Here is a 56478-nt window from a genome sequence, read left to right as displayed (position 1 = left end):
GCGGCTCCAGAACTCCTGCCAGCCGACGCGGAGATCGTGGAACATCGTTGTTCCGCCACCGTGGTCGGGTGGAGGCAGCCGGACCATCGCGAGAACGGGGATCGCGATGACCCATCCGATCGCCTGCACGACCATCGCCCAGGCGGGGCCGGCGGTGGCGACCACGATGCCCGCGATGATGGGCCCGCCGATCGTCGTCGCCGAGCGCACGAACGAGAGCATCGCGTTGGCCTGCTGGAGGTGCTCTGCGGAGGTCAACTGCGGGATGATGCCCTGCATCGCCGGCAGCACGAAGGCGGTCGATGCGCCGTTCACCACCGACAGCAGCGCGAGAAGCGGAACCGTGGCGGTGCCGGTGAACAGAAGCGCGGCCATCGCCCCGACCGTGACGATGTCGATGACGTAGCAGGACTGGATGATGAGCGCACGGGGGAGGCGATCGGCGACCACCCCGCCGAACAGCAGGAACACGATGTTGCTGACCGTGAACGCGGCCAGCACGAGCGACAGCGACCGCGCGTCGTTGTCGATCTCGAGCACGGCGAAGGCGAGCGCGATCGACGACATAGAGCCGGCGACCAGGGTGATCGCGCGGGCGAGGAAGAACCAGCGGAACCCTCGGTCCTGCATGGCGGCGAGCGCGCGGATCACCTCGGCTTCTCGCGTCTGCGCATCCGTCAATCCTGCCACGCCCCGCGGGGCGGCGGGAGATGGCAGGAGGCGTCAGTAGCTGGCGCGTGAGGTGTCGTCGGATGCCGTGATGAAGCGGGCTGCGAGAGCTTCGGATGCTCGTGCGAGCATCGCCACGTCGGCGCCCACGGCCACGAAATCGGCCCCGGCGGCGATGTACGAATCGGCGGCGGCCGGGTCGAAGGCGTTCACGCCCACGGGCGTGGCTGCCCCCTTGGCCGCAGCGAAGACCCGCTCGACCGCGGCCACGACATCAGGGTGCGTCTGCTGACCGAGCAGCCCCATCGATGCCGACAGGTCGGACGGGCCGACGAAGACCGCATCCACGCCGTCGACTGCGGCGATCTCGGCGGCGGCCTCGACCCCGGCCGCCGTCTCGATCTGCACGGTCAGCGAGGTGTGCTGCGCCGAGTCCTGCAGGTAGCCGTCGACGCGGTTCCAACGGGCGCTGCGGGCGAGAGCGCTGCCGACTCCGCGCACACCCTGCGGCGGGTATCGCGTCGCAGCGACCGCGGCGCGCGCTTCGTCGGCCGACGACACCATGGGAACGATGATGTTCTGTGCGCCGAGGTCGAGGACCTGCTTGATCGCGACGGCATCGTTGAACGGGACGCGCACGACCGGAACGATGGGGTAGGCGGCCGCGACCTGCAGCTGCAGCAGCGTGGACTCGAGCGTGTTGGCCGAGTGCTCCATGTCGATGAGCAGCCAGTCGAGTCCGGATCCGGCGGCGACCTCGGTGACGAGCGGGCTGCCCGAGCACGCCCACATCCCGATCAGCGATCGGTCGGAGGCCGCGAGCTGCTCGCGGAAGGAGGGGCTCAGATGAAGCGGCATGCGATCGTTCCCATCGGTCCGTAGTCGCACAGCACCTCGTCGCCGCGCGACACCCACATCGGGCGTGTGAATGATCCTGCCAGGATGATCTCCCCGGCCTCGAGTCGCGCGCCGTGCTGGTGGAACTTGTTCGCGAGCCACGCGACACCCGTTGCCGGGTGGCCGAGCACGCCGGCCGCGACGCCGGTCTCCTCGATCTCGCCGTTGCGCGACAGCACACCGGGCACCCAGCGCAGGTCGATCTCGTCAGGACGCTTGCGTACGGTGCCGAGCACCATCGCGCCGTAGGCGGCATTGTCGCTGATCGTGTCGACGATCGTCCGACCCTCGAGCTCGATGTGCGAGTTCAGCACCTCGAGCGCCGGAACCGCGTAGTCGATCGCCGCGAGCGCGTCATCGAGCGTGCAGTCCGGACCCTCGAGCGGATGCTTGAGCACAAACGCGAGCTCGACCTCGATGCGCACGTTCGAGAAGTGGTCGACCGGGATCTCGGCGCCCGACTCGTAGACGGTGTCATCGAACATCACGCCGTAGTCGGGCTCGGTGATGCCCGTGGCCTGCTGCATCGCCTTCGACGTCAGCCCGATCTTGCGACCCACGAGACGACGCCCCACGGCGATCTGCGAGTCGCGCCACACGCCCTGAATCGCATACGAGTCCTCGACCGTGGCCTCGGGGTAGCGCGCCGTGATGCGCGGGATCACCGCGTGGTTCCGGTCGGCCTCGGCCAGTTCCGCGGCGATCTGCGCGACGGTGTCTGCTGACAGCATCCGTGTCCTCCTCAGAGCTGGTGGCCGAGCTTGTACTCGCCCTGCTTGTACTCGGGCATGTCCTTGTCGTCGTCCGGGCGGGTGTATGAGAACCCGTCCGCGCCGATCGTGACTGCCATCTCGGAGTTGTCGGTGCGAGCGACGACGGGCTGAGGGTTGCCGTCGAGGTCGAGCACGAGCGAGGCCTCGGTGTACCAGGAGGGCACGACCGGGTTGCCCCACCAGTCCCGACGCTGGTTGTCGTGGACATCCCAGGTGATCACGGGGTTGTCGGGGTCGCCGGTGTAGTAGTCCTGCGTGTACACCTCGACGCGGTGGCCGTCGGGGTCGCGCAGGTAGAGGTAGAACGCATTCGAGACGCCGTGACGGCCGGGGCCGCGCTCGATGGCGTCGGAGCGGCGCAGGGCCCCGAGCTTGTCGCAGATCGCGAGGATGTTGTGCTTCTCGTGGGTCGCGAAGCACACGTGGTGCATGCGCGGTCCGTCGCCACCGGTCATCGCCGTGTCGTGCACGGTCGGCTTGCGGCGCATCCAGGCCGCATAGACGGTGCCCTCGTCGTCCTGGATGTCCTCCGTGACGCGGAAGCCCAGGTCCTGCATGAACTTGACCGCACGGGGGACGTCGGGGGTGACCTGGTTGAAGTGGTCGAGACGCACGAGCTCGCCGGGGATGTGCAGGTCATAGCGCCACGACATCCGCTCGACGTGGTCGGACTGGTGGAAGAACTCGATGGGGAAGCCGAGCGGGTCGACCACGCGCACCGAGTCGCCGACTCCCTTGACGAAGCCGTCGGGGTTGCGGCGCACATCGCAGCCGAGCTCGGTGTAGAACTCCACGGCCCGGTCGAGGTCGGAGGCACCACGGACTCGGTACGAGAATGCGGCCACCGCCGCGATCGGGCCCTTGCGCAGCACGAGGTTGTGGTGGATGAACTCCTCGGTCGAGCGGAGGTAGATCGCCTCGTCGTCCTCTTCGGTGACGTACAGCCCCAGGACGTCGACGTAGAACACCCGCGAGGCGGCGAGGTCGGTCACGACCAGTTCCATGTAGGCGCAGCGGAGCACGTCAGGAGGCGTGCTCTCGGGCGTCGCGACGGGATTGTCGGTCTGGATCGGAGCCTCCTGGCTCACGTAGTAGCCCGATGAGGTCAGCGTCTTCGCAGTCTTGTCGGTCATGTCAGGTCCTTGCTCAGTTCTTGCCGAAGGTCGGGTTGTGGGCGCCGCCGAGCGTGATGTGCACGCTCTGCTGGTCGGTGTAGAAGTCGATCGAGCGGTAGCCGCCCTCGTGACCGAGACCTGACGCCTTGACGCCGCCGAACGGGGTGCGCAGGTCGCGCACGTTGTTGCTGTTCAGCCACACCATGCCGGCCTCGACGGACTGCGCGAAGTTGTGGGCGCGCTTCAGGTCGTTGGTCCAGATGTACGCGGCGAGCCCGTACTTCGTGTTGTTCGCGAGCGCGAGCGCCTCCTCGTCGGAGTCGAAGGGCGTGATCGCGACGACCGGCCCGAAGATCTCCTCCTGGAAGATGCGCGCATCGGGGGAGACATCGGCGAACACCGTCGGAGCGACGAAGTTGCCCTCATCGAACCCCTCGGGGCGGCCGCCGCCGGCGACGAGGCGCCCCTCGGTCTTGCCGATCTCGACGTAGCTCATCACCTTGTCGTAGTGCTCGGGGTGCACGAGAGCTCCGACCTCGGTCGCGGGGTCGTGCGGGTAGCCGACCTTGACGCGCTTCGCCTGAGCGGCATACTTCTCGACGAACTCCTCATAGATCGAGCGCTCGACCAGGATGCGGGATCCTGCGGTGCAGCGCTCGCCGTTGAGGGAGAAGACGCCGAAGATCGTCGCATCGACCGCGGCCTCGAGGTCGGCATCGGCGAACACGACGGCAGGCGACTTGCCGCCGAGCTCCATCGAGAGCCCCTTGAGGAACGGGGCGGCGTTGCCGAAGATCAGCTGCCCCGTCGAGCTCTCACCCGTGAACGAGATGAGCGGCACGTCTGGGTGCTTCACGAGGGCGTCGCCGGCGTCTTCGCCGAGACCGTTCACCAGGTTGAAGACGCCCTGGGGGAGCCCTGCCTCTTCGAAGATCCCGGCCCAGAGCGAGGCGGAGAGCGGCGTGAACTCGGCGGGCTTGAGCACGACGGTGTTGCCCGTCGCGAGCGCGGGGCCGAGCTTCCACGACTCGAGCATGAACGGCGTGTTCCACGGAGTGATGAGCCCGGCGACACCGATCGGCTTGCGGTTGACGTAGTTCATCTGCTTGCCGGGCACCTTGAAGGCGTCATCGGACTGCGCGACGATCAGGTCGGCGAAGAAGCGGAAGTTCTCGGCGGCACGGCGGGCCTGTCCGAGCGCCTGGGTGATCGGCAGCCCCGAGTCGTACGACTCGAGCTCTGCGAGACGGGCGTCGCGCGACTCGACGAGGTCGGCGATCCTGTGCAGCACGCGCGAGCGCTCGCGGGGGAGCATCCGCGGCCACGGGCCCTCCTCGAACGCGCGCTTCGCTGCGGCGACGGCGAGTTCGATGTCTGCCTTCTTGCCGGCGGCGGCCGACGTGTAGGTCTTGTTCGTCACGGGGTCGAGCACATCGAACGTGTCGCCGTCGACCGAGTCGACGAAGGCGCCGTCGATGTAGTGCTGGATGTGGTCGGGCAGATCTGCGGGGATGCGGGAATCGGTCATGACTCGTCTCCTGAGTTGTGGTGAGAACGGGCGTGCAGGGCGTCGAGGAAGGCATCCCTCGTGCGCAGGCGGTGGTTGCGGGCGGCGAGCTCGATCTCGAGCGGGTCGGCACCCGCACGGATGAGCTCGAGGATCTGCGTGTGCTCTTCGACGGAGTGCTGGGCGCGGCCCGGCACATAGGCGAACGTCGAGTCGCGGATGCCGGACAGACGTGCCCAGCCGCGGTGCACGAGGTCGAGCAGATGCGGGTTCGGGCAGGGTTCGAAGAGCAGCGAGTGGAACTGCCGGTTGAGCTCGGTGAACGCATGCGCATCGAGGTGTTCGAGCATCTGCGTCATCCGCTCGTTGACCGCCTCTGCGGCGTCGAGCGTCTCGGAGTCGAGCAGCGGTGCCGAGAGGGCGGTGGCGGCGCCTTCGACCAGGCCGAGCGTCTGCATGGTGTGCGCGTACTCGCTCTCGTCGACGAGGGTGACGCGGGCGCCGACGTTGCGCTCGAACGTCACGAGACCCTCGGCTTCGAGGCGGCGAATGGCTTCGCGCACCGGCACCACGCTCATGCCCAGCTCTTCCGCGAGCGACCCCAGAACGAGGCGATAGCCGGGGCCGAACGTGTGGCCGGAGATGCGCGAGCGGATCCAGGCGTACGCCTGCTCCGATTTGCTCGAATTCGCGACCGTCGTCATGAGCGGGTCCCCTCGTCGGACCCTGCGCCCGTCGCGGCCTCGTACTTGGCGCGCCACTCCGCATTGAGCGGGAAGAGTCCGTCGACGGGGTGTCCGGCTGCGACCTGCTCGGCGATCCAGGCGTCCTCGATCTCCTGCGCGAGAGTGTCGTCGGCGACCTGCTCGGCGAGAGCGGGCGGGATCACGACGACACCGTCGCTGTCGCCGACGATGATGTCGCCGGGCTGCACGGTCGCGCCACCGCACGAGATGGTGATGTCGGAGTCCCACGGCACGTGCTTGCGACCGAGGACCGAGGGGTGCGCACCCTGCGAGAACACGGGGAGCCCGATCTCGGCGACCGCGTCGAAGTCGCGCACACCGCCGTCGGTGACCACGCCGGCCGCGCCGCGGGCACGAGCGCGCAGCGCGAGGATGTCGCCGAGGGTGCCGGTGGTCGCATCGCCGCGGGCCTCGATCACGATGATCTCGCCCTCGTCGACCGCGTCGAACGCGCGCTTCTGCGCGTTGTATCCGCCGCCGTGGGTCTTGAACAGATCCTCGCGGAAGGGCACGAAGCGCAGCGTCTTGGCGGTGCCGACGATCTTGCTGCCCGGGATGTTGACGGAGACGCCGTCGATGAAGCACGAGTGGTGGCCGCGCTTGCGCAGCTGAGCCGAGAGGCCTGCGGTCGGCGCCTCGAGCAGCTTGGCGCGCAGCTCGGGCGAGAGGGTGGGCGCTGTCTCTTCGGCGGGCAGGCCGGCCGCTTCGCGCGAGCCCCAGGCCTCGGTGCGCTGCAGGTCGTCGACGGCCGGCAGCGATCCGATCTCCTGGTCGAAAGGCACGTCGCCCTCCGTGACCGTGGTGACGAGGCGACCGGAAGACGGCGTGCCTTCGGCTTCCGGAGCATCGACCTCGATCTCGACCACGTCGCCCGGGACGATCACGGACGACCCTGCGGGGGTGCCGGTGAGGATGACATCGCCGGGTTCGAGCGTGAAGTGCTGAGAGAGATCCGCGACGAGCTGTGCCAGCGGGAAGATGAGTCCGGCCGTGGTGTCGTCTTGACGCAGCTCGCCGTTGACCCAGGCTCGCACGCGCAGGGCGGCGGGGTCGACGGTGCGGGCGTCGATGAGCTCCGGGCCGAGAGGCGTGTAGCCGTCGCCGCCCTTGGAGCGGACGTTCGAGCCCTTGTCGTTGGCGCGCAGGTCGTAGAGCCCGAGGTCGTTCGAGGCGGTGACCCAGCCGACGTGGCTCCAGGCGTCATCGAGCGAGACGCGACGGGCCGCGGTGCCGATCACGAGGGCGATCTCGCCTTCGAAGGCCAGCAGCTCGGTGCCGGCCGGACGCTCGACCGTGCCGCCCGTGGCGCCGACCGAACTGGCCGGTTTGAAGAAGTAGGAGGGGGCTGCGGGGCGACGGCCGCGCTGATCGGCACGCGAGGCGTAGCTCAGGTGGATCGCGATGATCTTGCCGGGGCGGGTCATGGATGCCGTCACGGGGCGCCTCCTCGCGCTTTGCGTCGACGCCTTGTGCGTCGTATTCGAAATCATATATCATCGAGTCACCCCTCGGCAAGCAACTCGAACACCTCGTGCGCGAGCCGTGACAATGCGGTCACAATCAAAGGAGACACCCCTATGAGCGGGCAGTCACAGGATGGGTTCACACCCACCGGAACCATCGCGACACCGGCCGATCGGCGCCGTGTCGTGTTCGCCACCGTCGTCGGCACCACCGTCGAGTGGTACGACTTCTTCATCTACGCCACGGCCGTCGGCCTGGTCTTCGGGCAGCTGTTCTTCGAGCCGCTCGGAGCGAACAGCGCCATCGTCGCGTTCGCGACCGTCGGCGTGAGCTTCCTCTTCCGTCCGCTCGGGGCGTTCCTCGCCGGCCACTACGGCGACAAGTACGGACGCAAGGCCGTGCTCATGTGGACCCTGATTCTGATGGGTGCCGCGACCGCCCTCATCGGTGTGCTGCCGACGTACGACGCGATCGGCGTCGCCGCGCCCATCCTCCTGGTGCTGCTGCGCATCCTGCAGGGCATCTCGGCCGGTGGCGAGTGGGGAGGTGCGGTGCTGATGGCCGTCGAGCATGCTCCCAAGGCGAAGCGCGGGATCTTCGGCGCATCGCCGCAGATCGGCGTGCCGCTCGGCTTGCTGCTCGCGTCGGGAGTGATGGCGCTGATGACGGCGATCGCACCGGGAGATCAGTTCCTCGAGTGGGGCTGGCGAATTCCGTTCCTGCTCAGCGTCGTCCTGATCCTGGTCGGCTACTACGTGCGCCGGAAGGTCGAGGAGAGCCCCGTCTTCATCGAGCTCGCCGAGCGCAAGGAGAAGGCGAGCATGCCGATCGTGCAGCTGTTCCGCAAGCACCTGCTGCTCGTGATCGTCGCTGCACTCGTCTTCGCCGGCAACAACGCGGTCGGATACATGACGACCGGTGGCTACATCCAGGGCTACGCCACCAACCCCGAGGGGCCCATCGGCCTCGAGCGCGGACCCGTGCTGTGGGCGGTCACGGGCTCGGCCGTCACCTGGCTCATCACGACGCTCATCGCGGGGTGGCTGTCTGACCGCATCGGCCGACGCACCACCTACATCATCGGCTGGGTGATGCAGCTCGTCGGCGTGTTCACGCTGTTCCCGCTCGTCAACACCGGCGACGTCGGACTGCTCTTCGCCGGCCTCGCGATCCTGACGATCGGTCTCGGCTTCACGTACGGACCTCAGGCGGCGCTCTACACCGAGCTCTTCCCGGCCAGCATCCGATTCTCGGGCGTCTCGATCTCCTATGCGATCGGCGCGATCGCCGGTGGCGCGTTCGCACCGACCATCGCGACGGCCATCGTGCAGGCCACCGGATCGACGGAGGCCGTCACCTGGTATCTCGCCGGCATGACGCTGCTCGGCCTCGTCGCCACGCTGCTGCTGCGTGATCGCTCCGGCATCCCGCTGGGTCCGGATCACGAGGAGGAGCAGTCCGTGAGCCCGATCCGCGGGCTCGCCAAGGTCTGAGATACGCCCGCACGCAGAACGCACGTCCGCCTCGCGGGCGTGCGTTCTGCGTATCTGCGCTCAGCCTTCGAGTGCTTCGCGGATCGCCGACGCGGAACGCCGCAGACGCACCGCGATCTCCGCGTCGTCGAGGTCGGTGGCGACATGCACGACAGCGATCGCCGCGGGGCGCTGACCGCGCAGCGCGAGCGGTACCGCGACCGATTGCACGGTGGGGATGACCTCGTCGTGGCTCGTCGCGTATCCGCGCACGCGCGCCTCGTCGACCTCTGCGTGCAGGGCCGCGCGTGCATCGCCCGGCCACTCCGACATCGGCAGCTGCGTGAGGATCGCCTTGCCCGGTGCCCCGACCGTGACCGAGTGCCTGGCACCCGGACGCTGAGCGACGCTCGCGATCGCATGACGGGGTTCGATGCTCGCGAGCGTGATGCAGTCGTCTCCGTCGAGCACGCCGAGGAAGCAGGTCATGCCGAGTTCGTTCGCGATCGCGGTCAGCTCGGGGATCGCCTCGGCCTGCAGGTCGTGGGCGACGCCGGCCGCCAGCGCCGCCATGCGCGGGCCCAGCGTCACGGCCCCTGACGCGTCTCTCCCGACGAGCCGGTGGTCCTCCAGCGTGCGCAGCAGGCGGTACGCGACCGAGCGGTGGACCTCGAGTCTCACGGCGATCTCGTCGATCGTGAGCGGGATCCGCGCGTCGGCGAGCACTTCGAGGATCCGGATGCCGCGGCTGAGGGTCTGCGATGCCGGAGGGCTTTCGGGCATGCGTGCGCTCCCTTGCGTTTCGGGACAGGCGTCCCTAAGCTGTGTTCAATAGTAGAACGTTGTGTTCGAATATAGAACACGATTGATTCGAAGGCAATACCCGACAATGACGTCCGGAAGGAATCGACGACGATGCAGTTCCACCACCACGGCTATGTCTCGGGAGACCCGCGTGTGAAGGATGCCGCGGGCATCGGCACCGAGCGGCCCGCAGACCTCCCCGACGAGATCGATGTGCTGATCGTCGGCTCCGGCCCCGCCGGCATGCTGCTCGCGGCGCAGATGTCGCAGTACCCGGGGGTGTCCACCCGCATCATCGAGAAGCGCGAGGGTCGTCTGGTGCTCGGGCAGGCCGACGGCATCCAGCCGCGGAGCGTCGAGACGTTCCAGGCGTTCGGCTTCGCCGAGCGCATCATCGCCGAGGCGTACAACATCGGCTGGATGAACTTCTGGGGACCGAACCCCGAGCGGCCGAACGAGATCGTGCGCACCTCGCGGACCGCCGACTACGCCTACGACATCTGCGAGTTCCCGCACCTGATCGTCAACCAGGCGCGCGTGCTCGACTACTTCGCCGAGGCCGCGGCGAACGGCCCCGGACGCATCGCGCCCGACTACGGCATCGAGTTCGCAGGACTCACCGTGCACGGCGAGGGCGAGTACCCGGTCGAGGTCGCCATCCGCTACGTCGCGGGCGAGCGGGCCGGAGAGGAGCGCACGATCCGAGCGAAGTACGTGGCCGGATGCGACGGCGCGCGCAGCGGCGTGCGTCAGGCGATCGGACGCACGCATGTCGGCGGCAGCGCCGCGCACGCCTGGGGCGTCATGGACGTGCTCGTCAACACGGACTTCCCCGACTGGCGCACCAAGTGCGCGATCAACTCGGAGGCGGGCAACATTCTGCACATCCCTCGCGAGGGCGGGTACCTGAGCCGCATGTACATCGACCTCGGCGAGGTCGCCGAGGACGACGACCACCGCGTGCGCCAGACGCCGATCGAGGAGATCATCGCCAAGGCGAATGCGATCCTCAGCCCCTACACGCTCGACGTGAAGGAGGTCGCCTGGCACAGCGTCTACGAGGTCGGGCACCGGGTCACCGACGGGTTCGACGACGTGATCGACGGGTCCGGCCGCACGCCGCGCGTGTTCCTCACGGGAGATGCCTGCCACACGCACAGCGCCAAGGCGGGCCAGGGCATGAACGTGTCGATGCAGGACGGGTTCAACCTCGGATGGAAGCTCGGGTCGGTGCTCACCGGGCGGGCCCCCGAGGCGCTGCTCGCGACGTACGGCGCCGAGCGTCGACCGGTCGCTCAGCAGCTGATCGACTTCGACCGCGAATGGTCGACCCTGATGGCGCGCAAGCCCTCGGAGATCACCGACCCCAGCGACCTCGCGACCTACTACCTCGCGACGGCGGAGTTCCCCTCCGGATTCATGACCCAGTACACCTCGTCGATGATCACTGGTTCCGACGCGCACCAGGCGCTCGCCGCAGGGTTCCCGCTCGGCAAGCGCTTCAAGTCAGCCGAGGTCGTGCGGGTGGGCGACGGCAACGTCGTGCACCTCGGCCACCACGCCAAGGCCGACGGACGCTGGCGCGTCTACGCGTTCGGGGGTCGGGATGCCGCGACGCTCGACGCCTGGGCGGCAGAGGCGGCGCCGGTCTTCGACCGGTTCACGCCCGCGGATGCCGACACCGACGCGGTGTTCGATGTGAAGGCGGTCTACCAGCAGCCGCATGAAGAGGTCGAGGTGACCTCGGCTCCGACTCTGTTCCAGCCGAAGACCGGTCCGCTCGGGCTCACCGACTGGGAGAAGGTCTACGCGGCGGGGCCGTCGAAGTGGACCGAGACCGACATCTTCGAGGCGCGCGAGCTGTCGCGGGAGGGTGTCGTGATCGTGGTGCGCCCGGATCAGTACGTCGCCGCGATCCTGCCGCTCGACGCGACGGACGAGCTGGCCACGTTCTTCGACGGAGCGCTGGTGCCGGCATCCTGAGTCCGCAGCGATACCTCTGGCGGGTGTCGGAGGCCCCGCGTACTCTGAGGGCCGATGGGCGATGCCGCCCCGACAGGAGGAGTGCGTGATGGACTGGAAGATCGAGCTGATCTTCGTCCCGGTCTCGGATGTCGACCGGTCGAAGGAGTTCTACGAGAAGGTCGGCTTCCATGCCGACCACGACCAGGTGCCGTATGAAGGCCTGCGGTTCGTGCAGATGACCCCACCAGGGTCGGCCTGCTCGATCGCCTTCGGCACCAATCTGGGCGAGGGGCTGTTGCCCGGGCAGCAGAACACGATCCAGGTCGTCGTTCCGGATGCCGACGAGGCGCTCGCCCATCTTCAAGGGCTCGGGGTCGCAGCACAGGGCGTCGATGAGCAGGCGTGGGGTCGGTTCGTCACTTTCGACGACCCCGACGGAAACACATGGACGCTGCAGGAACTGCCTGATTACAGCGCTCAGGCCTGAGCTCTCGGCGCGCCCGTGGCGCTCAGCGCTGGGTGAGTGCGAACAGCACCTCGGGTGCGCCGGCGGGGAACAGCACGCGCGCGCCGGAGCGGATGTCATCGATGGGCACCCAGCGCACCGGGCTGCCCTCGTCGAGGATGCGGAGTTCGGCGTCGAGCGGCACAGCATCGAGCGCTGCGGAAGCCACCGCGAAGACGTGCGCGTACTCGTGGCAGGGCGCACCCTCGTAGGTGAAGATGTTCTCGAAGACGCCGAGGGGCTCGGCATCCTCGAGTGTGACCCCGAGTTCTTCGATGAACTCGCGGCGCAGCGCGTCGCTGGCCGTTTCGCCGAACTCGATGCCCCCGCCGATCGCACGGAGGAAGTCGAGTTCGCGTGAATCGTCGTGACCTTCGAGCGCGAGCACGTGACCGTCCTTGAGGGGAAGACCGACGGCGATGTTGCGGATGGCGGGCATCCCGGAAGGCTAACGCACGGCCGATGTCTGCGGGCGCTCAGATGATCTGCGTCGCGCCTCCGGACCCGACGATCCCGCCGCGGGGAGGGATCGTCACGGTGAGCAGGCTCGGTCGCCGCACATGGGCACCCTGGTGGATTCGCACGGTCGTCTCGGAGTGGCCGAGGGTGCGCAGGTAGGCCCCGGTGGAGGCGGCGGGGTCACGAGTTCACTCGGATGATCTCCTGCTGGTACGGCGCGATGACCCCGCCCGAGATCCGGAGGTCGAGCAGCAGGAAGCGCCGCGTCGCGGCATCCTCCTGCGCCCACGCGCCGAGCCGATCGAGATCGCCGAGGGACCTGACGACGACGCCCTCGGCGCCGACCGCAGCGCCGAACGCCGCGAAGTCGACCTCGGGAATCATCATCGGCCCCTCCGCGAGTCCCTTGAGGCCGTACAGGTTGACCTCGGCGCCGTAGGCCGCGTCGTTCCAGATCACCGCGATGCCGCGGCCCTGGGCGGCACGGACGGCTGACTCGAGGTCGGCGATCGCCATCAGGCCGCCGCCGTCGCCCGAGGTCAGCACGACGGTCGACTCGCGGCGGGCGAGAGCCGCGCCGACGACACTCGGCCAGCCCTGTCCGATCGACTGGAAAGCGGTGCCGACCATCATCATGCGGTCGGGGGCCTCGACCGGCCAGTACATGTTCGCCCAGCCGATGAAGTGTCCGCCGTCGGAGACGACGACACGGTCGCTGGGCAGCAGCTCCGCGATGCGGCGTGCGGCCGACCGGGGGTCGAGGCGCCCGTCTGCGGCGAGGTCGTCGCCCTCGTCGTACGTGCGTGCCGCGGCGACGTCGACGGACTCGCGCCACGGCTGCACGGGCACAGCTTCGGATGCCGGGGTCGACGCGCCGTGCGCGACCGCCGTCGTCTCGGCGGGGCGGGGTGCTGCTCCGAAGTTGTGCTCGGCCGCGGGGGCGAGAGGGGAGCCGAGCGAGCCGACGCGCGTGACGAGCTCCTCGGCTGCGAGGCGGGCGTCCGCACGGACGAAGCCGCCGACGTGGGGATGCGTGGCAGCCGGGGCGATGTCGATCTGGAAGACGCGGGTGCCCGGAGCGAAGAGCTCCCCGAAGCGCATCGTGAACTGGTTGAGGGATGCGCCGAAGACGACGGCGACGTCTGCCGTGCGCACGAGCTCCATCGCGCCGTCTGCGCCGAACCCACCCGTGACGCCGAGGTCGTACTGCGACTCGGGGAACACGCCGCGACCGAGTGCGGACGATGCGGTGAGGGCACCGGTCAGGCTGGCGAGCTCGCCCAGCGCGTCACCCGCGCCGGCCAGCCAGGCGCCACGACCGGCGAGCAGGAACGGGCGGGATGCTCCAGCCAGGGCCGCGGCGATCTCACCCAGCGTGCCTTCGGCGAACTCCCCGCGAGGGGCGAGCGGCGCGGGGAGTCGGGGGGCCGGCGCCTCGGGCACAGCGCCCGCCTCGAGCGCGGCCACGTCGTAGGGGATGGCCAGCACGACCGGCACGCGGTAGGTCAGGGCATGCTCGATCGCGATGACGGTGGTCGCTGCGGCATCCGCGCGCCCGACGGTATAGGTGCGGGCGCCGACAGCGGAGGCCAGGGCGATCTGGTCGACGTCCCACGGGCGCGGACCGGACGTGGGCTCGTCACCGACCACGAGCACGAGCGGCACGTGCGCCTGCACGGCCTCGGCGAGGGCGGTGAGCGTGTTGGTGAAGCCCGCGCCGTAGGTCGAGGTGCCGGCGGCGATCCGCCCGGAAGCGCGGAAGTGCGCATCGGCGGCGACCACGGCGCCCTGCTCGTGACGGACGGCGGTGAAGACCGCATCCGTCTGGGTCTCGATCGCGTCGAGGAAGTAGGCGTTGCCGTTGCCCATCACGCCGAAGACGGCGTCGATGTGCTGGGCGAGGGTGAGTGCGACGTGCGCGGAGACGGTGGGCATGCGAAAGCCTTTCGAGACAGGGACGGAGAACATTCGTATTCCGTATGTGTCTCGCCCCCGCGTCATCGTGGGGAGCTTCGTGCCTCTTTTTCAGGCACCGGCGGCAGAGAGCGCCGGACGGGTCGATCCTATCGCGCCCACGCCGACGCGGCGCCGACTTGCGCGTGTAACACCGCCGAAACGGTGACGCGGAAACATGCGGTCATGGAGTCACTGTTCGACGGATACACCTCGCGCCGGTCGCCGAAACGAGCGGGCGCCGCACCGTGGGACGAGATGTTCCCCTCAGACGCGGCGCCCGGCGGTGAGGGCGTGCGCCTGCCCTATCAGGACATGTATCCGGCGCTCGCGGCCATGGATGACGCAGAGCTGAGGGCGCGCACCGACGCCCTCGCCAGTTCGTATCTCGCTCAGGGCGTCACGTTCGATTTCGCCGGGGAGGAGCGTCCATTCCCGCTCGATGTGGTTCCTCGGGTGGTCGCCGCCGATGACTGGCGCTATGTCGAGTCGGGGGTGAAGCAGCGTGTGCGGGCTCTCGAGGCGTTCCTCGCCGACGTCTACGGACCGCAGCTCGCGGTGCAGGACGGCGTGATCCCCGCGTCGCTGATCAGCTCGTCCGCTCACTTCCACCGTCAGGCGGCCGGGATCGTCGGAGCGAACGGGGTGCGCATCCACGTCGCCGGCATCGACGTCATCCGTGACGAGCTCGGAGCCTGGCGGGTGCTCGAAGACAACGTGCGCGTGCCGAGCGGCGTGAGCTACGTGCTCGCGAATCGCCGGGTGATGGCGCAGACGCTCCCCGAGCTGTTCACGAGTCTCCGAGTCCGCCCGGTCGTCGACTACCCGGGCCGCCTCCTGCAGGCGCTGCGTGCCGCGGCGCCTGATGGCGTCGATGATCCGACGGTCGTGGTGCTGACCCCCGGCGTGCACAACTCGGCATACTACGAGCACACGCTGCTCGCGCGCATGATGGGCATCGAGCTCGTCGAGGGGCGTGATCTGTTCTGCTCGGGCGGGCGGGTGTGGATGCACACGACCGCCGGCCCCACGCGTGTGGACGTGATCTACCGTCGGGTCGACGACGAGTTCCTCGACCCGCAGCACTTCCGACCCGATTCCGTGCTGGGCGCCCCGGGGCTGATGCTCGCTGCTCGCCTCGGCAACGTCACGCTCGCCAACGCGGTGGGCAACGGCGTGGCCGACGACAAGCTCGTCTACACATATGTCCCTGACCTGATCCGCTACTACCTGGGTGAGGAGCCGGTGATCCCGAACGTCGACACCTGGCGGCTCGAGGACCCGGGCGCGCTCGAGGAGGTGCTCGACAGGCTCGACGAGCTGGTGGTGAAGCCGGTCGACGGCTCGGGCGGAAAGGGGCTGGTCGTCGGGCCCGATGCGTCGCGCGAGACGCTGGACGATCTGCGCAGGTCGCTGCGGGCCGACCCCCGAGGCTGGATCGCCCAGCCGGTCGTGCAGCTGTCGACCATTCCGACCCTCGTGGAAGACGGATTCCGCCCCCGGCATGTCGACCTGCGTCCCTTCGCCGTGAACGACGGGAACGACATCTGGGTGCTTCCCGGCGGTCTCACCAGGGTCGCGCTGCCCGAGGGGCAGCTCGTTGTGAACTCCAGTCAGGGCGGCGGCTCGAAGGACACCTGGGTGCTTGATCCGTCGCTGTTCACCGGGCCGACGACGACCGTGGAGGGCGACGCGGATGCGGCGGCAGACGAGGTGTCGCTCGCCACCGGGGCGATCGCCATCGTGGCGCCGGCGCGCGAGGATGCGCACCCGCCGTTCCTCTCGTCGCCGCAGGACGAGGACCTCGAGCTGCGCCACCACCAGCAACAGCAACAACAACAGCAGCAACAGCAGGGAGGGGCAGGATGCTGAGCCGCATCGCCGAGGCGCTGTTCTGGATCGGCCGCTACGTCGAGCGGGCCGACGGCACCGCGCGCATCCTCGACGTGCACCTGCAGCTGCTGCTCGAAGACCCGTGGGTCGAGGAGGACACGGCGTGCCGCGCGCTGCTCTCGGTGATGGGGACGACGGCGGATGGCGACTCGGTGCTGAGCCGTGACGATGTGGTGCGGCTGCTCGCTCTCGACCGGGAGAACTCCGCGTCGATCGCGCACTCGATCGCGGCGGCGAGGGAGAACGCTCGGCGTGCCAGGGAGATCATCTCGACCGACCTCTGGGAGACGCTCAACGAGTCGAATGCGCGGATGCCCCGTCGTATCGCCTCCGACAAGACGCATCCGTTCTTCCGCTGGGTGCGCGACCGCTCGGCGCTGGCTTTCGGCGTCGTCGACTCCTCGACGAGCCGTGATGAGGCGTGGCACTTCTTCGTGCTCGGCCGCTCGATCGAGCGCGCCGACATGACCGCGCGTCTGCTCGCGACGCGGTCGCTGACCGAGGCCGGCGGGCCGAGCTGGACGACGCTGCTGCGCAGCTGCGGCGCCTACGAAGCCCATCTGCGCAGCCACCGAGCGGTGCCGACAGGCGCGTCCGCGGTGGAGTTCCTGCTGATCGACCGGCTCTTCCCTCGTTCTGTGCTCTCGAGCATCCTGCAGGCCGAGGAGTGTCTGCGCGGCATCGATCCGGCCGGCGCGTTCGGGGTGCCCGACCGGGCTCATCGCGTGCTCGGTCGCCTGCGATCGGAGCTGGAGTACCGACCGATCGGCGACACCGTGCACCGGCTGTCGGAGAGCATGGAGGAGGTCCAGGTGGGGATGTCGGTGGCGAGTGACGCGATCAGGGAGCGGTACTTCCCGTCGATCGCGATGCCGGTGTGGATCGGAGAGGCACTGTGAGTCGCCTCAAGATCGTGCACCGCACAGGCTTCCGTTACGAGCAGCCGGCCACGGCGTCGTACAACGAGGCGCGCATGCTGCCGCACTCCCGAGAGGGGCAGTTCGTGCTGCAGGCGACGCTCGACATCTCGCCGACGGCCACCCAGCACTCGTACTCCGACTACTGGGACACGCGGGTATCGACGTTCGAGCTGCTGACCCCTCATCAGATGCTCTCGGTCACGGCGACGAGCGTGGTCGACGTCAGGCCGCTGCCGACGGTGACCGCCGGGATCGACTGGGATGAGCTCGAAGCCCAGATTCGGCAGTCGCTCGCGCTCGCCGAATGCGTCGCGCAGACTCCTGCCACCGCTCCGGATGAGGAGATGCGCGATCTCGCCCTGCACATCGAAGCGGAGGGCGGCGGCGTCGACGAGACCGCGCTGGACATCTGCCGCGCGGTCGGTGAGGCGATGGAGTACCGCAGCGGCGTCACGGGCGTGAGCTCGACGGCTCGCGACGCCTGGCCGGCGCGATCAGGGGTCTGTCAGGACATCGCTCACGTGGCGCTCGGCGTGCTGCGCGCAGCGGGGATTCCCGCGCGCTATGTGTCGGGGTACCTGCACCCCGACCCGACGGCCGCGATCGGGCAGTCGGTGACGGGGGAGTCGCATGCGTGGGTGGAGTGGTACTCGGGTGAGTGGCGCGGATACGACCCCACCAACCTCGTCGACATCGGCGAATCCCACGTCTACGTCGGCCACGGCCGCGACTACGCCGACGTCGCTCCGCTCCGCGGGGTGTACGCCGGGCCCAGCGCGTCCGAGCTGTTCGTCTCGGTGGAGATCACGCGCCTCGGCTGAGGCGCCGGCATGGCCGAACGACGCGAGGCAGTGGGGAAGAATGAGACGATGACGGATGCATCGATCGAGCGCGAGACGCTCACCTGGGACGGCTTCGGATCCGCGACGCGAGATCTCGCGCGCAGCATCCTCGAGAGCGGCTTCGTGCCCGAGGTCGTGGTGGCCATCGCCCGCGGTGGTCTGCTGCCGGCCGGCGCCATCGCGTATGGTCTCGGCGCCAAGAACTGCGGCGCGATCAACGTCGAGTTCTATACCGGCATCGGCACGGTGCTCGATGCCCCGGAGGTGCTGCCGCCCGAACTCGACATGGCCTACCTCGACGGTCGTCGCGTGCTGCTCGTCGACGACGTCGCCGACTCGGGCCGCACGCTCGCACTGGCGGTGCAGCTGCTGAAGGACAAGGGCGCCGAGGTGCGATCGGTCACGATCTACACGAAGCCGTCTACGATCATCCAGCCCGACTACGCGTGGAAGGACACCGATCTGTGGATCAACTTCCCGTGGTCGTTCCAGGGCACGGTGCGCGAAGAGGATCTCGGGCTCGCGCCGTCGGCCTGACGTCGTCTCAGCCGCGCTGCAGCGAGCGCAGAGTCTGGATCGTGTCGGCGTCTGCGACGGTCTTGTCTGGCCGGTACGCCTTGACGCGTGCGAAGCGCAGAGCGATGCCACCGGGGTAGCGGGGCGATCGCTGCACGCCGTCGATCGCGATCTCGACCACGAACTCGGGGCGCAGGAACACCGTCGACTGCGTGCGTCGTGTCTCGAGAAGTGGGAACTGCTCGGTCTGCCAGCGCAGCAGCTCGTCGGTCAGGCCCTTGAAGGTCTTGCCGACCATCACGAGTCCGCCCGGCTCGCCGAACTCTCCGCTCGGATCCAGTGCGCCCAGATGGAGATTCGAGAGCCACCCCTGCCGTCGGCCCGAGCCCCATTCGGCCGCGAGCACGACGAGGTCGTAAGTGAGCACCGGTTTGACCTTGACCCAGGACTTGCCGCGCCTGCCTGCCGCATAGGGCGCATCGACGCCCTTGACGACGACGCCCTCGTGCCCGGCCGCCAGCGCCTCTCGTGACAGCTGCTCGGCAGCCTCGGGGTCGTCGGTGACGACGCCCGGCATGCGCCACTCGCCGACGGCCTTCTCGAGTTCGGCCAGGCGGGTCGAGAGCGGCTCGTCGAGCAGATCGCGTCCGTCGACGTGCAGGATGTCGAAGAACCAGGGGCGCAGCACGAGCTCGCGCGAGACGTCGGCTCCGAACCGCGACATCGTCTCTTGGAACGGTCGGGGGCCGCCGTCTTCATCGAGCGACAGGGTCTCGCCGTCGAGAATCAGGTCATGGGCGGGAAGACCGCGCACGATCTCGACGATCTCGGGCACACGGTGGGTGATGTCGGCCAGGCTGCGGGTGTACACGCTCACGTCGTCGCCGCTGCGGTGCACCTGGATGCGCGCACCGTCGAGCTTGTATTCGACGGACGCCCTGCCCGTGACCTCGAGGGCAGCGGTGGGAGTCGCCGCGGTCGAGGCCAGCATCGGCAGCACGGGCCGGCCGACGACCAGGCTCACGGCGTCGAGTTCGGCCGCGGTGCCTGTGAGGGCGATGACCGCCGTGTCACCCAGGTCACCGGACAGCATCGCTGCTCGTCGCACGGATGCCGCAGGGCGATCCGAGGCGCGAGCGATCGCGTCGAGCAGCACGCCGCCGAGCGCACCGGTGCGCAGCTCGCCGAGCATCGCGCGCGACAGGAAATCCCATTCGGCGGCCGTGGCGCGGCTGGCGAGAGCGGAGAGCATATCGGTCCGGGCGGCCGCAGACCCCGAGCCCGAAGCGCTCGCCAGCGCTTCGAACGCCGCGTCGATGTCACTGATCGACAGCGACGGCTCATCGGCGTGCATCACCTCGAGGGCGGATATCCCGCGCCAGCCCACCCCCAGGCGTCCCTGACGCGGTGTCGCGAGGAGCAGCCCGACGAGGACGGGGACGTCGTCCGCGTCCGCACGCGCGAGCAGCTGTGACAGCGCATCGATCTTGGCGAGGCGCGATGCGGTGGCGGTGACCTCTTCAGCGGTCGAGACGAGGTCCGAGAGCAACATGGATGCAGTCTGGCACTGGCATCCGACATCGGCGACGGCCTTGCTTTCGCCCGGCCTGCCGCACTAAGCGGATGGGCTCAGCGCCCGCGGAACTCGGGCTTGCGCTTCTCCTGGAAAGCCGCGAACCCTTCGCGGTAGTCGTCGGTGTCGCACAGCGCGGCCTGCGCGGCGTTCTCGATGTCGATCGAGTCCCACAGCGCCATCCGCTCGTCGCGGATGCGAGAGACGAGCTGCTTGCTCGCGAGGAATGCGGCGGTGGCACCGCGCGCGGCGGTCGCCGCGGCATCCGTCGCCGTCTGCAGCACTTCGTCGTCGGGGAGAACACGTGAGAAGAGGCCCGAGCTCACGGCCTCGGCACCGCTCATCAGGCGCCCTGTATAGATGAGGTCGAGCGTCTTGTGCGCGCCGAGACGCTCGACGAAGAGCGCATGTCCGCCCGAGTCGAGCGTGGCGCCCAGTGCCGCGAACGGCGAGCCGATCTTCGCCGACTCCGCGACATAGACGACATCCGTGGCGATCAGCAGCCCGAGTCCGACGCCCAGGCACGCACCGTGAGCCACCGCGAAAGTCGGCGCGGGAAAACGCGCCATCCGCTGCAGCAGGGGCGTCACGAGTCCGCCGAGGTAGCCCATCACGTCGTCGTCGCGTGGGTCGACCGCTGAGATGTCGCGTCCGGCGCAGAACGCCCGTCCCTCGCCGCGCAGCACGAGCGCGCGCACGCCGGCCGCATCGGCCTCGTCATAGGCGCGACCGAGATCGCGCAGGGCCTGCTCGTCGAGCGAGTTCAGCTTGGCCGGTGCATTCAGCACGACCGTCGCGACGTCGTCGGCGATGGTGAGATCGATCATCGGATGCTCCTCAGACGTCGTAGTCGACCACGATGCGGTCGCTCGTCGGGTGCGACTGGCAGGTCAGCACGTAGCCTCGTGCGAGCTCGTCCGGCTCGAGCGCATAGTTCTCGGTCATCGTCACGCTGCCCTCGACGACCCTGGCGCGGCACGTGCCGCACACACCGCCGGCGCAGGCGAAGGGGGCGTCGGGCCGCACCCGCAGAGCCGCGTTCAGCACCGACTCGTGTGCATCGACAGGGCTCTCGACCGTCGACGAGACGCCGTCGAGATTCACCTCGATGCGGATCGTCTTCTCGCCGGCCCGCACCTCGACAGGGCGTGCGGCGCGCACGGGCTCATCGCCGGTGGTGAAGAGCTCGAACCGAATGTGCTCTCGGGGCACGCCGACGTCGGCGAGCACCTCGCGACACAGGTCGACGAGCGAGAGCGGACCGCAGAGGAACCACTCGTCGACGTCGCTCGGGTCGATGAGCTTCCCCAGGATGGTGCGCAGCTTCTCCTCGTCGATCCGTCCAGACAGCACGGGAGCCGTGCGCTGCTCGCGCGAGAGCACATGGTGCAGCGTCACTCGCGTCGGATACCGGTCTTTGAGGTCGGCGAGGTCCTCGAGGAACATCACGTCGAGTGTCGATCGGTTCGTGTTGAGCAGGGTGAAGCGCGACGAGTCCGAGCGGGTCAGCACGGTGTGCGCCAGTGCCATCAGCGGCGTGATGCCCGAGCCTGCGGCGATGCCGACGACGTGGCGGTGATCGAGATCGTCGAGCCCCGAGGTGAACGTGCCCTGCGGACTCATCACATCGATCTCGAACCCGGCGTGCAGCCCGGTCTGCGCCCATGTGGAGAAGAGGCCGCCCTCGTCGCGCTTCACGGCGACGCTCAGGCGGGTGGGCGTGCCCGCCGCGATCTGCTCCGCCGTGCGATGCTCGGGGGCGCGGCACAGCGAATACGACCGGCGCACCTCGGTGCCCTCGAGGGTGGTGCGCAGCGCCACGTACTGGCCCGGCAGATGGTCGTAGTCGTCGGCGAGCTCGGCGGGCACGGCGAAGGTCACCTCGACCGAGTCGTCGGTGAGCGGCCGGACCTCTTCGACGGTGAGGGTGTGGAAGCGGGCGCGCTTCTTCGTGGTCGCTGCAGAGGGCGAACGAACGGATGCCGGTGCGACGGCGCCGGACGGGGCGAACAGCGACATCAGTGCACCTTGAAGTGGTCGAAGGGTTCGAGGCAGGCGCGGCACTCGAACAGCGCCTTGCACGAGGTGGATCCGAAACGCGAGACCTCGCGGGTGTCGAGCGAACCGCACCGGGGGCAGCGCACGCTGATCGCGAGGCGGATCGGGCCGGACGAGAGCGCGGAGCGCCCCGACGGAGGCGCGATGCCGTACTGCGAGAGCTTCTGCTTGCCGGCATCCGACATCCAGTCCGTCGTCCATGCGGGGGAGAGCACGAGGCGCACCTCGACCTGCGCGTACCCGGCCGCGGTGAGGGCCAGGATGACGTCGTCACGGATCGTGTCCATCGCCGGGCACCCGCTGTAGGTCGGCGTGATGTCGACTCGCACGACGTCGCCGTCGACCGTGACGGCGCGGAGCACGCCGAGGTCCTCGATCGTGAGCACAGGGACTTCGGGATCCGCCACAGCGGCGGCGATCCGCCAGGCGGCAGCCTGGGACTCGGTCTGGAGGGTGTCGATCACCATGATGCCCCCGGATGCCGTCTCGCGAGAACCTGCATCTCGGCGAGCAGATGGCCGAGTGGAGCGGCGTGCGCCCCGTGTCTGCCGCCCGCGGAGGATGCCGCCACCGCAGGCACCGTCAGCTCCGCCTCGGTGAAGACCGTGTCGACCACCGCGTCGAAGCCGGCGCGAAGACTCGACGGGCGCACGGCGGCATCGCCGAGACGATCGATCAGTCGCTCGTCGCGGAAGAGCTCGTCGACGTAAGGCCATACGTCGGTCAGCGCGCGGATGATCCGCTGCCGTGATTCGTCGGTGCCTCCGGCGAGCCGCAGCACCCACTGCACCGCGTGGTCGCGGTGGTAGTCGACCTCTTTGAGGGACTTCTCGGCGATCGCCGCGAACGTCTCGTTCGTGCTCGCCCGCAGAGCCGCGTACAGCTCGAACATGTAGGTCGAGACGACGAACTGCCGTGCGATCGTCTGCGCGAAGTCGCCGTTGGGCTGCTCGACGATCCAGGCGCTGCGGAACTCGGGCTCATCGCGGAAGTACGCGAGATCGTCTTCGGAGCGTCCGTCGAACGAGCCGGCGAAGTGCAGGAACGAGCGGGCGTGGCCGAGCAGGTCGAGCGCGATGTTGCCCAGAGCCACGTCTTCTTCGAGTTCGGGAGCGCGAGAGATCCAGGCGCCGAGCTGCTGCGAGAGGATCAGCGCGTCATCGCCCAGCCACAGGGCGTACTCGGCGATGTCTGCGGATGCGGCCGTGGCTCCTGCACCGGTGAGCTCCTCGCTCAGTCGCAGCTCGGCGACCGAGACGTCTCCGTGGATGTCGTTCACAGGTGCGGCACCCCCTCGGACGCCGTGTAGTAGACGGCGTGCCGGTAGTTCTTGCCAGCGGGGCTCTCGAAGTATGCGCCCTTGGCGTCGGGGTCGCTCGTGGTGATCGCATCGGCGGGTACGGCCCAGATCGACACACCCTCGCCGCGGCGCGTGTAGAGGTCGCGGGCGTTGCGGATCGCCATGTCGGCATCCGGGGCGTGCAGGGATCCGACGTGCACGTGGCTCAGACCGCGGTTCGCGCGCACGAAGACCTCCCAGAGAGGCCAGGGCTCGCGCTCGTCGGCGCCGGGCGTCGCCATCACGCCACAGCCTTCGCCTTGACCGCCTGCTTGCGCGCGTACTCGGCCGCGGCCTCGCGCACCCACGCGCCCTCGTCATGCGCGGTGCGTCGGCGCTCGAGACGCTCGGCGTTGCACGGGCCGTTGCCCCGAAGCACCTCGAAGAACTCATCCCAGTCGATCTCGCCGATCACGTACTGGCCCGTCTCCTCGTCGAAGCGCAGATCGGGGTCTGGCAGGGTGACGCCGAGGATCTCGGCCTGCGGCACCAGCATCCCGACGAAGCGCTGACGCAGCTCGTCGTTGGTGAAGCGCTTGATCTTCCACTTCATCGACTGGGCGGAGTTCGGCGACTGGTCGTCGGGCGGGCCGAACATCGCCAGGCTCGGCCAGTACCAGCGATTCACGGCATCCTGCGCCATGTGCTTCTGCTCGTCGGTTCCCTGCATCAGGGAGAGCAGGATCTCGAAACCCTGCCGCTGGTGGAACGACTCCTCTTTGCACACGCGCACCATGGCGCGACCGTACGGGCCGTAGGACGCGCGGCACAGCGGCACCTGGTTGCAGATCGCGGCTCCGTCGACGAGCCACCCGATCGCGCCCATGTCGGCCCAGGTCGGGGTGGGGTAGTTGAAGATCGACGAGTACTTGGCCTTGCCGCTGATCAGCTGGTCCATCATCTCGTCGCGTGTGATGCCGAGGGTCTGCGCGGCGGAATAGAGATAGAGGCCGTGGCCCGCCTCGTCCTGCACCTTGGCCATCAGGATCGCCTTGCGCTTGAGGCTCGGCGCGCGGGTGATCCAGTTGCCCTCCGGCTGCATGCCGATGATCTCGGAGTGCGCGTGCTGCGAGATCTGACGGATCAGCGTCTTGCGGTACGCGTCGGGCATCCAGTCGCGGGGCTCGATGCGCTGCTCGTTGGCGATGAGCTCGTCGAACAGGCGCTCATCGTCTGAGAGCTCGCCATCGACGAGGGAGAGATCTGCGGGGCTGGTCATCATCGACTCCTCGGTATCCGATCCGCTTTACTGACCGGTCGTTAGGTAATTCTGACATGCCCGTCCGTCGTGCGCAAGAAGCGGCGCTCAGCGGGAGCGCGAGACGAGGTCGAGAAGGGCGAGTCCGTAGGCCTCTGAGGGATCCGGATGCTCGAAACGCAGGGCATCGCCGGCGATCTCGACCTCGACGACGAAGGCGTCGGAAAGACGGGTCAGTGCCCGGAACGTGCCGCGCAGCAGCTCACGCAGCTGGTCTTCGCGGGGGAGCCAGACCGCGTCCGCGAGGGTGACCGCGTCGAGCGCCCACTCGGTGGTGCCGTTGAAGGCGAGGTCTGTGCCGCTCGGGGTCTGGCGCGCCTCGATCGTCATCGCGCTGACCGTGAAGACGTCGGCCTCGGCTTCGAGTTCGACGTCGTTCGGGAGGTCGAGCTGAAAGCGATCGCCCTCGGATGGATGCCACACGAGTCCGGCATCGCGCAGGGATACGGCCAGTTCTCGGGTGATCATCTTTCCACGCTAGACGACGGGGTCAGGTGGCGGCGCGGATCTGCCTGTGGATGACGATGCCCCCGGTGTCGGCGGCCTTGGGCCCGACGTCGGTGGCATGAGGCACAGTGGAGCGATGACATCCCCCTCTTCTGTCGACACCCGCACGGCTGCGCTCTCGGCGCTGCGCGAACTGGTGGGCCGCTCAGACGCCGACTTCCACGACGGTCAATATGAGGCGATCGAGGCGCTGGTCGAGGGGCGCCGCCGCGCGCTCGTCGTGCAGCGCACGGGGTGGGGCAAATCGGCGGTGTACTTCGTCGCGACGCTGCTGCTGCGTCGGCAGGGGGCGGGGCCGACCGTGCTGGTGTCGCCACTTCTCGCTCTGATGCGCGACCAGATCGCCGCCGCCGAGCGTGCGGGCGTCCGAGCCGTGGCCATCAACTCCACCAACGCGCATGAGTGGTCGGAGGTGATGGAGCAGCTCGACCGAGATGAGGTCGACGTGCTGCTCGTCTCTCCCGAGCGACTCAACAACCCGGCGTTCCGCGAGCAGCAGCTGCCGGCACTCGTGAGACGGATCGGGATGCTCGTAGTCGACGAGGCGCACTGCATCAGCGACTGGGGTCACGACTTCCGGCCCGATTACCGACGGCTGCGCGACCTCATCGAGCAGATGCCGCCAGAGGTTCCGGTGCTCGCGACGACAGCGACGGCGAACAGCAGGGTCGTGGCCGACGTCGCCGAGCAGCTCGGCACGGGAGGGTCATCGGATGACGGGGCCGCTGAGGTGCTCACGATCCGCGGGCCGCTCGCCCGCACGTCGCTGCGCCTCGGTGTGCTGCGCCTGCGTGACTCGGCCAGCCGGCTCGCCTGGCTGCTCAGCCACATCGACGACCTTCCGGGGTCGGGCATCATCTACACACTCACCGTTGCGGCTGCGGTCGATACGGCCCGGCTGCTGCGCGACCACGGCCACGAGGTGCGGGCCTACACGGGGCAGACCGACACCGACGAGCGCACTGAGTCCGAGGGGATGCTGAAGCGCAACGAGGTCAAGGCTCTCGTCGCCACGAGCGCGCTCGGCATGGGCTTCGACAAACCCGACCTCGGTTTCGTCCTGCACCTCGGTGCGCCGTCGTCGCCTGTCGCGTACTACCAGCAGGTCGGCCGCGCGGGCCGCGCCAGCGAGAGTGCAGACGTGCTGCTGCTGCCCGGTGTCGAAGACCGCGACATCTGGCACTACTTCGCGACCGCGTCGATGCCGGATCGCGAGCGCGCCGAGAGGGTGATCGCCGCGCTCGGCGATCAGCCGATCTCGACGCCGGCGCTCGAGGCGATGGTCGACATCCGCCGCACGCCGCTCGAGCTGCTGCTCAAGGTGCTCGATGTCGACGGCGCGGTGCGGCGCGTGCAGGGCGGCTGGGTCGCCACGGGCGAGCCGTGGACCTATGACGCCGAGCGCTACGAGCGCATCGCGGGCGAGCGCCGAGCCGAGCAGCAGCACATGATCGACTACGAGCAGACCGACGGGTGCCGGATGGAGTTCCTCCAGCGTTCGCTCGATGACGACACCGCAGCGCCGTGCGGAAGATGCGACAACTGCGCGGGCATCTGGTTCCCCCGCGAGATCGGCGAATCTGCGACGACTCAGGCGGCCGAGTCGCTCGACCGAGTCGGGGTTCCCGTCGAGCCACGCCGCGCCTGGCCGACCGGTGCCGACAAGCTCGACGTGCCCGTCAAGGGGCGCATTCCGGCGGGGGAGCAGGCAGGAGAAGGACGGGCTCTCGCTCGCCTGACCGATCTCGGCTGGGGTGGCACCCTGCGCGAGCTCTTCGCTGCAGGGGCTCCCGATGCCGCCGTGACTCCGCAGGTGCTCGGCGGATGCGTGCGAGTGCTCGCCGACTGGGGCTGGGCGGAACGCCCTGTCGCGGTGATAGCGATGCCCTCGCGGTCGCATCCTCTGCTCGTAGACTCGCTCGCCCGCGGGATCTCCGAGATCGGACGGCTTCCCTACCTCGGCGCGCTCGAGCCGGTCAACGGCGGCCCGAGCGGTCAGCCCGGCGGCAACAGCGTGTTCCGTCTCGCCGGGCTGTGGGAGAGGTTCAGTGCGCAGAACCTCGACGTACCCGCGGGCCCCGTGCTGCTGGTCGACGACCTGGCCGACAGTCGCTGGACCTCGACCGTCGCCGCCCGCACGCTTCGCCAGGCCGGCGCCACCGAAGTGCTGCCGTTCGTGCTCGCGCTGCGCGGCTGACGCCGGCGGCTCACGGGCGGCGACTCACGGTGATTCACCGCAGGTCGTAGACCCGCTTGTACTTGCCCTCGCTGCGCGGCAGCGTGCCCGGCTCCTCGACCTTCACGTCGACGCTCGTGCCGATGTGCATCTTGATGCGATGCGTGAGCACCGCGGCTGCGGCGTCGCATTCCTCGACGCTCAACGACGGATGCCGCTCGATGCGCACGGTCATGGAGTCGAGGTGCGCGACATGGTGAAGTTCGAGCACGAAGTGCGGCGTGAGCGTCTCGATGCCCATCACCAGCTCCTCGATCTGGGTGGGGAAGAGGTTCACGCCGCGCAGGATGATCATGTCGTCGTTGCGCCCGGTGATCTTCTCCATGCGTCGAAGCGCGGGATACGTCGTTCCGGGAAGCAGACGCGTCAGATCCCTGGTCCGGTAGCGGATGACGGGGAACGCCTCCTTGGTCAGTGAGGTGAACACCAGTTCGCCCAGCTCGCCGTCAGCCATCCGCCCACCGGTGTCGCCGTCGATGATCTCCGGCAGGAAGTGGTCTTCCCAGATGTGCGGGCCGTCCTTCGTGAGCACGCTCTCGCTCGCGACGCCAGGCCCCATCACCTCACTGAGGCCGTAGATGTCGACCGCATCGATGTTCAACCGTCGCTCGATCTCGCGGCGCATCTCGTTCGTCCACGGCTCGGCGCCGAGCACGGCCACCTTCAACGACGTCTGCGTGGGGTCGATTCCCGCGGCTTCCATCGCGTCCGCGATCGTGAGCAGGTAGCTCGGCGTGCAGAGGATGGCGTCCGGCTCGAAATCGGCGATCAACTGCACCTGCCGAGCGGTCTGACCGCCCGAGACCGGGATCACCGTGGCGCCCAGCCGCTCGATGCCGGCATGCGCCCCGAGTCCGCCGGTGAAGAGCCCGTAGCCGTAGGCGTTGTGCACCTTCATGCCGGCGCGGATCCCCGCGGCGTGCAGCGACCGCGCGATCAGGTCGCCCCACCGGTCGAGGTCGCCCTCGGTGTAACCGACGACGGTCGGCCGCCCGGTCGTGCCCGACGACGCATGGATGCGCCGGACGTCGGGCATGGGCACCGCGAACATGCCGAACGGGTAGCTCTCGCGCAGATCGGCTTTGGTGGTGAACGGCAGCTTCTGCACGTCGTCGAGGGTGCGGATCTCGTCGGGGTGCACACCGTGCTCGTCGAACTTGCGCCGGTAGGTCGGCACGTTCTCGTAGGCGTGCCGCACCGTCCACTGCAGGCGCTCCAGCTGCAACCGGGCGAGCATGTCGGGCGAATGCAGCTCCGCCTCGGTGCCGATCTCGGCACGTGTTCCAGTCATCGTCGACTCCTTCGTGGTGAACGGGCTCTGAGGGTGCGGTTGCTCAGTCCGGGTGAGATCGGTTCGTCGTGAGCGATCGACCGCGCACCTCTGCGACGACGTCGCCGGTCTCATCGGTCACCGTCACGTCGTAGATGCCGTTGCGACCGCTGACGACGCGGCGACGCGCACGTGCTGTGAGTTGCTGCCCCGCCGTCGTGGATTTGAGGAACGTGATGTCCGCGCCGCCCGCGACCGTGACTCGTTCGTCCTCGTTGCAGGCGATCGCGAAGGCCGTGTCGGCGAGCGTGAACACCAGTCCGCCGTGTGTGATCGCGAAGCCGTTCAGCATGTCGTCGCGCACCGTCATCGACACGACCGCCTCTCCGGGCTCGTCGAGCTCGATGATCATGCCGAGCATCGCCGACGCGGCATCGCGCTGCATCATCGGCCTCATGCGGCTGCGACCTCGGGCGTGGGCTCCTTGCTGACCAGCGTGAGCACGTCATAGGTCGCGACGAGCTCGTCGGCCTGGTTGCGGATCACGGCATCCCAGCGCACCTCGCCGTACTCGTCGGTCTCGCGCGGGGTGATCTGCTTGGCGGTGAGCTCGACGCGGATCGTGTCGCCGGGCGAGACCGGAGTGATGAACCGCAGATTCTCGAGACCGTAGTTCGCGAGCACGGGACCCGGCTCGGGGTCGACGAACAGACCGGCCGCCCACGAGACCAGCAGGTATCCGTGTGCCACACGGCCGGGGAAGAACGGGTTCGCCGCGGCCGCCGCTTCGTCCATGTGCGCGTAGAACGTGTCACCGGTGAAGTGCGCGAAGGTCTCGATGTCGTCGAGGGTGACCTCGCGCGATGCCGAGACGATCTGGTCTCCGATCATGAGCTCCGCGAGCGACTTGCGGAACGGATGCCGGCCGTCGCTGTGTGCTGCGGCTCCCGCGTGCCAGACACCGGTCAGCGCCGTGAGCATCTCGGGCGATCCCTGCACGGCAGTGCGCTGCATGTGATGCAGCACCGCGCGGATGCCGCCGAGTTCCTCCCCGCCGCCTGCGCGACCGGGCCCGCCGTGCACAAGGTTCGGCAGCGGAGACCCATGACCGGTCGAGGAACGAGCGTCGTCGCGGTCGAGCAGCAGCATCCGGCCGTTGAACGGCGCGATGCGGGTGGCCAACTCCACCGCCTGCACCGGATCATGCGTCGCGATGCTGGTGACGAGCGAGCCGCCGCCTCGGGCGACGAGTGCGGCGGCCTCGGCGATGGTGTCGTAGGTGAGCAGCGACGACACCGGACCGAACGCCTCGATCGAGTGCGCGGCGTCGGACTGCGGATCGTCGAAGCGCAGCAGCAGCGGCGAGACGAACGCGCCGTCGGGCGAGAGCCCGGTGGTTCCGTCGGCGAGGCGCACCTCGGGAGCATCCGTCGACCCGACCACGATCTGACCGCCGGCGCCCTGCAGCTTCGCGACCTGACGCAGCACCTCATCGCGCTGTGCGGTCGAGGCGAGGGGGCCCATCGTCGCCCCCTCGGCACGGGGGTCGCCCAGCACCGTCTTGGTCGCGATGCGCGCCTGGACCGCCGAGATCACGGCATCCGCCGAATCGGTGGGCACGATCGCCCGGCGGATCGCCGTGCACTTCTGCCCGGCCTTGGTCGTCATCTCGGTGACGAGCTGGCGGACGTAGGCGTCGAACTCCGGTGTGCCCTCGACGGCGTCGGTGCCGAGCACCGAGGCGTTGATCGAGTCGGTCTCCGCGGTGAACCGCACTCCACCCGTCTGCACCGTAGGGTGAGCCTTGAGACTCTCGGCCGTCGACGCGCTGCCGGTGAAGCCGACGATGTCGCCGAGCCGAAGGTTCTCGAAGAGGTCGGGGACGCTGCCGCTCACCAGCTGCAGCGATCCGTCCGGCAGCAGACCCGACTCGACGAGGATGCGCACCATCGCCTCGGCGAGGTATCCCGTCGGCGTCGCGGGCTTCACGAGCGTCGGCATGCCGGCGAGGAAGGCCGGAGCGAACTTCTCGAGCGACCCCCAGACCGGGAAGTTGAAGGCGTTGATCTGCACGGCCACTCCGGGCAGCGTCGTATAGACGTGGCGTCCGAGGAACGACCCGTCCTTCGAGAGCGGCTCGACCGGGCCGTCGACGTGCACGCGGCCGTTCGGCAGCTCGCGTCGCCCCTTGCCGGAGTACGAGAACAGCACGCCGATGCCGCCGTCGATGTCGACCCACGAGTCGGTCTTCGTCGCCCCCGTGCGGGAAGACAACGCGTACAGCTCGTCCTTGCGCTCGGTGAGTGCCAGAGCGAACTGCTTGAGCAGCACCGCGCGTTGATGGAAGGTGAGCGCACCGAGGGTCTTCTGCCCGACGGTGCGGGCGTGCTCGAGCGCGCCGGCCAGATCCAGGCCCTCGGTGGAGACGAGCGTGACCACATCGCCGGTGGACGCGTCACGCACCTCCGTGGACCGCGCGGGAGACGAGGGAGTCCACCACTCGCCCTGAACGTAGCTCGGCAGATACTCGGTCATCTCTCCTCGTTCCATGAATAGAACCCTTCGCCGCTCTTGCGGCCGAGCTTTCCCTCGGCGACCATGCGCCGCAGCAGATCCGGCGGAGCGAACCGCTCGCCGAGCGTGCGTTCCAACTCCTCGGCGATGCCCAGGCGCACATCGAGACCGACCACGTCGGTCGTGCGCAGCGGGCCCATCGGATGTCGGTATCCGAGCGTCATGGCCGCGTCGATGTCCGCAGCCGATGCGACGCCCTCTTCGAGCATGCGGATCGCCTCGAGCCCGAGCATCACGCCGAGGCGCGACGACGCGAATCCGGGGGAGTCGCTCACGACGATCGGCGTCTTGCCGAGGGCTCTCACCCAGCGGCCGGCGGTTTCGGTGACGACGGCATCGGTCGCTGTCCCGTGCACGATCTCGACCAGGGCCGATGCCGGCACAGGGTTGAAGAAGTGCAGGCCGAGGAAGCGCTCGGGGCGAAGCCGAGTCGCGGCGAGGTCGTCGATCGAGATCGACGAGGTGTTGCTCGCCAGAGTGGCGTGGTCGGGCATCGCCGTTTCGGCGCGGGCGAGGGCGTCGTCCTTGAGGGCGCGGTCCTCGGGAACGGCCTCGATCACGAGGTCGCTGTCGGCGAAGGACGAGATGTCGGTGCCGGTCGTGAGGCGCGAGCCGATCTCGGCTTCGTCGAGCGCGGAATCGCGCTCCACGGATCGACGGATGCTCTCGCGGATCCGCTGCAGCGCGGCATCCGCGCTCTCCCCATCGCGCTCGACGACCGTGACGCGGGAACCTGCGATCAGGAAAGCGTGCGCGATGCCGGCGCCCATTCGCCCACCGCCGAGCACACCGACGGTCGCGGGTGTGTGGTCTGAGCGTGTCGTCTCGGTGGGCTCGCTCGACGACCGGGGGTGCTGCTCGCTCATCGGTTCTTCCTCTCGAGGAACGCGGTCATGCGGCGGTGCTTCTCCGGAGACTCGAACAGTTCGGCCTGCAGCTCGAGCTCGATGGCCGGATGCTGAACCCGGGGAGTGCGCAGAGCGCGTTTCGTGTACTGCGTCGCGAGTGGATCGTTCGTCGCGATGCGATCGGCGATCGCGTGTGCTGCGGGCAGCAGCTCGTCTGAGGGATGCAGTGACGAGACGAGCCCCCACCGAAGCGCCTCCTCGGCATCGAGCGCTCGCCCGGTGAGAAGCATCTCGCTCGCCCTGGCGGCCCCGATGATCTCGGGCAGACGCCACGTCGCACCCGCCGCGGCGATGATGCCGAGTCCGGTCTCGGGGTTGCCGATGCGCAGCGCGGGCGTCGCGATGCGGATGTCGGCGGCATAGGCGAGCTCGGCTCCGCCCCCGAGTGCGTAGCCGTCGACCGCCGCGATGACCGGCATCGGCAACTCGTTGATGCGGATGAACGCCATCGCGTTGATGCCCTTCGCGGCATCGTCGGCGGTGCGATCACGCAGCTGCGCGATGTCGGCACCGGCTGCGAAGACGCCGGACGATCCGGTGAGGATGAGCGTGCGCGGCGTCTGTTCGAGCAGCGCGCACAGTTCATGCAGCGCGTCGACCGTCTGCTGATCGATCGCGTTGCGCTTCTCTGGGCGGTCGAGGGTGGCGATGACCCTGTCGTCGAGCTCCTCGATCTGCAGGCTCACGTCAGACGCTCCACGATCATGGCCGTGCCCTGCCCGACGCCGACGCACATGGTGGCGAGGCCATAGCGTGCGTTCTCGCGTTCGAGGCGGCCGAGCAGGGTCACGATCAGGCGGGACCCGCTCGAGCCGAGCGGATGCCCGAGCGCGATCGCGCCGCCGTCGGCGTTGACGATCGCCGGGTCGAGACCCAGTCGGCGGATGCAGGCGAGGGACTGCGAGGCGAAGGCCTCGTTCAGCTCGACGGCGCCGAGATCGGCGATCTGCAGACCCGCCTTCGCGAGCGCCTTCTGCGTCGCGGGCACGGGGCCGAGGCCCATGATCTCGGGTGCGAGTGCGGCTGTGGCCGAGGCGACGATCCGCGCTCGCGGTCGCAGTCCGTGTCGCTCGACGGCTTCGGCGCTCGCCACGACGATCGCGGAGGCCCCGTCGTTCAGAGAGCTGGCATTGCCGGCGGTGACGACCTCGCCACCGGCCACGACGGCGCGCAGCTTCGCGAGTGCCTCGAGGGTGGTGTCGCGGCGCGGGCCCTCGTCGGTGTCGACGATGCCGCGGCCCGTGTCGACCCCGACGATCTCGTCGGCGAAGCGCCCCGCATCGATCGCGGCGACGGCCCGCCGGTGGCTCTCCAGCGCGAATGCGTCGGCGTCCGCCCGGCTGATGCCGTCGACGCGGGCGACCTCTTCTGCCGTCTCGGGCATCGAGAACGTCGCCTTGTCGCGCTCGCTCAGTCGAGGGTTGGTGAAGCGCCAGCCGATCGACGTGTCGAAGGCCGCGCCGGGCTTGGCCCATGCGCGCTCCGGCTTCGCCTGCACCCAGGGGGCTCGTGTCATGGACTCGACGCCGCCGGCGAGGATGAGATCGGCGTCGCCCGCGCGCACGGCATTCGCGGCGATCGCGATGGCAGACATGCCCGAGGCGCAGAGCCGGTTCACGGTCAGGCCGGGGATCGAGTCGGGGAGGCCCGCGAGGAGAACGGCCATCCGGGCGACGTTGCGGTTGTCTTCGCCTGCCTGGTTCGCGGCGCCGAGGATGACCTCGTCGATCGCTTCAGCGGGGATCCTCGACCGGGTGACGGTCTCTCTGACCACGAGGGCTGCCAGATCATCGGGACGGATCCCGGCGAGTGCACCCCCGTAGCGACCGACGGCGGTGCGGACCCCGTCGACGAGATAGGCCTCGGACATCGTCATCCTCTCGAACGCCCACGCTGGCGATAATTTCAGACCGATCGGTCAGGAATACGATCTCAGATCCTCGGGCGGATGGCAACTCACCGGCAATGACAGACTTGGCTCATGGTGCAGCTCGGATTCGAGGCGCCGGTTCCCAAGAGGGGCCGGCCAGGTTATGACCGTGAGCAGGTGCTCGCGGTCGCCGTGAAGGTGTTCAACGAGCAGGGCTATGACGCGACCAGCGTCGCAGACCTGAGCGCGACCCTCGGGCTGACGAAGTCGGCGCTCTACCACCACTTCGAGTCCAAGTCGGCGATCCTCGAGCTCGCGCTCGACGACGCTCTCGACGCTCTCGAGGCTGTGGTCGACGACGCGACGGCGCGGCATCCGCTCGCCTCCGATCGCCTGCGGTCGATCATCCGCGGGGCCGTGCGCGTGCTCACCGAGAAGCTGCCCTCGGTCACGCTGCTGCTTCGTGTGCGGGGCAACGGCGATGTCGAGACCTCGGCGCTCGTGCGTCGACGGGCCTTCGATCAGCGAGTGACGGCGATCGTCTCCGAAGCCCAGGCCGAGGGGCTCATCCGCGACGACGTGGATGCCGCGGTCGCGACCAGGCTCATCTTCGGCATGATCAACTCGGTCGTCGAGTGGTATCGCCCCGGCGGACCCGTCGACCCCGATGAGCTCGGCGAGGACATCCTGCGAGTGAGCCTCGACGGACTGCAGTCGCGCTGAGCCGACTAGTCGTCGGCCGGCGCCACCCGGGGAGGCCAGCTGGTCGCTCCGAGCTCCCGCGAGATGTTGCGGGCCGTCTCTCGGAGCGCGTTCAGCACGGCGTCCGAGGCGGGAGCCCGCGACGTGGGCATCACGACGGCGACCGCGGCGACGATGTCGTTCGACGCGTCGGCGACCGGTGCGGCGACGCTCGACTCGCCGAGCACCGCCTCGTCGATCTCCGACGCACTGCCGCGTTCCGCGATCGCCGGCAGCTCGAGCATCAGCCGGGCGATGTCGGTGATCGTGTCGCCGGTGAGGCTGGTCAGGGGGCGCTCGAACACGGTGCGCTGAAAGCCGAGGTCGTGCGCGAGCAGCACCTTTCCCATCGCCGAGGCGTGGGCGGGGATCGCGACGCCGGTCTCGAGCATCTGCTGGCTGTCGTCCGGGCGCAGGTCGTGATGGATGACGAGCACCTCGTGGAAGTGCGGGGCGCCGAGCCGCACAGGCAGATTGGTACGGCGCGCGAGCTCCTGCGTCCACCGCATCGCCCGTGCCCTGACGTCGAGCGTGTCGAGGTACACGTTGCTGAGTCGCAGCAGTGTCGGGCCGAGCATGTAGCGCTGACCGCCGCGCTCTTTCGCGACCAGCCCGTGCTCCCGCAATGACTTGACGATCCCGTGCACGGTCGACGGCGGAAGGCTCAGAGCAAGGGCGAGATCGGTGATGCCGAGGTGGCGCGCGCCCTGCAGCAGCTCGAGCACCTTCGCGGCGCGATCGATGGCCTGGATCACGGTGCGTCCTCCCTCCCGGTTCGTCGTCGAGCCGGGCCGTCATGTCGTTTGTCCGAGTCGATCTTGACAACTCGACTGGGCCCGAGCATATTCGACATTGACGAATAACTTTCCAATATTGCGAAAGATCGCCACTGCAGAGATCAAGGGAGATCGAACGATGAAGAAGCTCATCAACAACCCCGCCGATGTGCTGGCCGAATCGCTGCGGGGCGTCGCCCTCGCGCATCCGGAGCTGTCGGTCGACCACGACACCCAGGTCATCACGCGCGCGACGCCGAAGGCGCAGGGCAAGGTGGCGGTCGTCTCGGGTGGCGGGTCAGGACACGAACCGCTGCACGGCGGATATGTGGGGGTGGGCATGCTCGATGCTGCCGTCGCCGGCGAGGTGTTCACCTCACCGACCCCCGACCGCGTGCAAGCGGCGACCAAGGCCGTCGACCGCGGCGCCGGCGTGCTGCACATCGTCAAGAACTACACCGGTGACGTGCTGAACTTCGAGATGGCCGCCGAGCTTGCCTCGATGGAGGGCATCGAGGTCGGCACCGTGATCGTCGACGACGATGTCGCCGTGCAGGACTCTCTCTACACAGCAGGGCGTCGTGGCGTCGGGCTGACCGTGCTGCTCGAGAAGCTCGTCGGCGCGGCGGCCGAGGAGGGGCAGGATCTCGCCGCGGTCGTCGCGCTCGCCCAGCGCATCAACAGCCAGGGTCGCTCGATGGGGATGGCGCTCACGAGCTGCACGGTTCCCGCGGCAGGCAAGCCCACGTTCGACCTGCCCGAGGACCAGATGGAGATCGGCATCGGCATCCACGGCGAACCCGGTCGGCATCGCGAGCCGCTGGCCCCGGCATCCGAGATCGCCCGACAGCTCGTCGAGCCGATCCTCGCCGACCTGGATGCTGCCGGACCCGCGATCGTGATGCTCAACGGCATGGGCGGATCGCCGCTGATCGAGCTGTACCTGATGTACGGCGAGGTCGTGCCCCTGCTGGAGAAGGCCGGGGTGCAGATCGCGCGCAACCTGGTCGGCGACTACATCACCTCGCTCGACATGGCCGGATGCTCGCTCACGGTCCTGAAGGCCGACGACGAGCTGCTGCGACTCTGGGATGCCCCCGTGAACACGCCCGGCCTGCGGTGGGGAGCATGATGGCGAGCGTCGACACCGCGGCCCTCGCCGACTGGATCCACCGCTTCCGCGACGTGATCACCGAGAAGCGCGAATGGCTGACCGAGCTCGACTCGGCGATCGGCGACGCCGACCACGGAGCGAACATGACCAGGGGCATGGATGCGGTCGTGGCCAAGCTCGACTCGGGGGTGCCGCCCACCGTCGACGAGCTGCTGAAGACCGTCGGCATGACTCTCGTGAGCTCGGTCGGCGGTGCCAGCGGTCCGCTGTACGGAACCCTGTTCCTGCGGATGGGCATGGCGGCCGGGCCCGTGACCGAACTCGATGCCGCCGGGCTCGCAGCCTCGTTGCGAGCGGGTCTCGACGGGATCGTCGCTCGGGGCAAGGCCGAGGCCGGTGACAAGACCATGTTCGATGCGATGGCACCCGCGGTGGATGCACTCGACGCGGCGATCGCGGGCGGGGCGGATCTCGCGGCGGCGACGGCAGCGGCTTCCGTCGCTGCGGCTGCAGGGCGTGACGCCACGGAGCCCCTGGTGGCACGCAAGGGACGAGCGAGCTACCTCGGTGAGCGCAGCGCCGGGCACATCGATCCGGGTGCGGCGTCCACGACGCTGCTGTTCGAGGCGCTTGCACAGACCACCGCGGAATCGTCCTGATGATCGGCATCGTCGCCGTCTCCCACAGTGCTCGACTCGGGGAGGCGGCCCTGGAGCTTGCCCTGCAGATGGTGCGGGGCGGGGGAGTGCGCGTCCGGGTGGCGGCGGGTGCGGGCACGGATGCCGACGGCGCCGACATCCTCGGAACGGATGCCGTGGCCGTCGCCGCGGCCATCGACGAACTGGCCGCCGACTGCGACGGGGTGCTGGTGCTGATGGACCTCGGCTCGGCCGTGTTGAGCGCTGAGCTCGCGCTCGAGCTGCGGATGAGCGACGTCGATGTTCGCCTCACGCCGGCGCCCTTCGTGGAAGGGCTGCTCGCCGCAGTCGTGTCTGCGGCGGCCGGCGGATCGCTCGAGGTCGTGGCCGAGGAGGCCTCCGCGGCGCTGAGCGCGAAGACCGGCCAGCTGCGCGACCAGGACGAACCCGCGTCCATCGCCGCACCGGCGCTGGCGGAGACACTCGCACCGACACTCTCAGACAGCGATGCGGTGACCCGCGTGGTCACCGTGCGCAATCCGCTCGGCATCCATGCTCGTCCGGCCGCGCTGATCGCAGAGGCCTCCTCGGGGGCGGATGTGCGGCTGAGGCGGCTGCCGGACGGGCCGGAGGCCGCGTCCGCCAGTCTGTCGCGGCTGCTGATGCTCGGCGCCAGACAGGGCGACGAGGTGCGACTCGCAGCGACGGGGGCGGACGCCGAGGCTGCACTCGATCGGCTGGTCGTGCTGTTCGACGAGGGATTCGGTGAAGGAACCGAGGCTGCAACGCCACCGAAAGAGCTCGTGCGCACCCGGTCGACTGCTTCGTCGGCGGTGGCACCACCCGTGGAGTCCGGGGCGGTGCTGCGAGGGCGAGGCGTGAGCGCAGGGCGGGTCGCGGCGCAGGCCGTGCTGTTGGCTGCACCACTCGACGAGCCCGACCCGAGCACGACGGTCGACGCGGGTGAGCGCGAGAGCGAGGTGTCGGCGATCGAGAAGGCGGCCGTGGCGGTGGCCGATCAGCTGCGCCGCCGCACGTCGACGGCGACCGGAGAGGCTCGGGCGATTCTCGATGCCTCACGTCTGCTCGCTTCCGACCCCGAACTCGTCGCCGACGCGACGGCGCTCGTCCGATCGAAGGGACGCACCGCCGCCCGCGCGGTCTGGGAGACGGCCGTCGCGCACGAAAAGGGTCTCAAGGCTCTGGGCGGCCGGATGGCCGAGCGCGCAGCCGACATCCGTGACGTCCGAGACCGGATCATCGCCGAGATCCTCGAAGTCGAGATGCCCGGTGTTCCGGAACGGGATGAGCCTTTCGTGCTCGTGGCCACCGACCTGGCGCCCGCGGACACCGCAGCCCTCGACGGCGGCAACTGCGTCGCGCTCGTCACCGAGCAGGGCGGGCCCACATCGCACACCGCGATCATCGCGCGCTCGCTCGGGATCCCCGCGGTCGTCGGCGTCGGCGGGGCGATGGGGATCGCCTCGGGCGCCACCGTGCTCGTCGACGGTGACCGGGGCACGGTCGAGGTCGACCCGAGCACCTCCAGGATCGCCGAGGCCAAGGCCGCGGCGATCGTCGTGCCCTTCGACGGAGAGGGCGTGCTGGCAGACGGACGCCGGATCGCACTGCTCGCCAACGTCGGCGGTGCGGCCGAAGCCTCGGCGGCCGCTGAATCGGGCGCCGAGGGAGTGGGTCTCTTCCGCACCGAGTTCTGCTTCCTCGACCGCATCGATGCACCGTCGATCGACGAGCAGGTCGAGGCCTACAGAGGCGTCCTCGCGGCATTCCCCGGGCGGAGGGTCGTCGTGCGCACGTTGGACGCCGGCAGTGACAAGCCGCTGCCGTTCGCCAACGACGACGAGGAGGAGAACCCTGCCCTCGGGGTGCGCGGACTGCGGATCGCACGGCGGACACCAGCGCTGCTGGATGATCAGCTGCGGGCGCTCGCACTCGCAGCGATGGCGGAGTCGGCGCTCGTCGAGGTGATGGCGCCGATGGTCGCGACGGTCGATGAGGCGAGAGACTTCGCAGACCGTGCGCGGGCTGCCGGACTCGAGAAGGTGGGGGTGATGGTCGAGACACCCTCAGCCGCACTTCTCGCCTCCGAGATGCTCGAAGTCGTCGACTTCGTCAGCATCGGCACCAACGATCTTGCGCAGTACACGCTCGCGGCGGATCGTCTGCTCGGAGAGCTGGGTGACCTGAACGATCCGTGGCAGCCGGCTGTGCTGCGTTTGATCGGCCAGGCCGGAGCGGCCGGACTCCGGTGGAACCTGCCGGTGGGGGTATGCGGCGAGGCCGCTGCCGATCCCGCTCTGGCCGCCGTGCTGGTGGGCCTCGGAGTCACCTCGCTCTCGATGACGCCCCGTGCACTGGGCCGCGTCGCGGCAGCGCTGGCCGAGGTCACCGGCGAGCAGTGCGATGCCGCCGCGCACGCGGTGCTGCGAGCCGCGACGGCGGCCGATGCGCGCGTCGCTGCGGCTGCCGCCCTCGGCAGAGAATGAGGGGTCCCGCACCCCGCCCGCGGGACGTATGCGTTTTGCGGCATGCAATTTCTCTCATTCTGATATCGACATGCGGGCGCTCGCGGCAGGGGTGCCGCTGCGCCCCTAGGATTCGGGGAGGGTGCGTTCACAGCGACGCGTGACGAAGTCGGAGGGTTGACATGCACATCTTCACCACTGAGCGGGCGCGCGTGATGCTCGGAGCGATCGGGATCGGCGCTCTCGTCGCTCTGACCGCCTGCGCCCCGACCCCTCAGACCTCGTCTCCGCCCACGCCCTCGCCGTCGCAGACGACAGCCGCCCCTGAGCCGTACGCGGGGCCCATCGTGTTCGTCGGCGACGAGCTCGACGCCTTCGCGCTCACCCCTGAGGAGATCGTCGGCCTCGTCCCCGAAGCCACCGAGGTCGGCGAACCGTCTCCGGTGCTCGAGCAGGTGTCGGACGGGGGTGGCGAACCCGCAGATCCCGCCATCTGCGAGGCCCTCTACGCGGAGCAGTCGCTCGGCACGGTCGGTGCGAGAACGGTCGAGTGGAAGGTGCCGGCGGATCCCCGCTACGGCTTCGGGCGCCTGCACGTGCTGCAGTTCGCCGACGAGGCGCAAGCGCAGGCGCGGATGGACCAGCTCCTGCAGGCGGCGCAGCAGTGTGCAGCGTTCACCAAGGGTGGGCCCGTCACCTTCGATGCAGTGATCCCCGAGGCATCCGGTGACGTCCGAGCCTTTGCCGGAACCCTCGTCGATCGCGGCCTCGGCTGGCAGACGTTCGATGCGTTCGCCGCCACCGGAAACGTGATCGTGCAGCTCTGGCAGCCCTTCACCGGCGATCGCACCTTCGACGCCGAGGCCGCCGCGCTGCTGCTGCAGACCCGCGCAGAGGAGGCGAGGGCGGGGTTGATCGACGAGCTCACCGAGAACCCGCCTGTCGCCGAGACCGACCCGTCCGGCGACCCAGGAGCTGTGTGGAGCGAGTGGCAGATCGGTGTCGGAGGGGTGGGGCCGCTTCGTCTCGGCGACTCGGTCGATGCCGCTCTCGCCGCAGTGGGCGAGGATGCGCAGATCGTGGAGCCGGAGTACAACGGTGGACCGTGGAGGCTCATCGCACCGCAGGACGCCGGATCGATCCTGGTGCAGCCGGTCGAGGCCGGCGACACCGTGCAGTCGATCACCATCGGGAACGACCGAAGCGGCGCAGACGCGGTCAATGACGGAGCCGCACTGCCGCATCGGGGTGACATTCGTCTCGGCGCTGCCGTGGCCGATGCGATGGCCGCCTACCCCGGGGGCACCGTGGTCGACGTCTCATCGTCGGGCGATGACTACTACGCCGTGACGACGCGCGACGGTCAGGTCTTCCGGTTCCAGGCCGACCGCGATGTCGTCGAAGAGGGCTCGACGATCGTCGGCATCACGGTCGAGGACGCCACGGCCCGCAAGGGCGCCGTCTTCGGGTGACCGACAGAGGGCCGGTCGGGTGACCGACCGGCCCTCTGCGTGCCTGTGTGAAGGAGTCGGTCAGGCCCGCAGGTCGACGCCCTTCGTCTCTTTCACCATCGATACGGCGATGAGCGAGATCAACGCCGTGGCGGCGATGTAGACGCCGATCGTCCACGCCGCCTGGAACTGATTCATCAGCGTCTCGGCGATCATCGGTGCGAAGGCTCCGCCGAGGATGGCGCCCAGTGCGTACCCGATCGAGACGCCCGAGTATCGGACATTGGCAGGGAACATCTCGGCGTACAGGGCGGCCTGCGGACCGTAGGAGAGCCCGAGTGCGAATGTCATCACGAACAGCGCCACGAAGTACCAGAAGATGTTCGCGGTGTCGATCAGGAACCACATCGGCACGGCCCAGAGCGCGAGCGCGATGTATCCGATCTGGAAGGTGCGGACCCGCCCGAGGCGATCGGACAGATGGCCGCCCCAGAGGGTGAAGATGAGCCACCCGAAGGATGCGAGCGTCGTGGCCAGCAGCACGGGAGGACGCTCCATGCCGAGGGCGGTGACGGCGTAGGTGGCGAAGAATGCGATGAGCAGGTAGCCGGCGGCGTTGTTGCCGATGAAGATCAGTGCGGTGAGCACGACCTGCTTGGTGTTCTTGCGGAACAGGCGGCCCAGCGGTGCCGAGGCCTCCTGACGGCGGCGCTGCAGATCTTCGAAGACCGGGCTCTCATCGACCGCGCGCCTGATCACGTAGCCGACGGCGATCAGCACGATCGACATCAGGAACGGGATCCGCCAACCCCACTCGAGGAACGCCTCGGGTGACATCGAGCTCGTCAGCACCCAGAGTGTGGCTGTGGCCAGGATCATGCCGATCGGAACGCCGATCTGCGGGAAGGCGCCGAAGAGGCCTCGGCGGTTGGTCGGCGCGTGCTCGACGGCCATCAGCGCCGCCCCGCCCCACTCGCCACCGGCCGAGAACCCCTGGAGGATGCGGAGCAGGATGAGCAGGATCGGTGCGGCGACACCGATCGCCGCGTAGGTCGGCAGCAGGCCGATCAGGGAGGTGGAGAGTCCCATCATCACGAGTGTGAAGACCAGCATCTTCTTGCGGCCGAGTTTGTCGCCGAGGTGCCCGGCGACGATGGCACCGAGGGGACGGAAGAGGAAGGAGATTCCGATGGTCGCGAAGGACAGCACCTGCGCGAACCCCGGGTTCTCCTCAGCGATCGGAGCGAGGAAGAGAGGAGCGAGCACGAGGCCGGCGGCCTGCGCGTAGATGAAGAAGTCGTACCACTCGATCGAGGTGCCGACCAAAGTGCTGGCGAGGACTCGCCGTTCCTCGGCGGGCATTCGCGCCGTCGAGTTGCGGGCGGAGACTGCTGACGTCATGAGAACTCCGTTGTTCTGCGGGTGGGGGAAGAGCGACGCTGCGTCGCCCCGAGCTACTTACCGAATGATCGGTCAGTAATTGACGAGAGTAGCGCACGCGGACGCGAGGCCCAAGCGCTGCGTTCGAGAGAGCAGTGCAGTCCGAAGCGAGCGGCCCTCACACCCTGCCGAACGCACGGAGCGGATGCTCGATGAGCTCCGTCACGCGACGCAGGAAGCTCGCGGCGTATCCGCCGTCGCACACACGGTGATCGAACACCAGCGAGATCTGCACGATGCGGCGGGCGACGATCTGCCCGTCGACCACCCAGGGGCGCTCGATGATGCGACCGATTCCGAGGATCGCGACGTCTGGGTGGTTGATGATGGCGGCTGAGCCGTCGACCCCGAGACCGCCGTAGTTGTTCAGAGTGAACGTCGATCTGCGCAGGCGTTCCGGAGGCATCGACCCGGCGCGCGCTGCGGTGGTCAGCTCGCGCAGCGCCGCGTCGAGCTGTTCGACGGTGAGCTCGTGCGCGCGCGGGATGACCGGAACCACGAGCCCGCGTGGGGTGTCGGCGGCGACGCCGAGATTGACCCCCTCGAACGAGATGAGCTCTGTCGCATCGTCGCTCAGCCGAGAGGCCAGCACCGGGTGGTCCTCGAGGGCGAGCAGCACGAAGCGCGCGATGAGCGCCGTGAGCGAGGGGGCCTTGCCCCGTTCGGGTGCCATACCCGCGCGCAGCGCCCACAGCTCGGTGGCGTCGACGTCGACCCACACGGTCGCCTCCGGGATCTCGGAGCGACTGCGGCTGAGCTTCGCGCTCACGGCGCGGCGCAGAGCCGACAGACGCTCGCGCGAGACCACGGTGAGCCCGTCGAGGTTCTGCCCGCTCGTGCTGCGGTGCTGCGCCGCCGCGCCGTCGACCGCATCGTCGACCGCCGCGGCCAGGACATCGGCGCGGGTGATCGAGCCGTCGTGTCCGGTCGGGGTGATGTCGTGCACGTCGAGACCCAGATCTCGCGCCAGGCGTCGGACGAGCGGTGAGCGTACGGCCACCGTGCGTCGCGCGGCGGCCTTCGACGGGGTGGCATCACCCCGCTCCTCTGGCGCCGGCTCGGGCGGTGTCGCTCGAACCGTGGAAGCCGCGTCACGGACGCCCGGCGAGGGGACCTGCGTGGCCCGCGCACGACGACGACCGGTCGTCACGCGATCGGAGGTGCCGTAGCCGATCAGGACGTTGCCCGACCCCGCTCGCTCCTCCTCTCGGTAGGCCGCGTGCTCTGCGGCATCCGACCTCTTCGTTGCGTCCGAGTCGGTCGGGCTCGCCGGCTGCGTCGCATCGGCGACCTCGAGCACCGGGGCGCCGACGTCGATCGTCTCGCCGGGTTCTCCGTGCAGAGCGGTCACGACTCCCGCGAAAGGTGAGGGCAGCTCGACGATGCTCTTGGCCGTCTCGACCTCGGCGATCGCCTGGTCGGTGACGATGGTGTCGCCGACCGCGACCAGCCACTGCACCAGGCCCGCCTCGGTCAGACCCTCGCCGAGATCGGGAAGCCGGAACACGCGGGTGGTGAGCGCGGTCATGAGGCGTCCTCCCAGTGCAGGGAGTCGATCGCGTCGAGGACACGGTCGACATCGGGCAGGTACCAGTGCTCGAGTTTCGGCGGCGCATACGGAGTGTCGAATCCGGTGACACGTCGGACCGGAGCCTCGAGGTATTCGAAGCAGCGCTCGAACACCCGCGCCTGGATCTCGGAGGCGACGCTGGCGAAACCGGGGGCTTCGGCGATCACCACCGCTCGTCCGGTCGCGCGCACGGCGGCCGTCACCGTCTCGTCATCGAAGGGAGACAGCGAGCGGATGTCGATGACCTGCACGCTCCGCCCCTCGGATGCCGCGACGTCTGCCGCCTCGAGGGCGAGCGGCACCGAGGCGCCGTAGGCGATGAGGGTGACATCCGTGCCCTCGCGAGCGACCCTGGCGGTGCCGATCTCGGCGACGACCGAGGTGTCGACCTCGCCCTTCGTCCAGTACAGCTTCTTCGGTTCGAGGAAGATCACCGGGTCGGGCGACGCGATCGCCGCGCGCAGCATCGAGTACGCGTCCTGCGGCGTCGACGGGCTCACGACCGTGAGCCCGGGAGTGTGGGCGTAGTACGCCTCGGACGAGTCGCAGTGGTGCTCGACCCCGCCGATGCCGCCACCGAACGGGATGCGGATCACGAGCGGCATCCGCACGGCGCCGCGCGTGCGGTTGCCGAGCTTCGCGACGTGGCTGACGATCTGCTCGAACGCGGGAAGGGCGAAGGCGTCGAACTGCAGCTCGACGACGGGCCTCATGCCGTTCATCGCCATGCCGACGGCCGTGCCGACGATGCCGGATTCGGCGAGCGGGGTGTCGAAGCAGCGGTCCTCACCGAACCGCGTGGTGAGTCCGTCGGTGATCCGGAAGACGCCCCCGAGCGCGCCGACGTCTTCGCCGAACACCACGACCTCCGGGTCGCTCTCGATCGCATCAGCGAGGGCGAGGTTCAGAGCGGCGGCCATGCTCATGGTCGATACGGCCGCCGTGCGCATGTCGACGCGGACATCGTCGTGGGCGATGGTCATCGTGCACCTCCTGCGGTTTCGTGAGTGCGCTCGATCTCGCCGCTCAGCATCTGCCACTGCTCTTCGCGCTGCGGCGAGCGGGACTCGGTGACGAAGCGGAAGAGGTCCTCGGGGTCGATGTCGGCATCCGTGTTGAGTGCCTCCCGCATCGCCGCGGCCGTCTGCTCGGCCCCGTCGGCGTACTCGGCCTCGAGCTCTTCCGTGAGCGCGCCCGTGCGTGTGAGATGTGCGCGCAGACGTGCCAGCGGATCACGCGCGACCCATGCCTGGACCTCGGCGCGCTCGCGATAACGGGTGTCGTCGTCGGCGTTCGTGTGCGCCTGCATCCGGTAGGTGTGCGCTTCGACGAGCGTCGGTCCGCCGCCCGCGCGCGCCCGATCGACCGCTTCGCCGAGCACCGCCAGCACCGCGGCGACGTCGTTGCCGTCGATGCGCTGCCCCGGCATCCCGTAGCCGATCGCCTTGTGCGCGAGGGAGGGCGCCGCGGTCTGGCGGCTCAGTGGCACCGAGATCGCGAACTCGTTGTTCTGCACGAAGAAGACGACCGGCACCCGGAACACGGCGGCGAAGTTCATCGCCTCGTGGAAGTCGCCCTCGCTGGTCGCGCCGTCTCCGCACAGGGCGATGACGACGGTGTCTTCTCCGCGCCTCTTCGCGGCATACGCGAAGCCGACCGCATGCAGCAGCTGGGTGGCGAGGGGAGTCGCCTGAGGGGCGACGTGGTGCACTCGCACGTCGTAGCCCGAATGCCAGTCGCCCTTGAGCAGCACCATCGCCTCGGCCGGGGCGACGCCCCGCGCGACGACCGCCACCGAGTCGCGGTAGGTCGGGAAGAGCCAGTCGTCATCGGCGAGAGCGAGAGCGACGCCGATCTGGCAGGCCTCCTGACCGTGCGACGACGGGTAGACGGCCAGACGACCCTGCCGGACGAGAGCGCTGGCCTGATCGTTGATGCGTCGACCCTCGACGAGACCCCGATAGGCGGCGAGCAGGGCGTCATCGTCAGGCAGCGCGTAGCGCTCGTCCTCGACGACCCTGCCGTCTGCGTCGATGAGCTGGACCGCCGTGTCTCGCGGCAGCAGATCTGCGTGTTCCATCCGTTCGCCCTCCTTGCCGAACCCGATGAGGACAGCATGCGCCCCCTGCCGACAGTCGTCCAAGAACAATCGACGGATCGTGGATGATTGCGACCCGGTTGCCGATCCTCGCGACGAAATGTCAGAATTCAGGCACGGACGAAGGGGTTCCATGACAACGCTCGACGAGACGGATCACGCGATCCTCGACGAACTCCGGCGCGACGCCAGAGCATCGATGACGGCCATCGCTGACGCTGTGCACATCTCGAGAGCTGGAGCGCATGCGCGCATCAGACGCCTCACCGAGGCCGGGATCATCACCGGATACACCGTGCGCACCGACCCCGTGCTGCTCGGCCACCATGCGAGCGCCTACGTCACCCTCGCGATCGAGCAGGCGACCTGGCAGGAGGTCAGCGCCCGGCTGCGCGCCATCCCCGAGATCGAGCACATGGCACTCGTCGGCGGTGACTTCGACGTCATCCTGCTCGTGCGTGCGAGCGACGCGCGCGACCTCCGGCGCATCGTGCTGGAGGACATCCAGGCGATCCCCTCGATCCGCTCCACGCGCACGACCCTCATCTTCGAGGACGTCGCGCTGATCTGAGGGATGCCGAGGTCATCCCTTCGCACTCGGACATCTGCGGCGCACTCCTCGACAAGTGCACCGCCCCACGGCGTCCGACAATGAGACGACCGCCAGTTCCTTGGCACGCGTCCCGCTCGAAGGAGAGTTCCGATGTCCGAATCCGCCGCATCCGCAGCCACCGCGCTGCTCGACCGCATCCAGGCGCCGGAGGGTGCCGGACGAGACATCCCGGATGCCGCCACACGTGACGTCATCGGTCGTGCGCCCGAGCACTCGGTCGCCGACCTCGACGAGGCGATCGCTCGGGCGAGAGCTGCTCAGCCCGGCTGGGAGTCCCTCGGGCACGCGAAGCGCAGCGAGCTGCTGATCGCGGCGGCTGATGCGATCGACGCGAACGCGGAGGCGCTCGCGCACCTGCTCTCGCGCGAACAGGGCAAGCCGCTGAACGGCCCCAATGCGCGCTTCGAGCTGGGCGCATGCTCGGCGTGGCTGCGCACCAACGCGGCGATCCCGATCGAGTCGCAGGTGCTGGTCGACGACGAGACCCTGCATGCCGAGCTCGTCTACAAGGCGGCCGGGGTCGTGGGCGCGATCGGTCCGTGGAACTGGCCGCTGATGATCACCATCTGGCAGATCGGTCCGTCGCTGCGGATGGGCAACACCGTCGTCGCGAAGCCCAGCGAATACACGCCCCTGAGCGTGCTCGCGATGCTGGCCGTGATGAACGACGTGCTGCCGCCCGACGTGCTCATCGGCGTCTCGGGCGACCGCGAGGTCGGCGCCCGCCTCGCCTCGCACCCCGACATCGACAAGATCATGTTCACCGGATCGACCGCCACCGGTCGCCGCATCATCGAGAGCTCGGCCGGCAACCTCGCCCGCCTCACCCTCGAGCTCGGCGGCAACGACGCAGGCATCGTGCTGCCCGGCACCGAGGTGTCGGCGATCGCCCAGGATCTCTTCTGGGGCGCGTTCATCAACACCGGTCAGACCTGCGCGGCGATGAAGCGCCTCTACGTGCACGACTCGGTCTACGACGAGGTCGTCGACGCGCTCGCCGAGATCGCGGCATCCGTGCCGATGGGCAACGGGCTCGACGAGAACAACGTGCTGGGTCCGCTGCAGAATCGCGCCCAGTTCGACATCGTGTCGCGGCTGGTCGACGACGCGAAGAGCCGCGGTGCACGTGTCGTGACAGGCGGCGAGGGGGCGCCCGAACTCGGCGAGCTGTTCTACCGGCCCACGATCGTCGCCGACATCGACAACGACGCCGCCCTCGTGCAGGAGGAGCAGTTCGGGCCCGCGCTTCCGGTGATCAGGTACAGCGACGTCGACGAGGCGTTCGCCTTCGCCAACTCGGTCGACGTCGGTCTCGGCGCATCGGTCTGGTCGAGCGACCCCGAGGCCGCTCGCGAGGCGGCGACGCGCATGGAGTCGGGCACGGTGTGGATCAACTCGCACGGCGGACTGCATCCCATGGTGCCGTTCGGCGGTGTGAAGAGCTCGGGCTACGGTCTGGAGTTCGGCATCGAGGGCCTCAAGTCGGTGGCCGTGACCCAGGTCGTGTCTGGCCCTGGGCGGAAGGCTCAGGCATGAAGACCGCGATCGTCGTCGGCGCTGGCACCTCGGGGGCGATCGTCGCTCGTCGGCTGGTCGATGCGGGCGTCGAGGTCACGCTCATCGAGGCCGGGGGATATGACTCGAACCCTGCGATCCATGATCCGTCGAGGGCGGGGGAGCTCTGGCACTCCGCCGACGACTGGGACTTCTTCACCGTGCCGCAGGAGCACGCCGGCGGTCGCCGACTGCATCTTCCGCGCGGAAAGGTCACCGGGGGATCGCACGCGCTCAACGCGATGATCTGGGTGCGCGGCGCGGCCTCCGACTACGACGCATGGGAGCGCGCGGGCGCGACCGGGTGGGGATGGAGCACTGTCGAGCCCGTCTTCGCCGCGCTCGAGCACGAGGTGCTGCCCGTCACCGACGACTACGAGCTGTCGCCCATTCAGGCGTCGATCATCGACGCCGCGGTCGAAGAAGGGCTGCCCCGCAATCCGAACTACAACGGCGGCACCCTCGACGGCGTCTCGCAGCAGCAGGTGACCATCCGTGACGGACGTCGGGTGAACACGTGGATGGCCTACGCGCAGCCGGTCGCCGACAGGCTCACCATCCTGACCGGGCGCGAGGTGCACTCGGTGATCGTCGAGGAGGGGCGCGCCGTCGGCGTCCGGCTCGGATCCGGCGCCGACTCCGAAGATGTCTTCGCCGACGAGGTGGTGCTCTCCGCCGGTGCGATCGGATCGCCCGTGATTCTGCTGCGCTCCGGCATCGGCCCTGCAGACGAGCTCGCCGCTCTGGGCATCCCCGTCGTGGTCGATGCGCCCGGCGTAGGCAAGAACCTGCACGACCACCTGCTCTCTCCGGTCATCTTCACGACCGAGCGGCCGGTGGGTCCACCGCAGCCCGGCGTCTCGGTCACGCAGTCGCACCTCTTCTGGCGCAGTCGCGACGACCTCGCCGAGCCCGACACGCAGCCGATCCACTTCTCGGTGCCGATGTGGGGAGATCTCGAACCTCGCGCAGATGACGGATTCACGCTCATGGCCGGCCTGGTGACGCCGCACAGCCGGGGCACGCTCACCCTGTCGGGTCCCGACCTCGACGATCCGCCGCTGATCGACCTCGCCGCGCTCGCGGACGAGAGGGATGTCGCCTCGCTCGCGGCATCCGTGCGTCAGTGTCGTCGGATCGGCGGACAGCCCGCGCTCGCCGACGAGTGGGGAGCGACCGAGGTCTACCCAGGACCCGACGTGCCGGACGACGGGATCGAGGACTGGGTGCGCCGCACCGCCATCACCTACCACCACCAGGTGGGCACCTGCCGGATGGGGTCGGATGCCGAAGCGGTCGTCGACCCGCTGCTTCGCGTCCGCGGCCTCGCGGGACTGAGCGTGATCGATGCATCGGTGATCCCGACCGTTCCGACGGGCAATACCAATGCGCCCGCGGCGATGATCGGCGAGCTGGGGGCGAGGTTCCTGCTCGGACGCTGACGGCTGTGCACGCTCGAAGCCCCCTCCTGCGAGTTCGGGAGGGGGCTTCGGCGTCTCGTCCCCGAGTGCGGGGTCAGAAACGCATCTCACCACGCATGCGGGGTCAGAAACGCATCCGAATCGCTCCTGAGCGGTGCTTTTTTGACCCCGCACGCAAGAGCCGCGCGCGCGAAAGACAGGCGCGCGAAAGCCAGGCGCGCGAGATCTGCGCGCGAGAGCTGCACGGGAGAACTGCGCGCACGACGGCTGGCAGGATGCGCGTTGCACGCGATCGGGCTCAGCTCGCGCTGTAGACCTCTCGACCGGCGAACCACGTCGAGCGCACGGGGGTGTGCACGATCTCGTCGGCGGGGCCGGCGATCGCATCCCGCGCGAGCACGACGAAGTCGGCCGACTTGCCTGGCACGAGCGAACCGGCCTCCGATCCGAGACCCATCGCGGTGGCGGCGTTAATCGTGAAGACCTCGAGCGCCTCCTCGGCGCTGATCGCCTGCTCGGGCCAGAGCACGCCGGGTGCGCGTCCGAGCGGATCCGCGCGTGTCACGAGTCCCTGCAGCCCCTCGAGCGTGTTCGGGGACTCGCTCACCGGCCAGTCCGATCCGCCGGCGACCAGGGCGCCCGCATCGAGCAGGGCCCGATTGGGCTGCGAGTGCTCGGCCCGATCGCCGAGCACCTCGGCGAGAGCCCGCGGGATGACGCCGGGGAACCAGATGAACGGCGAGATGTCGGCCGACACGTCGAGGGCCCGCAACCGGGGGATGTCGTCGTCGGCGAGGAACTGCCCGTGAGCGATCTGGATCGGGGTGGTGAAGCCGGCGGCGCGGATGCGTTCGGCGACGTCGAGCACGAGACGCGCCGACCCGTCGCCCGTGCAGTGCACCTTGGCGCCGAGTCCACGTTCGGCGACCGACCGGAGCCAGGTGTGCAGCTCGTCGAAGTCCATCGTCGTCTCGCCGTGGAAGTGGGCGCCGTGCACGGCATCCGCCACGTACGGCTGGAGGAACGACGCCGTCCGCGCAGGAGGCACCCCGTCGAGGAAGATCTTCACGAAGTCGGGTCGATGGTGGCGAGTGCGGAACTGCTCGCCGAGATCGATGAGTGCCGCGCCGATCGGATCGAACCCGAAGATCTCGTCGTTGATCAGCAACGACGAGACGACCCAGGCGCTGAGCTCCTGCGACCGGTCGAGTGCCGCGAGCGCGGCGAGGATGTCGGTCGACACCCCGGCATCCTGGAACGTCGTGATGCCGAAGGAGTTGAGGATCTCGACGCCGCGGCGGGATGCGGCGATGTGCTGCTCATCCGTCAGTCCGCCGCTGCGGTCGTAGGCCTCCTGCACGGGGATTCCCGCTGCCTCGAGCAGCACCCCGGTGGGCGTGCCGTCCTCGGGATCGAGGATCGTGATGCCGGCCGACGGGATGCTGTCGGCTGTGATCCCCGCGAGCTCGAGCGCCCTGGTGCTCGCCCACCTGTTGTGCCGCGAGTCCTCGACGAGCACGACCGGTCGGCCACCCGCCGCCTCGTCGAGACGCTGCCTGGTCGCGGTGTTCGCGAGGGCCGGCAGCAGCGTGGTCGACACCGAGCCACCCACGATCCACGCGTCCGGCGGCAGCGTCTGCGCCTTGTCGCGCACGAGGTCGAGGATGTCGTCGAGAGCGAGCGACGGCGGCAGCGAGAGCTCGAACAGCTCGGTGCGGCCGGCCATGGCGTGGTGATTGTGCACGTCGACGAAGCCGGGGTAGACCGCGGCGTCGCCGACGTCCAGCATCCGCGTGTCCGGCCCGTGGTGGGTCTGCATCTCGACCCTAGTCCCGACGCTGAGGATCCGCCCGTCGCGCACGGCGAACGCCTCGACGATCGGCGTCCGGCGATCCGCCGTGCGGATCACCGAGCCTGTGACGATGAGGTCCGCCGCCTCCATGTCAGAGAGTCCCGAACAGGGCGGGCTCGAGCCCCGCGCCGTGATGGGTCGTCGAGAGCAGCCGGCCGTGCGCACCGAACGTGAAGTGCGTCGGCACCTCGCCCGACTCATCGAGGCCGAACAGCACGCCGTGCGAGCGGATCGCGTTCACGTCGCGGTGGTCGGCGATCGTCACCGACGCGCACGGGATGACCTTCTCGCGCCACGCGAAGATGTAGATGCCGGGGCGCACCTCCCAGACGCTGTTCTCGTCGGTGTCGGCGAGTCCTCGTTCCGGACCGGCGAGGCACTGCCACGAGTACCAGCGCTCCGAGAGGTAGACGTGCTCGTACGCGTGCTCCTCGCTGTAGACCCACTCGACGCGGCGGCCGATGAGCGTCGTGCTCGCAGCGGGCTCGGTGCCTGTCACGGCGGCGCCTTCGATGACGCTCGGCGCGAAGACGTGCTGCACGCGGGTTCGCCCCTGCTCGGGAGCAGGCAGGATCACCGAGATGACGGCGAGGGCGCGCCCGTGGCGGAGGTCGACGACCAGCGACACGGCCTCGTTCGGCAGGTAGCGGTGATGGAACTGCACGAAGTACAGGTCGTCATCGACCTCGAATGCCTCGTAGTCGTCGGTGTCGGATGCCGGCGCCGTGGAATCCTCGGCACCAGGGCGGTAGTCCCAGGCGACCGTGGTGTCGGCGAAGCGGTGCGAGATACGGGTTCCGCGTGCATCCACGACCGTGATCTCCTGGCCGCTCAACGCGGTCGAATGCGGGGCCTTGTTCGCGTCGAAACCGGGGGCGAGGCCCTCGAGCGGAAGCCAGGTGGAGGTGTCGGCGGGGTTCAGAGTCGTCATGTCTCTCCTTGAGGGGGTGTGTGGTTGCGGGTCGTCAGCGATCGCTGAAGCGCTCGAGGTCGGATGCGAGGCCCTCGTACACGGTGGGCCTGGACCGCTTGAGATATGCGCCGTAGACGATGCCGCCGATGAGGGCGACCACGAGCAGCAGCGGCATGAGGCGGATGGCGAGCTCTTCGGACCCGGCGACGATGTTGAAGTTCACGATCGCGAGCACCGAGATCGCGGCGATGCCGAGGAATCCGATTCCCGGAGCGATGAACGTGCTCCACCACCGCGGGTCGTGTGCGCGACGGAAGTACACGACGATCGAGATCGCAGCGAGTCCCTGCAGGATCAGCACGCTGAGGGTGCCGAAGCCGAGCATTGCCGGCACCAGGGTGAGGATGGGGTCGGCGCCGGCGATCGCGAAGATGATCGCCACGATCGCTGCGAACGAGGCCTGGACGATCCCGGCGAGCTGGGGCGCGCCGTTGCTGCGCGTGCGGGACAGCGCATGCGGCAGGATCCGCGAGCGCCCGAGGGAGTAGAGGTAGCGCGTGGCGGAGTTGTGGAAGGCGAGCATCGCCGCGAACAGGCTGACCAGCAGCAGGATCATCATCACGGTGGTCAGCGGACCTCCGAGGTACTGCTGCGAGAGGGTGAAGATGAGGTCGCCGGTCGGCAGGTGCTCGAGAGCCGTTGCCTGTGCCTGCGCGACGCCGGTCGCGCTCACCACGGCCCACGTGGTGACGCCCAAGATCACTCCGATCGCGATGATCGAGGTGTAGGTCGCGCGGGGGATCGTGCGCAGTGGCTGCTTCGCCTCTTCGCTGAACAGCGCAGTCGCCTCGAAACCGAGGAAGCCCGTCGCGGCCAGGAGCAGGCCGATCGGCAGGGAGCCCGAGAACACGGCTTCGGGGCTGAAGGCGGCCACGTCGTATCCGGTCTGCACGAGCACCGAGACGTCGAAGACCACGAGCATCAGCACCTCGAGCACGAGGCACACGCCGAGGATCTTCGACGAGAAGTCGACGCCGATGCGTGCGAGGAAGAAGCACACGACGATCGACAGCAGGCCCCAGATCAGCCAGTGCACGTCGAGGCCCGTGAGGTCGCGGATGATGTTCTGCATGAAGAAGCCGCTGGTGCCGATCGTGCCGACCACGAAGAAGTTGTAGCCGAGCGTGGCGATGAGGCCGGCGACGAGACCGCCCGTGCGACCGAGGCCCTTCACGACGAAGGCATAGAACCCGCCGGCGTTCACGAGCTGCTTCGACATCTGCGCGTATCCGACGGCGAACAGCAGCAGGATCGCGGCGACCAGGAAGAAGGCCATCGGTGTGCCGCCACCGTTTCCGAGGGCGATCGCCAGGGAGGCGACGACCACGATGCCGGTCAGTGGCGCGACGGCGGCGAGGACGAGGAAGACGATCCCGGCGACGCCCAGTGCGCCGGGTCGGAGAGAGGTGTGGTCCTGCTGCGTCGTGGACGCAGATATCGGGTCTGCCACGTCGGCTCCTTTGCTGGGTGACGGCCGTGTCGAACGGCATCGACGATGAGGGGGGATCGTCGATAGAGCGAGTCTGCTCGCGCAGCGAGCCCGGCGGTTGACCCTGAGCGAAGGACGATGGTGCCAGCGCGCACAGCCGTCGTGGGCGTGTTCCCGGGGTGCGATCGGCAGAGCAGGATGACCGTGATGACACCGCGGTCTTCACAGAGCGCCGCCGGCGCGGCCGCGGAGTCCCGGGGAGATCATGGACCTGCAGCTGAGCGGCACGACCGCGCTGATCACGGGAGCAGCGAGCGGCATCGGGCGGGCGACCGCACTCACGCTCGCCGCGGAAGGGGTGCGGGTGGCGCTGCTCGATCGAGATGCCTCTGCGCTCGCTGAGACGGCACGCGGATGCCGTGACGCCGTGGTCCGCGTGGTGGATGTCACCGACGAGGCACAGGTGGCGGATGCGGTCTCGACCTCCGTCGACGAGCTCGGCGGGCTGGATGCGGTCGTCTGCTGTGCCGGAATCTCGGGTCCGGTCGGGTCGCCGATCGAAGAGACATCCCTTCTCGACTGGAATGCCGTCTTCGCGGTCAACGTCACGGGCGCGTTCCTGGTTCTCGCGCAGGCGCTTCCCGCGCTGCGCGCATCGGCTGCGGCATCCGTCGTGCTGCTCGCGAGCGATTCCGCGTTCGTGTCGTCACCGGGCATGGTGCCGTACTGCGCGTCGAAGGCGGCGCTCGTGCAGCTGGGGCGGTCGCTGTCGGTCGATCTCGCCGGAACCGCCATCAGGGTGAACACGGTGGCGCCGTCGATCGTCGACACTGCGATGAGTCGGGGCGACCTCGGCGCTGAGGCGTTCGTCGATCCGTCGTTCGCGGTGCAGACGCCGGAGGATGTCGCCTCGCACGTGCTGTACCTCGTCTCACCACGCAGCAGAGCGATCAACGGCACGACGATCGTCAGTGACTTCGGGTATTCGGCCCGGTCAGGATTCCCCGCCTGATGACCTCGGGGGCAGCGGATGGCGCGTGAGCGCATGGATGCGCGCGAGCGCATGGATGGCGCGTCAGCGCATGGATTGCGCGCGAGCGCACCAGGAACAGGAGCGGACATGGGAATTGCAGTCGGATCGACGGTCTCGGGGCGCGTCGTCGTCATCACCGGCGGTGGAACCGGCATCGGCGCGGCGATCGCCGAGCGGTATGCCGCAGAGGGGGCGCACGTCGTCGTGGTCGGGCGACGGCCCGAGCCGTTGCGTGCGGTGGCGGATGCGGTGGGAGCGCACCCGATCATCGCGGACGCCGCAGACACGGCATCCGCCCAGGCCGCGGTTGCCGAGGTGCTCGCGACGTTCGGGCGTCTCGACGTCCTTGTGGCGAACGCCGGTGGACACGGCTTCTCACCCGTCGCCGACACCGACGACGACAGCTGGGATGCGGCGATCCGCGCCAACCTCACCACGGCGTTCGTCATGGCGAGAGAGGCGCTGCCGTCGCTGATCGAGGCGAAGGGGCAGATCGTGATCGTGTCGTCGCTCGCCGGTCTCTTCGCGGGGCCCTCTGTGGCCGGATACACGGTGGGCAAGCACGCTCTGATCGGTCTGACGCGGACCCTCGCCCGCGACTATGGGCGACGGGGTGTGCGGGTGAACGCGGTGTGCCCCGGGTGGGTGCAGACGCCGATGGCGGATGACGAGATGGACGAGTTCGCCACGCAGGCGGGCCTCGAGTCGCGCGAAGAGGCATATGCGACGGTGACGGCGGATGTGCCGTTGCAGCGACCGGCTCGGCCAGCCGAGATCGCGTCGGTCGTGCGGTTTCTCGGGTCGGGGGAGTCGTCGTACGTCACGGGTGCCGTGATCGTGGCGGACGGCGGATCCCACGTGGTGGACGTGCCGACGATCGCATTCGATCGGGCGGGGATGTAGGTGCTGTTCTGCTTGGTGCTCAGCGCTGTGCCGGGCTGAGTTGGGCTTGGCCGTGCGATCTGTGCCGTGCTGAGCTGGGCTGTGCTCTGCCGTGCCGTGCCGTGCCGTGCCGTGCGGTGTCGTGTCGTGTCGTGTCGTGCGCGCAGCATTCCGGGAGATTGGAATATGGCTTTGAACTGGGGTAAATAGGGGTGGTTTCGGGTCTCGAATGTCGGCGGCCCTCGGTTGACTAGGGGGTATGAACAGCACCGCGGAGCTTCTGGATCGGGTCATCGCCGACCTCGATGCGGTGC

The 56478-nt window shown here is 68.9% G+C and carries 50 protein-coding genes (1 of these 50 only partly in view); 18 read left to right on the top strand and 32 right to left on the bottom strand.

What is annotated here, in order from left to right:
* From RQG82_RS19615 to RQG82_RS19585, 7 genes are all read right to left on the bottom strand, one after another.
* Positions 1–651, bottom strand: partial view of an MFS transporter gene (locus RQG82_RS19615; protein ID WP_311260460.1) — the 5' portion only. 597 nt of this gene lie to the left of the window's left edge; the window shows 651 of its 1248 coding nt (coding positions 1–651); the start codon lies at positions 649–651; the stop codon falls past the left edge of the window.
* 72 nt (positions 652–723) lie between these two features.
* Positions 724–1527 (bottom strand): HpcH/HpaI aldolase/citrate lyase family protein, encoded by an 804-nt coding sequence (locus RQG82_RS19610; RefSeq protein WP_311260459.1) that lies wholly within the window; start codon positions 1525–1527, stop codon positions 724–726.
* The gene (locus RQG82_RS19605) at positions 1512–2297 is read right to left on the bottom strand and encodes a fumarylacetoacetate hydrolase family protein (RefSeq protein WP_311260458.1); all 786 of its coding nucleotides are present in this window, start codon (positions 2295–2297) and stop codon (positions 1512–1514) included. Before RQG82_RS19605 ends, RQG82_RS19610 begins: the two co-directional genes overlap by 16 nt.
* 11 nt (positions 2298–2308) lie before the next feature.
* Positions 2309–3472, bottom strand: a complete 1164-nt coding sequence (gene hpaD / locus RQG82_RS19600) for a 3,4-dihydroxyphenylacetate 2,3-dioxygenase (protein WP_311260457.1) — start codon at positions 3470–3472, stop codon at positions 2309–2311.
* Between the two features lie 13 nt (positions 3473–3485).
* On the bottom strand, positions 3486–4982 hold the full coding sequence (gene hpaE, locus RQG82_RS19595; RefSeq protein ID WP_311260456.1) for a 5-carboxymethyl-2-hydroxymuconate semialdehyde dehydrogenase: 1497 nt from the start codon (positions 4980–4982) through the stop codon (positions 3486–3488).
* A complete protein-coding gene (locus tag RQG82_RS19590; protein WP_311260455.1) occupies positions 4979–5665 on the bottom strand; it encodes a GntR family transcriptional regulator in 687 nt (228 codons plus the stop codon). The genes hpaE and RQG82_RS19590 overlap by 4 nt, the downstream gene beginning before the upstream one ends.
* Positions 5662–7131 (bottom strand): fumarylacetoacetate hydrolase family protein, encoded by a 1470-nt coding sequence (locus RQG82_RS19585; protein WP_396653643.1) that lies wholly within the window; start codon positions 7129–7131, stop codon positions 5662–5664. Before RQG82_RS19585 ends, RQG82_RS19590 begins: the two co-directional genes overlap by 4 nt.
* 153 nt (positions 7132–7284) lie before the next feature.
* Between RQG82_RS19585 and RQG82_RS19580 the strand changes: the two genes are divergently transcribed.
* Entirely contained in the window at positions 7285–8664 is a 1380-nt protein-coding gene (locus tag RQG82_RS19580) for an MFS transporter (RefSeq protein ID WP_311260453.1), read from the top strand.
* A gap of 60 nt (positions 8665–8724) precedes the next feature.
* Here RQG82_RS19580 and RQG82_RS19575 read toward each other — a convergent pair whose 3' ends face one another.
* Positions 8725–9426, bottom strand: coding sequence for an IclR family transcriptional regulator (locus tag RQG82_RS19575; protein ID WP_311260452.1), 702 nt, complete (start codon positions 9424–9426; stop codon positions 8725–8727).
* A gap of 132 nt (positions 9427–9558) precedes the next feature.
* Between RQG82_RS19575 and RQG82_RS19570 the strand changes: the two genes are divergently transcribed.
* Positions 9559–11430, top strand: a complete 1872-nt coding sequence (locus RQG82_RS19570) for an FAD-dependent monooxygenase (RefSeq protein ID WP_311260451.1) — start codon at positions 9559–9561, stop codon at positions 11428–11430.
* Positions 11431–11518: 88 nt separating this feature from the next.
* Entirely contained in the window at positions 11519–11899 is a 381-nt protein-coding gene (locus RQG82_RS19565; protein ID WP_311260450.1) for a VOC family protein, read from the top strand.
* 22 nt (positions 11900–11921) lie between these two features.
* Here RQG82_RS19565 and RQG82_RS19560 read toward each other — a convergent pair whose 3' ends face one another.
* Positions 11922–12356 (bottom strand): NUDIX domain-containing protein, encoded by a 435-nt coding sequence (locus tag RQG82_RS19560; RefSeq protein ID WP_311260449.1) that lies wholly within the window; start codon positions 12354–12356, stop codon positions 11922–11924.
* 200 nt (positions 12357–12556) lie between these two features.
* The gene (locus tag RQG82_RS19555) at positions 12557–14311 is read right to left on the bottom strand and encodes a thiamine pyrophosphate-binding protein (protein WP_311260448.1); all 1755 of its coding nucleotides are present in this window, start codon (positions 14309–14311) and stop codon (positions 12557–12559) included.
* A 204-nt stretch (positions 14312–14515) separates the two neighbouring features.
* Here RQG82_RS19555 and RQG82_RS19550 point away from each other — a divergent pair, with 204 nt between their 5' ends.
* From RQG82_RS19550 to RQG82_RS19535, 4 genes are read left to right on the top strand one after another with little or no spacing between them, the layout of a single operon-like run.
* Positions 14516–16201: a circularly permuted type 2 ATP-grasp protein gene (locus RQG82_RS19550; RefSeq protein ID WP_311260447.1), complete on the top strand. Its 1686-nt coding sequence runs from the start codon at positions 14516–14518 to the stop codon at positions 16199–16201.
* Entirely contained in the window at positions 16195–17121 is a 927-nt protein-coding gene (locus tag RQG82_RS19545; protein ID WP_311260446.1) for an alpha-E domain-containing protein, read from the top strand. The genes RQG82_RS19550 and RQG82_RS19545 overlap by 7 nt, the downstream gene beginning before the upstream one ends.
* On the top strand, positions 17118–17963 hold the full coding sequence (locus tag RQG82_RS19540) for a transglutaminase family protein (protein WP_311260445.1): 846 nt from the start codon (positions 17118–17120) through the stop codon (positions 17961–17963). Before RQG82_RS19545 ends, RQG82_RS19540 begins: the two co-directional genes overlap by 4 nt.
* A gap of 48 nt (positions 17964–18011) precedes the next feature.
* The gene (locus RQG82_RS19535; protein ID WP_311260444.1) at positions 18012–18521 is read left to right on the top strand and encodes a phosphoribosyltransferase; all 510 of its coding nucleotides are present in this window, start codon (positions 18012–18014) and stop codon (positions 18519–18521) included.
* Between the two features lie 7 nt (positions 18522–18528).
* On the opposite strand, the gene RQG82_RS19530 is transcribed toward RQG82_RS19535, so the two are convergent.
* The 8 genes from RQG82_RS19530 to RQG82_RS19495 all read right to left on the bottom strand — a co-directional run bounded on the left by RQG82_RS19530 (position 18529) and on the right by RQG82_RS19495 (position 25196).
* Entirely contained in the window at positions 18529–20052 is a 1524-nt protein-coding gene (locus RQG82_RS19530; RefSeq protein ID WP_311260443.1) for an ATP-dependent DNA ligase, read from the bottom strand.
* A gap of 77 nt (positions 20053–20129) precedes the next feature.
* Complete coding sequence (locus tag RQG82_RS19525) at positions 20130–20900, bottom strand: enoyl-CoA hydratase/isomerase family protein (protein WP_311260442.1); 771 nt, start codon at positions 20898–20900, stop codon at positions 20130–20132.
* Between the two features lie 10 nt (positions 20901–20910).
* Positions 20911–22092, bottom strand: coding sequence for a 1,2-phenylacetyl-CoA epoxidase subunit PaaE (gene paaE, locus RQG82_RS19520; protein ID WP_311260441.1), 1182 nt, complete (start codon positions 22090–22092; stop codon positions 20911–20913).
* Positions 22092–22598 carry a 1,2-phenylacetyl-CoA epoxidase subunit PaaD gene (gene paaD / locus RQG82_RS19515; RefSeq protein ID WP_311260440.1) on the bottom strand — a complete coding sequence of 169 codons (507 nt, stop codon included), beginning with the start codon at positions 22596–22598 and terminating at the stop codon, positions 22092–22094. Before paaD ends, paaE begins: the two co-directional genes overlap by 1 nt.
* Entirely contained in the window at positions 22592–23401 is an 810-nt protein-coding gene (gene paaC / locus RQG82_RS19510; RefSeq protein WP_396653642.1) for a 1,2-phenylacetyl-CoA epoxidase subunit PaaC, read from the bottom strand. Before paaC ends, paaD begins: the two co-directional genes overlap by 7 nt.
* Positions 23402–23406: 5 nt before the next feature.
* Positions 23407–23712: a 1,2-phenylacetyl-CoA epoxidase subunit PaaB gene (gene paaB / locus RQG82_RS19505; protein WP_056308954.1), complete on the bottom strand. Its 306-nt coding sequence runs from the start codon at positions 23710–23712 to the stop codon at positions 23407–23409.
* Positions 23712–24689, bottom strand: coding sequence for a 1,2-phenylacetyl-CoA epoxidase subunit PaaA (gene paaA, locus RQG82_RS19500; RefSeq protein ID WP_311260439.1), 978 nt, complete (start codon positions 24687–24689; stop codon positions 23712–23714). The genes paaB and paaA overlap by 1 nt, the downstream gene beginning before the upstream one ends.
* An 87-nt stretch (positions 24690–24776) precedes the next feature.
* Positions 24777–25196, bottom strand: a complete 420-nt coding sequence (locus tag RQG82_RS19495) for a pilus assembly protein CpaE (protein WP_311260438.1) — start codon at positions 25194–25196, stop codon at positions 24777–24779.
* 115 nt (positions 25197–25311) lie between these two features.
* On the opposite strand from RQG82_RS19495, the gene RQG82_RS19490 reads away from it, so the two are divergent.
* Positions 25312–27432: a RecQ family ATP-dependent DNA helicase gene (locus RQG82_RS19490; RefSeq protein WP_311260437.1), complete on the top strand. Its 2121-nt coding sequence runs from the start codon at positions 25312–25314 to the stop codon at positions 27430–27432.
* A 34-nt stretch (positions 27433–27466) separates the two neighbouring features.
* On the opposite strand, the gene paaK is transcribed toward RQG82_RS19490, so the two are convergent.
* The 6 genes from paaK to RQG82_RS19460 are packed head-to-tail and all read right to left on the bottom strand — an operon-like array spanning position 27467 to position 34093.
* Positions 27467–28762, bottom strand: a complete 1296-nt coding sequence (paaK, locus tag RQG82_RS19485) for a phenylacetate--CoA ligase PaaK (protein WP_396653641.1) — start codon at positions 28760–28762, stop codon at positions 27467–27469.
* A gap of 43 nt (positions 28763–28805) precedes the next feature.
* Positions 28806–29189, bottom strand: a complete 384-nt coding sequence (paaI, locus tag RQG82_RS19480; RefSeq protein ID WP_311260436.1) for a hydroxyphenylacetyl-CoA thioesterase PaaI — start codon at positions 29187–29189, stop codon at positions 28806–28808.
* Between the two features lie 5 nt (positions 29190–29194).
* A complete protein-coding gene (gene paaZ, locus RQG82_RS19475; protein ID WP_311260435.1) occupies positions 29195–31276 on the bottom strand; it encodes a phenylacetic acid degradation bifunctional protein PaaZ in 2082 nt (693 codons plus the stop codon).
* A complete protein-coding gene (locus RQG82_RS19470) occupies positions 31273–32181 on the bottom strand; it encodes a 3-hydroxyacyl-CoA dehydrogenase family protein (RefSeq protein ID WP_311260434.1) in 909 nt (302 codons plus the stop codon). Before RQG82_RS19470 ends, paaZ begins: the two co-directional genes overlap by 4 nt.
* Positions 32178–32909, bottom strand: a complete 732-nt coding sequence (locus RQG82_RS19465) for an enoyl-CoA hydratase/isomerase family protein (protein ID WP_311260433.1) — start codon at positions 32907–32909, stop codon at positions 32178–32180. Before RQG82_RS19465 ends, RQG82_RS19470 begins: the two co-directional genes overlap by 4 nt.
* Positions 32906–34093 carry an acetyl-CoA C-acyltransferase gene (locus tag RQG82_RS19460; RefSeq protein ID WP_311260432.1) on the bottom strand — a complete coding sequence of 396 codons (1188 nt, stop codon included), beginning with the start codon at positions 34091–34093 and terminating at the stop codon, positions 32906–32908. Before RQG82_RS19460 ends, RQG82_RS19465 begins: the two co-directional genes overlap by 4 nt.
* A 111-nt stretch (positions 34094–34204) precedes the next feature.
* Here RQG82_RS19460 and RQG82_RS19455 point away from each other — a divergent pair, with 111 nt between their 5' ends.
* The gene (locus tag RQG82_RS19455; RefSeq protein WP_311260431.1) at positions 34205–34816 is read left to right on the top strand and encodes a TetR/AcrR family transcriptional regulator; all 612 of its coding nucleotides are present in this window, start codon (positions 34205–34207) and stop codon (positions 34814–34816) included.
* 5 nt (positions 34817–34821) lie between these two features.
* On the opposite strand, the gene RQG82_RS19450 is transcribed toward RQG82_RS19455, so the two are convergent.
* The gene (locus tag RQG82_RS19450; protein WP_311260430.1) at positions 34822–35589 is read right to left on the bottom strand and encodes an IclR family transcriptional regulator; all 768 of its coding nucleotides are present in this window, start codon (positions 35587–35589) and stop codon (positions 34822–34824) included.
* 160 nt (positions 35590–35749) lie between these two features.
* Between RQG82_RS19450 and dhaK the strand changes: the two genes are divergently transcribed.
* The 4 genes from dhaK to RQG82_RS19430 all read left to right on the top strand — a co-directional run bounded on the left by dhaK (position 35750) and on the right by RQG82_RS19430 (position 41320).
* Entirely contained in the window at positions 35750–36742 is a 993-nt protein-coding gene (dhaK, locus tag RQG82_RS19445; protein ID WP_311260429.1) for a dihydroxyacetone kinase subunit DhaK, read from the top strand.
* On the top strand, positions 36742–37383 hold the full coding sequence (gene dhaL, locus RQG82_RS19440; RefSeq protein WP_311260470.1) for a dihydroxyacetone kinase subunit DhaL: 642 nt from the start codon (positions 36742–36744) through the stop codon (positions 37381–37383). Before dhaK ends, dhaL begins: the two co-directional genes overlap by 1 nt.
* The gene (ptsP, locus tag RQG82_RS19435; RefSeq protein ID WP_311260428.1) at positions 37383–39869 is read left to right on the top strand and encodes a phosphoenolpyruvate--protein phosphotransferase; all 2487 of its coding nucleotides are present in this window, start codon (positions 37383–37385) and stop codon (positions 39867–39869) included. The genes dhaL and ptsP overlap by 1 nt, the downstream gene beginning before the upstream one ends.
* A gap of 161 nt (positions 39870–40030) precedes the next feature.
* Positions 40031–41320 carry a hypothetical protein gene (locus RQG82_RS19430; RefSeq protein ID WP_311260427.1) on the top strand — a complete coding sequence of 430 codons (1290 nt, stop codon included), beginning with the start codon at positions 40031–40033 and terminating at the stop codon, positions 41318–41320.
* Between the two features lie 60 nt (positions 41321–41380).
* Here RQG82_RS19430 and RQG82_RS19425 read toward each other — a convergent pair whose 3' ends face one another.
* The 4 genes from RQG82_RS19425 to pdhA all read right to left on the bottom strand — a co-directional run bounded on the left by RQG82_RS19425 (position 41381) and on the right by pdhA (position 46389).
* Positions 41381–42700 carry an MFS transporter gene (locus RQG82_RS19425; protein ID WP_311260426.1) on the bottom strand — a complete coding sequence of 440 codons (1320 nt, stop codon included), beginning with the start codon at positions 42698–42700 and terminating at the stop codon, positions 41381–41383.
* A gap of 157 nt (positions 42701–42857) precedes the next feature.
* On the bottom strand, positions 42858–44267 hold the full coding sequence (locus tag RQG82_RS19420; protein ID WP_311260425.1) for a dihydrolipoamide acetyltransferase family protein: 1410 nt from the start codon (positions 44265–44267) through the stop codon (positions 42858–42860).
* Positions 44264–45292 carry an alpha-ketoacid dehydrogenase subunit beta gene (locus tag RQG82_RS19415; protein ID WP_311260424.1) on the bottom strand — a complete coding sequence of 343 codons (1029 nt, stop codon included), beginning with the start codon at positions 45290–45292 and terminating at the stop codon, positions 44264–44266. The genes RQG82_RS19420 and RQG82_RS19415 overlap by 4 nt, the downstream gene beginning before the upstream one ends.
* On the bottom strand, positions 45289–46389 hold the full coding sequence (gene pdhA / locus RQG82_RS19410; RefSeq protein WP_311260423.1) for a pyruvate dehydrogenase (acetyl-transferring) E1 component subunit alpha: 1101 nt from the start codon (positions 46387–46389) through the stop codon (positions 45289–45291). Before pdhA ends, RQG82_RS19415 begins: the two co-directional genes overlap by 4 nt.
* Positions 46390–46540: 151 nt before the next feature.
* On the opposite strand from pdhA, the gene RQG82_RS19405 reads away from it, so the two are divergent.
* The 3 genes from RQG82_RS19405 (at position 46541) to RQG82_RS19395 (ending at position 50016) form a co-directional block, all read left to right on the top strand.
* Positions 46541–46978 (top strand): Lrp/AsnC family transcriptional regulator, encoded by a 438-nt coding sequence (locus RQG82_RS19405; protein ID WP_311260422.1) that lies wholly within the window; start codon positions 46541–46543, stop codon positions 46976–46978.
* Between the two features lie 132 nt (positions 46979–47110).
* Entirely contained in the window at positions 47111–48556 is a 1446-nt protein-coding gene (locus tag RQG82_RS19400) for an aldehyde dehydrogenase family protein (RefSeq protein WP_311260421.1), read from the top strand.
* The gene (locus RQG82_RS19395) at positions 48553–50016 is read left to right on the top strand and encodes an FAD-dependent oxidoreductase (RefSeq protein WP_311260420.1); all 1464 of its coding nucleotides are present in this window, start codon (positions 48553–48555) and stop codon (positions 50014–50016) included. Before RQG82_RS19400 ends, RQG82_RS19395 begins: the two co-directional genes overlap by 4 nt.
* Positions 50017–50293: 277 nt before the next feature.
* On the opposite strand, the gene RQG82_RS19390 is transcribed toward RQG82_RS19395, so the two are convergent.
* The 3 genes from RQG82_RS19390 to RQG82_RS19380 are packed head-to-tail and all read right to left on the bottom strand — an operon-like array spanning position 50294 to position 54270.
* Entirely contained in the window at positions 50294–51937 is a 1644-nt protein-coding gene (locus RQG82_RS19390; protein ID WP_311260419.1) for an amidohydrolase, read from the bottom strand.
* A gap of 1 nt (position 51938) precedes the next feature.
* A complete protein-coding gene (locus RQG82_RS19385; RefSeq protein WP_311260418.1) occupies positions 51939–52778 on the bottom strand; it encodes a molybdenum cofactor biosynthesis F family protein in 840 nt (279 codons plus the stop codon).
* Between the two features lie 34 nt (positions 52779–52812).
* Positions 52813–54270: an APC family permease gene (locus RQG82_RS19380; protein WP_311260417.1), complete on the bottom strand. Its 1458-nt coding sequence runs from the start codon at positions 54268–54270 to the stop codon at positions 52813–52815.
* A 244-nt stretch (positions 54271–54514) separates the two neighbouring features.
* On the opposite strand from RQG82_RS19380, the gene RQG82_RS19375 reads away from it, so the two are divergent.
* Together RQG82_RS19375 and RQG82_RS19370 are read left to right on the top strand one after the other, a co-directional pair.
* On the top strand, positions 54515–55261 hold the full coding sequence (locus tag RQG82_RS19375; RefSeq protein ID WP_311260416.1) for an SDR family oxidoreductase: 747 nt from the start codon (positions 54515–54517) through the stop codon (positions 55259–55261).
* A gap of 108 nt (positions 55262–55369) precedes the next feature.
* Positions 55370–56185: an SDR family oxidoreductase gene (locus RQG82_RS19370; RefSeq protein WP_311260415.1), complete on the top strand. Its 816-nt coding sequence runs from the start codon at positions 55370–55372 to the stop codon at positions 56183–56185.
* Positions 56186–56478 lie beyond the last annotated feature (293 nt).

The sequence above is a fragment of the Microbacterium sp. WCS2018Hpa-9 genome (assembly GCF_031843745.1).
Lineage (GTDB): Bacteria > Actinomycetota > Actinomycetes > Actinomycetales > Microbacteriaceae > Microbacterium.
This window is presented reverse-complemented; position numbering and strand designations above follow the sequence as displayed.

Excerpts from the sequence above, each read along its gene's own strand:
- RQG82_RS19610 (WP_311260459.1), bottom strand. The coding sequence starts at position 1,527 with ATGCCGCTTCATCTGAGCCCCTCCTTCCGCGAGCAGCTCGCGGCCTCC.
- RQG82_RS19605 (WP_311260458.1), bottom strand. The coding sequence starts at position 2,297 with ATGCTGTCAGCAGACACCGTCGCGCAGATCGCCGCGGAACTGGCCGAG.
- hpaD (WP_311260457.1), bottom strand. The coding sequence starts at position 3,472 with ATGACCGACAAGACTGCGAAGACGCTGACCTCATCGGGCTACTACGTG.
- hpaE (WP_311260456.1), bottom strand. The coding sequence starts at position 4,982 with ATGACCGATTCCCGCATCCCCGCAGATCTGCCCGACCACATCCAGCAC.
- RQG82_RS19590 (WP_311260455.1), bottom strand. The coding sequence starts at position 5,665 with ATGACGACGGTCGCGAATTCGAGCAAATCGGAGCAGGCGTACGCCTGG.
- RQG82_RS19585 (WP_396653643.1), bottom strand. The coding sequence starts at position 7,131 with ATGACCCGCCCCGGCAAGATCATCGCGATCCACCTGAGCTACGCCTCG.
- RQG82_RS19580 (WP_311260453.1), top strand. The coding sequence starts at position 7,285 with ATGAGCGGGCAGTCACAGGATGGGTTCACACCCACCGGAACCATCGCG.
- RQG82_RS19575 (WP_311260452.1), bottom strand. The coding sequence starts at position 9,426 with ATGCCCGAAAGCCCTCCGGCATCGCAGACCCTCAGCCGCGGCATCCGG.
- RQG82_RS19570 (WP_311260451.1), top strand. The coding sequence starts at position 9,559 with ATGCAGTTCCACCACCACGGCTATGTCTCGGGAGACCCGCGTGTGAAG.
- RQG82_RS19565 (WP_311260450.1), top strand. The coding sequence starts at position 11,519 with ATGGACTGGAAGATCGAGCTGATCTTCGTCCCGGTCTCGGATGTCGAC.
- RQG82_RS19560 (WP_311260449.1), bottom strand. The coding sequence starts at position 12,356 with ATGCCCGCCATCCGCAACATCGCCGTCGGTCTTCCCCTCAAGGACGGT.
- RQG82_RS19555 (WP_311260448.1), bottom strand. The coding sequence starts at position 14,311 with ATGCCCACCGTCTCCGCGCACGTCGCACTCACCCTCGCCCAGCACATC.
- RQG82_RS19550 (WP_311260447.1), top strand. The coding sequence starts at position 14,516 with ATGGAGTCACTGTTCGACGGATACACCTCGCGCCGGTCGCCGAAACGA.
- RQG82_RS19545 (WP_311260446.1), top strand. The coding sequence starts at position 16,195 with ATGCTGAGCCGCATCGCCGAGGCGCTGTTCTGGATCGGCCGCTACGTC.
- RQG82_RS19535 (WP_311260444.1), top strand. The coding sequence starts at position 18,012 with ATGACGGATGCATCGATCGAGCGCGAGACGCTCACCTGGGACGGCTTC.
- RQG82_RS19530 (WP_311260443.1), bottom strand. The coding sequence starts at position 20,052 with ATGTTGCTCTCGGACCTCGTCTCGACCGCTGAAGAGGTCACCGCCACC.
- RQG82_RS19525 (WP_311260442.1), bottom strand. The coding sequence starts at position 20,900 with ATGATCGATCTCACCATCGCCGACGACGTCGCGACGGTCGTGCTGAAT.
- paaE (WP_311260441.1), bottom strand. The coding sequence starts at position 22,092 with ATGTCGCTGTTCGCCCCGTCCGGCGCCGTCGCACCGGCATCCGTTCGT.
- paaD (WP_311260440.1), bottom strand. The coding sequence starts at position 22,598 with ATGGTGATCGACACCCTCCAGACCGAGTCCCAGGCTGCCGCCTGGCGG.
- paaB (WP_056308954.1), bottom strand. The coding sequence starts at position 23,712 with ATGGCGACGCCCGGCGCCGACGAGCGCGAGCCCTGGCCTCTCTGGGAG.
- paaA (WP_311260439.1), bottom strand. The coding sequence starts at position 24,689 with ATGACCAGCCCCGCAGATCTCTCCCTCGTCGATGGCGAGCTCTCAGAC.
- RQG82_RS19495 (WP_311260438.1), bottom strand. The coding sequence starts at position 25,196 with ATGATCACCCGAGAACTGGCCGTATCCCTGCGCGATGCCGGACTCGTG.
- RQG82_RS19490 (WP_311260437.1), top strand. The coding sequence starts at position 25,312 with ATGACATCCCCCTCTTCTGTCGACACCCGCACGGCTGCGCTCTCGGCG.
- paaK (WP_396653641.1), bottom strand. The coding sequence starts at position 28,762 with ATGACTGGAACACGTGCCGAGATCGGCACCGAGGCGGAGCTGCATTCG.
- paaI (WP_311260436.1), bottom strand. The coding sequence starts at position 29,189 with ATGATGCAGCGCGATGCCGCGTCGGCGATGCTCGGCATGATCATCGAG.
- paaZ (WP_311260435.1), bottom strand. The coding sequence starts at position 31,276 with ATGACCGAGTATCTGCCGAGCTACGTTCAGGGCGAGTGGTGGACTCCC.
- RQG82_RS19470 (WP_311260434.1), bottom strand. The coding sequence starts at position 32,181 with ATGAGCGAGCAGCACCCCCGGTCGTCGAGCGAGCCCACCGAGACGACA.
- RQG82_RS19460 (WP_311260432.1), bottom strand. The coding sequence starts at position 34,093 with ATGTCCGAGGCCTATCTCGTCGACGGGGTCCGCACCGCCGTCGGTCGC.
- RQG82_RS19455 (WP_311260431.1), top strand. The coding sequence starts at position 34,205 with ATGGTGCAGCTCGGATTCGAGGCGCCGGTTCCCAAGAGGGGCCGGCCA.
- dhaK (WP_311260429.1), top strand. The coding sequence starts at position 35,750 with ATGAAGAAGCTCATCAACAACCCCGCCGATGTGCTGGCCGAATCGCTG.
- dhaL (WP_311260470.1), top strand. The coding sequence starts at position 36,742 with ATGGCGAGCGTCGACACCGCGGCCCTCGCCGACTGGATCCACCGCTTC.
- ptsP (WP_311260428.1), top strand. The coding sequence starts at position 37,383 with ATGATCGGCATCGTCGCCGTCTCCCACAGTGCTCGACTCGGGGAGGCG.
- RQG82_RS19430 (WP_311260427.1), top strand. The coding sequence starts at position 40,031 with ATGCACATCTTCACCACTGAGCGGGCGCGCGTGATGCTCGGAGCGATC.
- RQG82_RS19425 (WP_311260426.1), bottom strand. The coding sequence starts at position 42,700 with ATGACGTCAGCAGTCTCCGCCCGCAACTCGACGGCGCGAATGCCCGCC.
- RQG82_RS19420 (WP_311260425.1), bottom strand. The coding sequence starts at position 44,267 with ATGACCGCGCTCACCACCCGCGTGTTCCGGCTTCCCGATCTCGGCGAG.
- RQG82_RS19415 (WP_311260424.1), bottom strand. The coding sequence starts at position 45,292 with ATGACCATCGCCCACGACGATGTCCGCGTCGACATGCGCACGGCGGCC.
- pdhA (WP_311260423.1), bottom strand. The coding sequence starts at position 46,389 with ATGGAACACGCAGATCTGCTGCCGCGAGACACGGCGGTCCAGCTCATC.
- RQG82_RS19405 (WP_311260422.1), top strand. The coding sequence starts at position 46,541 with ATGACAACGCTCGACGAGACGGATCACGCGATCCTCGACGAACTCCGG.
- RQG82_RS19400 (WP_311260421.1), top strand. The coding sequence starts at position 47,111 with ATGTCCGAATCCGCCGCATCCGCAGCCACCGCGCTGCTCGACCGCATC.
- RQG82_RS19395 (WP_311260420.1), top strand. The coding sequence starts at position 48,553 with ATGAAGACCGCGATCGTCGTCGGCGCTGGCACCTCGGGGGCGATCGTC.
- RQG82_RS19390 (WP_311260419.1), bottom strand. The coding sequence starts at position 51,937 with ATGGAGGCGGCGGACCTCATCGTCACAGGCTCGGTGATCCGCACGGCG.
- RQG82_RS19385 (WP_311260418.1), bottom strand. The coding sequence starts at position 52,778 with ATGACGACTCTGAACCCCGCCGACACCTCCACCTGGCTTCCGCTCGAG.
- RQG82_RS19375 (WP_311260416.1), top strand. The coding sequence starts at position 54,515 with ATGGACCTGCAGCTGAGCGGCACGACCGCGCTGATCACGGGAGCAGCG.
- RQG82_RS19370 (WP_311260415.1), top strand. The coding sequence starts at position 55,370 with ATGGGAATTGCAGTCGGATCGACGGTCTCGGGGCGCGTCGTCGTCATC.